Annotated in this window: 61 protein-coding genes, 1 pseudogene and 1 riboswitch (1 of these 63 running past the window's edge); of the genes and pseudogenes, 23 read left to right on the top strand and 39 right to left on the bottom strand. The window is 38.4% G+C overall.

Translation table 11 applies throughout. The annotated features are described in order from the left end of the window. Window positions 1-752: the start of a cache domain-containing sensor histidine kinase gene (locus AC3WJG_RS24390; RefSeq protein ID WP_337134631.1), read on the bottom strand. It extends 1,069 nt beyond the left edge of the window; the window shows 752 of its 1,821 coding nt (coding positions 1-752); its start codon is at window positions 750-752; the stop codon falls past the left edge of the window. A 149-nt stretch (window positions 753-901) separates the two neighbouring features. Beyond that, the gene (locus AC3WJG_RS24385; RefSeq protein ID WP_028410288.1) at window positions 902-2,191 is read right to left on the bottom strand and encodes an ABC transporter substrate-binding protein; all 1,290 of its coding nucleotides are present in this window, start codon (window positions 2,189-2,191) and stop codon (window positions 902-904) included. Between the two features lie 280 nt (window positions 2,192-2,471). On the opposite strand from AC3WJG_RS24385, the gene AC3WJG_RS24380 reads away from it, so the two are divergent. Further along, window positions 2,472-4,640 (top strand): peptidoglycan D,D-transpeptidase FtsI family protein, encoded by a 2,169-nt coding sequence (locus tag AC3WJG_RS24380; RefSeq protein WP_060745410.1) that lies wholly within the window; start codon window positions 2,472-2,474, stop codon window positions 4,638-4,640. A 52-nt stretch (window positions 4,641-4,692) separates the two neighbouring features. Here AC3WJG_RS24380 and AC3WJG_RS24375 read toward each other — a convergent pair whose 3' ends face one another. The 5 genes from AC3WJG_RS24375 to AC3WJG_RS24355 all read right to left on the bottom strand — a co-directional run bounded on the left by AC3WJG_RS24375 (window position 4,693) and on the right by AC3WJG_RS24355 (window position 11,383). Then, window positions 4,693-5,262, bottom strand: a complete 570-nt coding sequence (locus AC3WJG_RS24375; protein WP_013081690.1) for a TetR/AcrR family transcriptional regulator — start codon at window positions 5,260-5,262, stop codon at window positions 4,693-4,695. Window positions 5,263-5,424: 162 nt separating this feature from the next. Further along, on the bottom strand, window positions 5,425-6,846 hold the full coding sequence (hemY, locus tag AC3WJG_RS24370; RefSeq protein WP_492588692.1) for a protoporphyrinogen oxidase: 1,422 nt from the start codon (window positions 6,844-6,846) through the stop codon (window positions 5,425-5,427). 137 nt (window positions 6,847-6,983) lie between these two features. Then, complete coding sequence (hemH, locus tag AC3WJG_RS24365; RefSeq protein ID WP_028410285.1) at window positions 6,984-7,916, bottom strand: ferrochelatase; 933 nt, start codon at window positions 7,914-7,916, stop codon at window positions 6,984-6,986. Window positions 7,917-8,013: 97 nt separating this feature from the next. After that, entirely contained in the window at window positions 8,014-9,057 is a 1,044-nt protein-coding gene (gene hemE / locus AC3WJG_RS24360) for a uroporphyrinogen decarboxylase (RefSeq protein WP_013055329.1), read from the bottom strand. Window positions 9,058-9,253: 196 nt separating this feature from the next. After that, a complete protein-coding gene (locus tag AC3WJG_RS24355; RefSeq protein WP_337134630.1) occupies window positions 9,254-11,383 on the bottom strand; it encodes a transglycosylase domain-containing protein in 2,130 nt (709 codons plus the stop codon). A 185-nt stretch (window positions 11,384-11,568) separates the two neighbouring features. Here AC3WJG_RS24355 and AC3WJG_RS24350 point away from each other — a divergent pair, with 185 nt between their 5' ends. Then, entirely contained in the window at window positions 11,569-12,075 is a 507-nt protein-coding gene (locus AC3WJG_RS24350; RefSeq protein WP_025751398.1) for an antibiotic biosynthesis monooxygenase family protein, read from the top strand. Between the two features lie 83 nt (window positions 12,076-12,158). Continuing rightward, window positions 12,159-13,547 (top strand): hypothetical protein, encoded by a 1,389-nt coding sequence (locus tag AC3WJG_RS24345; RefSeq protein WP_221841229.1) that lies wholly within the window; start codon window positions 12,159-12,161, stop codon window positions 13,545-13,547. A 47-nt stretch (window positions 13,548-13,594) separates the two neighbouring features. Here the strand turns inward: AC3WJG_RS24345 and AC3WJG_RS24340 are convergent, their stop codons facing one another. Then, window positions 13,595-14,260, bottom strand: a complete 666-nt coding sequence (locus AC3WJG_RS24340) for a phosphatase PAP2 family protein (RefSeq protein WP_097825009.1) — start codon at window positions 14,258-14,260, stop codon at window positions 13,595-13,597. A gap of 224 nt (window positions 14,261-14,484) precedes the next feature. On the opposite strand from AC3WJG_RS24340, the gene AC3WJG_RS24335 reads away from it, so the two are divergent. Both AC3WJG_RS24335 and AC3WJG_RS24330 read left to right on the top strand, forming a co-directional pair. Further along, a complete protein-coding gene (locus AC3WJG_RS24335) occupies window positions 14,485-15,693 on the top strand; it encodes a M20 family metallopeptidase (protein ID WP_337134629.1) in 1,209 nt (402 codons plus the stop codon). A gap of 113 nt (window positions 15,694-15,806) precedes the next feature. Next, on the top strand, window positions 15,807-16,526 hold the full coding sequence (locus AC3WJG_RS24330; RefSeq protein WP_028410280.1) for an EcsC family protein: 720 nt from the start codon (window positions 15,807-15,809) through the stop codon (window positions 16,524-16,526). A 37-nt stretch (window positions 16,527-16,563) separates the two neighbouring features. On the opposite strand, the gene AC3WJG_RS24325 is transcribed toward AC3WJG_RS24330, so the two are convergent. Both AC3WJG_RS24325 and AC3WJG_RS24320 read right to left on the bottom strand, forming a co-directional pair. Beyond that, complete coding sequence (locus AC3WJG_RS24325; protein WP_028410279.1) at window positions 16,564-17,769, bottom strand: ABC transporter permease; 1,206 nt, start codon at window positions 17,767-17,769, stop codon at window positions 16,564-16,566. Continuing rightward, a complete protein-coding gene (locus AC3WJG_RS24320; RefSeq protein ID WP_013055321.1) occupies window positions 17,762-18,505 on the bottom strand; it encodes an ABC transporter ATP-binding protein in 744 nt (247 codons plus the stop codon). Before AC3WJG_RS24320 ends, AC3WJG_RS24325 begins: the two co-directional genes overlap by 8 nt. Window positions 18,506-19,196: 691 nt before the next feature. Here AC3WJG_RS24320 and AC3WJG_RS24315 point away from each other — a divergent pair. Further along, a complete protein-coding gene (locus tag AC3WJG_RS24315) occupies window positions 19,197-19,631 on the top strand; it encodes an HIT family protein (protein WP_221841230.1) in 435 nt (144 codons plus the stop codon). A gap of 102 nt (window positions 19,632-19,733) precedes the next feature. Here the strand turns inward: AC3WJG_RS24315 and AC3WJG_RS24310 are convergent, their stop codons facing one another. The 3 genes from AC3WJG_RS24310 to AC3WJG_RS24300 all read right to left on the bottom strand — a co-directional run bounded on the left by AC3WJG_RS24310 (window position 19,734) and on the right by AC3WJG_RS24300 (window position 22,933). Further along, window positions 19,734-21,614 carry an acyltransferase family protein gene (locus AC3WJG_RS24310; protein ID WP_337134627.1) on the bottom strand — a complete coding sequence of 627 codons (1,881 nt, stop codon included), beginning with the start codon at window positions 21,612-21,614 and terminating at the stop codon, window positions 19,734-19,736. A 303-nt stretch (window positions 21,615-21,917) separates the two neighbouring features. Then, window positions 21,918-22,361: a GNAT family N-acetyltransferase gene (locus AC3WJG_RS24305; RefSeq protein ID WP_028410277.1), complete on the bottom strand. Its 444-nt coding sequence runs from the start codon at window positions 22,359-22,361 to the stop codon at window positions 21,918-21,920. Window positions 22,362-22,378: 17 nt separating this feature from the next. Further along, a complete protein-coding gene (locus tag AC3WJG_RS24300) occupies window positions 22,379-22,933 on the bottom strand; it encodes a PadR family transcriptional regulator (protein WP_025752934.1) in 555 nt (184 codons plus the stop codon). Window positions 22,934-23,186: 253 nt separating this feature from the next. Between AC3WJG_RS24300 and serC the strand changes: the two genes are divergently transcribed. Both serC and AC3WJG_RS24290 read left to right on the top strand, forming a co-directional pair. Beyond that, window positions 23,187-24,284, top strand: a complete 1,098-nt coding sequence (gene serC / locus AC3WJG_RS24295) for a 3-phosphoserine/phosphohydroxythreonine transaminase (RefSeq protein WP_034276682.1) — start codon at window positions 23,187-23,189, stop codon at window positions 24,282-24,284. Between the two features lie 124 nt (window positions 24,285-24,408). Continuing rightward, entirely contained in the window at window positions 24,409-24,939 is a 531-nt protein-coding gene (locus tag AC3WJG_RS24290) for a tryptophan transporter (protein ID WP_025752938.1), read from the top strand. Window positions 24,940-25,196: 257 nt separating this feature from the next. Here the strand turns inward: AC3WJG_RS24290 and yhzF are convergent, their stop codons facing one another. Continuing rightward, the gene (gene yhzF / locus AC3WJG_RS24285) at window positions 25,197-25,370 is read right to left on the bottom strand and encodes a membrane protein YhzF (RefSeq protein WP_472797451.1); all 174 of its coding nucleotides are present in this window, start codon (window positions 25,368-25,370) and stop codon (window positions 25,197-25,199) included. 118 nt (window positions 25,371-25,488) lie between these two features. Between yhzF and AC3WJG_RS24280 the strand changes: the two genes are divergently transcribed. Then, window positions 25,489-25,884, top strand: a complete 396-nt coding sequence (locus AC3WJG_RS24280) for a YtxH domain-containing protein (RefSeq protein WP_013055314.1) — start codon at window positions 25,489-25,491, stop codon at window positions 25,882-25,884. A gap of 113 nt (window positions 25,885-25,997) precedes the next feature. Then, on the top strand, window positions 25,998-26,594 hold the full coding sequence (locus tag AC3WJG_RS24275) for an HTH-type transcriptional regulator Hpr (RefSeq protein ID WP_014461677.1): 597 nt from the start codon (window positions 25,998-26,000) through the stop codon (window positions 26,592-26,594). A 3-nt stretch (window positions 26,595-26,597) separates the two neighbouring features. On the opposite strand, the gene AC3WJG_RS24270 is transcribed toward AC3WJG_RS24275, so the two are convergent. Beyond that, window positions 26,598-26,942 (bottom strand): DUF1878 family protein, encoded by a 345-nt coding sequence (locus AC3WJG_RS24270; protein ID WP_013081673.1) that lies wholly within the window; start codon window positions 26,940-26,942, stop codon window positions 26,598-26,600. A gap of 476 nt (window positions 26,943-27,418) precedes the next feature. Between AC3WJG_RS24270 and AC3WJG_RS24265 the strand changes: the two genes are divergently transcribed. Next, on the top strand, window positions 27,419-27,598 hold the full coding sequence (locus AC3WJG_RS24265) for a hypothetical protein (protein WP_013055312.1): 180 nt from the start codon (window positions 27,419-27,421) through the stop codon (window positions 27,596-27,598). 35 nt (window positions 27,599-27,633) lie between these two features. Here the strand turns inward: AC3WJG_RS24265 and AC3WJG_RS24260 are convergent, their stop codons facing one another. After that, on the bottom strand, window positions 27,634-27,729 hold the full coding sequence (locus AC3WJG_RS24260; RefSeq protein ID WP_016762974.1) for a YjcZ family sporulation protein: 96 nt from the start codon (window positions 27,727-27,729) through the stop codon (window positions 27,634-27,636). Window positions 27,730-27,765: 36 nt separating this feature from the next. After that, window positions 27,766-27,855 (bottom strand): YjcZ family sporulation protein, encoded by a 90-nt coding sequence (locus AC3WJG_RS24255; protein ID WP_016762973.1) that lies wholly within the window; start codon window positions 27,853-27,855, stop codon window positions 27,766-27,768. A gap of 307 nt (window positions 27,856-28,162) precedes the next feature. Here AC3WJG_RS24255 and AC3WJG_RS24250 point away from each other — a divergent pair, with 307 nt between their 5' ends. Further along, window positions 28,163-29,086, top strand: coding sequence for a peptidylprolyl isomerase (locus AC3WJG_RS24250; protein ID WP_337134626.1), 924 nt, complete (start codon window positions 28,163-28,165; stop codon window positions 29,084-29,086). Window positions 29,087-29,128: 42 nt separating this feature from the next. Here the strand turns inward: AC3WJG_RS24250 and AC3WJG_RS24245 are convergent, their stop codons facing one another. The 5 genes and pseudogenes from AC3WJG_RS24245 to AC3WJG_RS24225 form a co-directional block, all read right to left on the bottom strand. Then, a complete protein-coding gene (locus tag AC3WJG_RS24245) occupies window positions 29,129-29,311 on the bottom strand; it encodes a sporulation YhaL family protein (protein WP_013055310.1) in 183 nt (60 codons plus the stop codon). Window positions 29,312-29,376: 65 nt separating this feature from the next. Next, window positions 29,377-30,318: a 3'-5' exoribonuclease YhaM gene (yhaM, locus tag AC3WJG_RS24240; RefSeq protein ID WP_013055309.1), complete on the bottom strand. Its 942-nt coding sequence runs from the start codon at window positions 30,316-30,318 to the stop codon at window positions 29,377-29,379. Between the two features lie 131 nt (window positions 30,319-30,449). Next, window positions 30,450-30,665, bottom strand: a pseudogene (locus AC3WJG_RS24235) (hypothetical protein). 148 nt (window positions 30,666-30,813) lie between these two features. Further along, the gene (locus tag AC3WJG_RS24230) at window positions 30,814-32,067 is read right to left on the bottom strand and encodes an ABC transporter permease (protein WP_060745402.1); all 1,254 of its coding nucleotides are present in this window, start codon (window positions 32,065-32,067) and stop codon (window positions 30,814-30,816) included. Beyond that, window positions 32,060-32,959, bottom strand: coding sequence for an ABC transporter ATP-binding protein (locus AC3WJG_RS24225; RefSeq protein WP_029320779.1), 900 nt, complete (start codon window positions 32,957-32,959; stop codon window positions 32,060-32,062). The genes AC3WJG_RS24230 and AC3WJG_RS24225 overlap by 8 nt, the downstream gene beginning before the upstream one ends. A gap of 141 nt (window positions 32,960-33,100) precedes the next feature. On the opposite strand from AC3WJG_RS24225, the gene AC3WJG_RS24220 reads away from it, so the two are divergent. Beyond that, complete coding sequence (locus AC3WJG_RS24220) at window positions 33,101-33,286, top strand: YhzD family protein (protein WP_025752944.1); 186 nt, start codon at window positions 33,101-33,103, stop codon at window positions 33,284-33,286. 40 nt (window positions 33,287-33,326) lie between these two features. Here the strand turns inward: AC3WJG_RS24220 and AC3WJG_RS24215 are convergent, their stop codons facing one another. The 6 genes from AC3WJG_RS24215 to AC3WJG_RS24190 form a co-directional block, all read right to left on the bottom strand. Further along, the gene (locus AC3WJG_RS24215; RefSeq protein WP_013055305.1) at window positions 33,327-33,599 is read right to left on the bottom strand and encodes an HU family DNA-binding protein; all 273 of its coding nucleotides are present in this window, start codon (window positions 33,597-33,599) and stop codon (window positions 33,327-33,329) included. A 112-nt stretch (window positions 33,600-33,711) separates the two neighbouring features. Then, window positions 33,712-34,515: an enoyl-CoA hydratase gene (locus tag AC3WJG_RS24210; RefSeq protein WP_028410271.1), complete on the bottom strand. Its 804-nt coding sequence runs from the start codon at window positions 34,513-34,515 to the stop codon at window positions 33,712-33,714. Window positions 34,516-34,520: 5 nt separating this feature from the next. Then, a complete protein-coding gene (locus tag AC3WJG_RS24205) occupies window positions 34,521-36,134 on the bottom strand; it encodes a long-chain fatty acid--CoA ligase (protein ID WP_337134624.1) in 1,614 nt (537 codons plus the stop codon). 115 nt (window positions 36,135-36,249) lie between these two features. After that, on the bottom strand, window positions 36,250-37,749 hold the full coding sequence (locus tag AC3WJG_RS24200; protein WP_028410269.1) for a coproporphyrinogen III oxidase: 1,500 nt from the start codon (window positions 37,747-37,749) through the stop codon (window positions 36,250-36,252). A 446-nt stretch (window positions 37,750-38,195) separates the two neighbouring features. Beyond that, window positions 38,196-39,074: a Cof-type HAD-IIB family hydrolase gene (locus AC3WJG_RS24195; protein ID WP_013055300.1), complete on the bottom strand. Its 879-nt coding sequence runs from the start codon at window positions 39,072-39,074 to the stop codon at window positions 38,196-38,198. A gap of 179 nt (window positions 39,075-39,253) precedes the next feature. Further along, window positions 39,254-39,604 carry a YlbF/YmcA family competence regulator gene (locus tag AC3WJG_RS24190; RefSeq protein WP_013055299.1) on the bottom strand — a complete coding sequence of 117 codons (351 nt, stop codon included), beginning with the start codon at window positions 39,602-39,604 and terminating at the stop codon, window positions 39,254-39,256. 187 nt (window positions 39,605-39,791) lie between these two features. On the opposite strand from AC3WJG_RS24190, the gene AC3WJG_RS24185 reads away from it, so the two are divergent. The 7 genes from AC3WJG_RS24185 to AC3WJG_RS24155 all read left to right on the top strand — a co-directional run bounded on the left by AC3WJG_RS24185 (window position 39,792) and on the right by AC3WJG_RS24155 (window position 47,181). Next, window positions 39,792-41,135 carry a YheC/YheD family endospore coat-associated protein gene (locus AC3WJG_RS24185; RefSeq protein WP_102813504.1) on the top strand — a complete coding sequence of 448 codons (1,344 nt, stop codon included), beginning with the start codon at window positions 39,792-39,794 and terminating at the stop codon, window positions 41,133-41,135. Beyond that, window positions 41,132-42,214, top strand: coding sequence for a YheC/YheD family endospore coat-associated protein (locus AC3WJG_RS24180; RefSeq protein ID WP_225049873.1), 1,083 nt, complete (start codon window positions 41,132-41,134; stop codon window positions 42,212-42,214). Before AC3WJG_RS24185 ends, AC3WJG_RS24180 begins: the two co-directional genes overlap by 4 nt. Before the next feature lie 4 nt (window positions 42,215-42,218). Then, window positions 42,219-43,568 carry a YheC/YheD family endospore coat-associated protein gene (locus AC3WJG_RS24175; RefSeq protein ID WP_337134623.1) on the top strand — a complete coding sequence of 450 codons (1,350 nt, stop codon included), beginning with the start codon at window positions 42,219-42,221 and terminating at the stop codon, window positions 43,566-43,568. Beyond that, window positions 43,565-44,725: a YheC/YheD family endospore coat-associated protein gene (locus tag AC3WJG_RS24170; protein ID WP_272801754.1), complete on the top strand. Its 1,161-nt coding sequence runs from the start codon at window positions 43,565-43,567 to the stop codon at window positions 44,723-44,725. Before AC3WJG_RS24175 ends, AC3WJG_RS24170 begins: the two co-directional genes overlap by 4 nt. Before the next feature lie 66 nt (window positions 44,726-44,791). After that, window positions 44,792-45,001, top strand: coding sequence for a YheE family protein (locus tag AC3WJG_RS24165; protein ID WP_013081659.1), 210 nt, complete (start codon window positions 44,792-44,794; stop codon window positions 44,999-45,001). 29 nt (window positions 45,002-45,030) lie between these two features. Then, complete coding sequence (locus tag AC3WJG_RS24160; RefSeq protein WP_337134621.1) at window positions 45,031-45,933, top strand: PucR family transcriptional regulator; 903 nt, start codon at window positions 45,031-45,033, stop codon at window positions 45,931-45,933. A gap of 138 nt (window positions 45,934-46,071) precedes the next feature. Beyond that, window positions 46,072-47,181, top strand: coding sequence for an ABC transporter ATP-binding protein (locus AC3WJG_RS24155; protein WP_016762961.1), 1,110 nt, complete (start codon window positions 46,072-46,074; stop codon window positions 47,179-47,181). Window positions 47,182-47,205: 24 nt separating this feature from the next. Here AC3WJG_RS24155 and AC3WJG_RS24150 read toward each other — a convergent pair whose 3' ends face one another. Then, on the bottom strand, window positions 47,206-47,370 hold the full coding sequence (locus tag AC3WJG_RS24150) for a hypothetical protein (RefSeq protein WP_306460673.1): 165 nt from the start codon (window positions 47,368-47,370) through the stop codon (window positions 47,206-47,208). 371 nt (window positions 47,371-47,741) lie between these two features. On the opposite strand from AC3WJG_RS24150, the gene AC3WJG_RS24145 reads away from it, so the two are divergent. Beyond that, window positions 47,742-47,960: an alpha/beta-type small acid-soluble spore protein gene (locus AC3WJG_RS24145; RefSeq protein WP_013055290.1), complete on the top strand. Its 219-nt coding sequence runs from the start codon at window positions 47,742-47,744 to the stop codon at window positions 47,958-47,960. Window positions 47,961-48,025: 65 nt separating this feature from the next. Here the strand turns inward: AC3WJG_RS24145 and AC3WJG_RS24140 are convergent, their stop codons facing one another. Next, the gene (locus tag AC3WJG_RS24140; RefSeq protein ID WP_028410262.1) at window positions 48,026-49,291 is read right to left on the bottom strand and encodes a hemolysin family protein; all 1,266 of its coding nucleotides are present in this window, start codon (window positions 49,289-49,291) and stop codon (window positions 48,026-48,028) included. A gap of 184 nt (window positions 49,292-49,475) precedes the next feature. Here AC3WJG_RS24140 and AC3WJG_RS24135 point away from each other — a divergent pair, with 184 nt between their 5' ends. After that, a complete protein-coding gene (locus AC3WJG_RS24135) occupies window positions 49,476-50,096 on the top strand; it encodes an NAD(P)-dependent oxidoreductase (RefSeq protein ID WP_013081655.1) in 621 nt (206 codons plus the stop codon). Between the two features lie 38 nt (window positions 50,097-50,134). Here the strand turns inward: AC3WJG_RS24135 and AC3WJG_RS24130 are convergent, their stop codons facing one another. Next, a complete protein-coding gene (locus AC3WJG_RS24130; protein WP_016762958.1) occupies window positions 50,135-50,332 on the bottom strand; it encodes a hypothetical protein in 198 nt (65 codons plus the stop codon). 181 nt (window positions 50,333-50,513) lie between these two features. On the opposite strand from AC3WJG_RS24130, the gene gpmA reads away from it, so the two are divergent. Continuing rightward, on the top strand, window positions 50,514-51,239 hold the full coding sequence (gpmA, locus tag AC3WJG_RS24125) for a 2,3-diphosphoglycerate-dependent phosphoglycerate mutase (RefSeq protein WP_098250123.1): 726 nt from the start codon (window positions 50,514-50,516) through the stop codon (window positions 51,237-51,239). Between the two features lie 30 nt (window positions 51,240-51,269). Here gpmA and thiD read toward each other — a convergent pair whose 3' ends face one another. The 8 genes from thiD to crcB form a co-directional block, all read right to left on the bottom strand. Then, window positions 51,270-52,079 (bottom strand): bifunctional hydroxymethylpyrimidine kinase/phosphomethylpyrimidine kinase, encoded by an 810-nt coding sequence (gene thiD / locus AC3WJG_RS24120; RefSeq protein ID WP_028410261.1) that lies wholly within the window; start codon window positions 52,077-52,079, stop codon window positions 51,270-51,272. A gap of 22 nt (window positions 52,080-52,101) precedes the next feature. Further along, complete coding sequence (locus tag AC3WJG_RS24115) at window positions 52,102-53,121, bottom strand: thiazole biosynthesis adenylyltransferase ThiF (RefSeq protein ID WP_060745392.1); 1,020 nt, start codon at window positions 53,119-53,121, stop codon at window positions 52,102-52,104. After that, a complete protein-coding gene (locus AC3WJG_RS24110; RefSeq protein ID WP_013055283.1) occupies window positions 53,118-53,885 on the bottom strand; it encodes a thiazole synthase in 768 nt (255 codons plus the stop codon). The genes AC3WJG_RS24115 and AC3WJG_RS24110 overlap by 4 nt, the downstream gene beginning before the upstream one ends. A gap of 5 nt (window positions 53,886-53,890) precedes the next feature. Continuing rightward, window positions 53,891-54,094 carry a sulfur carrier protein ThiS gene (gene thiS, locus AC3WJG_RS24105; protein WP_028410259.1) on the bottom strand — a complete coding sequence of 68 codons (204 nt, stop codon included), beginning with the start codon at window positions 54,092-54,094 and terminating at the stop codon, window positions 53,891-53,893. Beyond that, entirely contained in the window at window positions 54,091-55,218 is a 1,128-nt protein-coding gene (gene thiO / locus AC3WJG_RS24100; RefSeq protein WP_028410258.1) for a glycine oxidase ThiO, read from the bottom strand. Before thiO ends, thiS begins: the two co-directional genes overlap by 4 nt. Next, the gene (locus tag AC3WJG_RS24095; protein WP_028410257.1) at window positions 55,202-55,825 is read right to left on the bottom strand and encodes a thiamine phosphate synthase; all 624 of its coding nucleotides are present in this window, start codon (window positions 55,823-55,825) and stop codon (window positions 55,202-55,204) included. Before AC3WJG_RS24095 ends, thiO begins: the two co-directional genes overlap by 17 nt. 121 nt (window positions 55,826-55,946) lie before the next feature. Then, a riboswitch (TPP riboswitch) is annotated at window positions 55,947-56,047 on the bottom strand. A gap of 158 nt (window positions 56,048-56,205) precedes the next feature. Then, window positions 56,206-56,421 carry a hypothetical protein gene (locus AC3WJG_RS24090; protein WP_013055279.1) on the bottom strand — a complete coding sequence of 72 codons (216 nt, stop codon included), beginning with the start codon at window positions 56,419-56,421 and terminating at the stop codon, window positions 56,206-56,208. 47 nt (window positions 56,422-56,468) lie between these two features. Continuing rightward, window positions 56,469-56,858: a fluoride efflux transporter CrcB gene (crcB, locus tag AC3WJG_RS24085; protein WP_098334688.1), complete on the bottom strand. Its 390-nt coding sequence runs from the start codon at window positions 56,856-56,858 to the stop codon at window positions 56,469-56,471. Window positions 56,859-56,939: the final 81 nt, after the last annotated feature.

The raw sequence follows: 56,939 nt of genomic DNA, 5'->3' as shown, positions 1-56,939 counted from the left end.
TTCACCCACGCGTAGTTTTCATTTTTTCCAATAACCTTTGAATCAGAGGAATACAAAACCTTCCCTTTATTGTTCATTAAATAAAAATCTTCTGACTCTTCATTATATAGACGCTGCGATATAGATTGAATTTGTGTCATATTAATGTCTAAAGATAGATAAGCTAACAACTTGTCTGATGGAATCTCATCAATCCGCTGATGAAAGCTAATCACTTGATTCGGCAGTGAATCAATTAACGTTGATAAATTATTGTAGCTATAAATTTCATGGGTAGGCTCAATCACAAGAAATTTATGATTTTTATTTAAATAAGAATAGTAAGGCTGAGTGTAAATATCATCGTACTTCCCTCTGCTGCTCACTTTCGAATTGTAAGCTGTATATGAGTCATGCCCGTTTTCAATGTAAAGATGGAGCTGTTCAATCTCTGGACGAGTATTATATAAATAAAGAAGAGTTCGTGATATTTCCAGTTGATTGGCTCCTAAGTCACTTGATACACCTTCATCTAACACCTTAATAAATGGGTGATAGCCGTACAGCCTTTTTGTAATATTAGCAATTTCATTTAAGTAATCGCTCAAATCATTGCTTCCGTTTTTAATAACTTGATAGTTGGTAGAAATAAATCGATTCTTAACCGTTTCTTTGGTGTACTGATACGTAAAAATCGTTGAAATTAAAAATGGAATAACCGTTGCGAATAAGAAAAACAAAATTAATTTCTTGCGTATGCTCCAGCCTTTCACAAATAACCTCCTTTGACTAATGTCATACATTATGACTATTATTATACATTAAAAGCGCTTTCAATTGACTATTATTTTTTCATAGCTATGAATCTAACCAGCTATTTTTTCACATCAAAAAGTCCGCGTTTTCCACGCGGACTTTTTGTTTATTTTTTCATTTTTGCCCAAATTGTATCTAATTTCTTCATAAACTCTTCTTCCGTCATTTGCTTGCCTGCGTAAGACTGCATTGCTGCGCCCACTTCTTGAACCGTTCCTTCCGGATACTTAAACCAGTTCCAAGATAATGTTTTACCTTCTTCAGAATATTTTAAGATATCATCAGATAAAGAATCGATTCCTTTTCCATCGATGTTTTTGAACGCTGGAATGAACTTGAACTTTTCAACTAAGAATTTTTGACCCTCTTTAGAAGAAACCATCCAATTTAAGAATTCCTTTGCTGCTTTTTTATCTGCATCTGGCGCATTTTTGTTCACTACCCAGTTATTTGGAACTCCGATTGCTAATTTATCATTTTTCTTTGCATCGTTGCTGATTGGCATTGGAATAAAGCCCATTTTCATGTCCGGATTAATTTTGGTAATCATATTTACCGTCCAGTTACCTTGTTGCATCATTGCTGTTTCACCAGAAGCAAACTGAGTAACTTGTGTATTGTAGTCTGTCGTTAGTGGATTTTTATTTCCATACTTTAACGTTAAGTCGAACAGATTCATAAATTGCTTAAACGTTTCATTGCCTTCAAATTTTGCTTTTCCTTCGTTTAGACCTTTAATAAACGCATCTGGATCGTCTTGCTGTGCCATTGGAATATTAAATAAGTGGTTACCTAGCACCCACCACTCGCCGTATCCATTAGAAAATGGCGTAATTCCTTTTGCTTTAAGCTTCTTAGAAGCTGCTTCTAATTCGGACAGCGTTTTAGGTAATTCTTTAACGCCTGCTTTTTCAAATAAATCTTTATTATAAATAAAACCATAACCTTCTAAGTTTAGCGGCTGACCATAAATTTTCCCGTCCATTGTCATCGGTTCTTTGGCGATATCATACAGATTATCTACCCACGGCTGATCAGATAAATCTTCCAATTTATCCTTCCACGTTTGCGCTTCTTGGAACCCTCCATTGTTAAAGATATCAGGTTCATTTCCAGAGGCAAACTGTGCTTTTAATGCTGCACCATAGTCCGCGCCTCCGCCGACTGTTTGGATGTTAAACTTTACGTTTGGATGTTCTTTTGTATATTCATCCGTTAATTCTTTCAGCTGATCTGCAATTTCCACTTTGAACTGGAACATATCAATAACAACTTGATCACCTGAGCCTGTTGATTTACTTGCTTTTGAATCCGTACCTGAGTTTGAACATGCTGTCGCAAATAAAAGTGATGTTGCTAACACGCCAGACATTATTGAAAGCCTTTTCATTTTCATTCGTTTTGCCCCCCTTGATATCTATCTCTCTTTATTTTACCGATTCTAGGACATTTGAACAGGTAACAATATTGAACAACCGAGTGGAAAATATTGAACACCCCCTTCAGCACCCTTCGACAGGTCTCTCTTCTTCTGCAAAAATTTCTATAAATTTTTTGTCTGTTTTATTCCACCTAATAACATTTATAGACAAAATTATGTTAATATGTAGAGTGATAGATTCATAAGAAAATTTATGAATTTTTTTAACTTGTATAAACAAAGTGAAGGGGTTTACATGAAAACTAAAAAGCGCAAAAAAACACATGTCTCATTTCGAATTAACTGGCTGTTTATTGTGGTTTTCCTGCTTTTTTCTGCACTCATTTTACGATTAGGCTTCGTACAGATCGTGTACGGAGAGAACTATAAACGAGAAGTTGAAAAAACAGAAGATGAAACGGTAGATTCACCGGTTCCTCGCGGAAAGATGCTAGACCGCTATGACCGTGTTATCGTGGATAATAAACCGTTGAACGCTGTCACGTACACGCGTTTGAAAGGCGTCACTCAAGAAGACAAGCTAAAAGTAGCTAAAAAGCTTGCCACTCTTATTGATGTTCCTGTTACAACAGATGTGTTTGGCAAATCGGATAAAAAGAAAGATAAAAATACGATTAAGCTAACAGAACGCGACTTAAAAGATTACTGGATTGCAACTCATCCAAAAGCAGCTGCACAAAAAATTACCGCAGCGGATAAGCAAAAAGTAAAAGAAGGTCAACTTTCTGAAGATGATTTATATCCTCTTCAGCTAAAGCGCATCACAAAAAATGAACTTTTATCGGTGAAAGATGACCTTGAAGTGATTGCCATTAAAAGCAAGATGGAAGGCGGCTACGCGTTAACTGCTCAAATTATTAAAAGCGGCTTAACCGATAAAGAGCTTGCCGTTATTAGTGAACAATTAGGGAACTTGCCAGGCGTTGATACAACAACTTACTGGGACCGTATGTATACATACGACGACTTACTTAGCACGCTGCTTGGTAAAATCACATCAGCTGATGAAGGATTGCCAAGCGAAAACTTACAGTACTACTTGTCACACGGCTACAGCCGTAATGACCGAGTAGGAAAAAGTTATTTAGAAAAACAGTACGAAGACGTTCTTCGCGGTCAAAAAGCTCGCGTGCAAAACGTAACGGACCGCTCGGGCAACTTAGTTAGTCAGGAGACCGTTACAGAAGGTCAGCGAGGCAGTGACTTAATTTTAACAATTGATATGGAGCTGCAAAAGCAAGTCGAAGATGCTTTAACAAAAGCTGTCACTTCTGGAGACAGAGGAACACGATTAATGGATCGAGCGTTTGCTATTATGATGGACCCTCACACGGGAGACATTTTAGCGATGGGCGGAAAACAGCTTGTTACTGATAAGCAAACCGGAGCACGTAAAGTACAAGACTTTGCTCTTGGTAACATGACAACTTCTTATGAAGTAGGGTCCGCAGTTAAAGGAGCGACCGTTCTAGCAGGACTTGATTCAGGGGCTATTCAGCCCGGTACGGTTTTTTACGATGCGCCGATGAAGTTTGCTGGAGGAACAATTAAAAAATCGTCTCACCCAATTGGAGCAACAGGTATTCAAAAAGCTTTGGAACAATCATCAAACGTGTTCATGTACCGCACGGTTATGAGCATGGCTGGTGAAACGTACCGCCCTGGCGGTAAACTGAACATTCCACCGTCTATCTTTAACAAGCTGCGCTCATACTATAGCCAGTTTGGTCTTGGAATTTCAACGGGCATCGAATTAGAAAACGAATCAACGGGTATTCGTAATACCGTAACAAACGAACCAGGTAAAGCACTGGATTTTGGTATTGGACAGTATGATACGTACACACCGCTTCAGCTTGTTCAGTACATCTCAACGATTGCTAACGGTGGATATCGCATGAAACCGCACTTAGTAAAAGAAATCCGCGAGCCTGAGCTTGATAGCGAGCTAAAAGGAAGTATTCAAAGTTCTGTTGAACCGGAAGTGTTAAATCGTATTACGATGAGCCAATCAGAAATTGAAATTGTTAAACAAGGTTTCCGTCGCGTAGTCACAAATGGAACTGGTAGAGCTCTAGGAAACGGAACAGCATATGCAAAATACAACATTGCTGGTAAATCAGGTACAGCTGAAACCTTCAACAAAGGCGTAAGCGTACGTAACTCTACATTCGTTTCATACGCGCCTTATGATAACCCGGAAGTAGCAGTAGCGGTTGTTATCCCTTCTGCTTATGTAGCCGGAACTTCGAATTCATTAAGCAAACAAGTTACTGGTGAAGTTATTAAAGCTTACTTCGACCTTAAGAAACAAGGCGAAAAAGAAGTAGAGCAAAAAGAAGAAGATGCAAAAACAGGAAATACAGAATTAAACGGCGTAAAAAAAGATGATAATGAACAATAAAAAAGGTCTCGTCATGAGACCTTTTTTGTTTTTTCTATGAAAAAAGCCCATCTCACTGAGACAGACCGCGTAAAAAGTATAGTTCAATTAATTCAGCAATTTTTTCTTCTGAAAGCGGCTCATGCCGTTTTTCCCAATCATAGACGAGTGCAATGTACATTTTAAATAATAAAAAAGCTGTGAGCTCCGGGTTGCACGGTTTGATTTCTTTTTTAGAAATCGCAATTTCGATTTTGTTTTTTATATAAGTCAAAATCTCTTCTTCTACTCGCACCAGCACTTCTTGCACTGCTGTAGTGCCTAACTGCTGTTCCTGTACCAGCTTCAGCATGAGCTGATGCTCGGTGCGGAATTCTAAGATTCGAAAAATAGCTGCTTGGGCATTTTCAAAAAAAGGACGGTTGCTATCAATGACAGTTTCAGCTGCATCTGTCATTTCTCGAATCATTCGTGTAACAATTTCATCGAATAACTCTTCTTTGTTTTTAAAAAAAGTATAAATCGTTCCTTTTCCCACATTTGCAAGCTTCGCCACTTGCTCCATAGTCGTTGCTTTATATCCAAACAGCGCAAATGATTTTGACGCTGCATCAACAACTGATTGCTTTCGGTCTATCGCCACGTTATCCCCTTCTTTCTGACCGAATGAATATTTCGGTCAACAAGTACGGTTTTACTATAGCACAAGTTTCTTTTGCTTTTCAACCACAATCTCTTCTCTTAGTATAACCTTTCTCTACAGGTAGTAGACAAAAAAGCGGAGCATTGATTCACCGCTCCACTTCTACAGTTGCTGCACATATTTAACCGCTTTTTTAGCCACATCTTCTCCTTGCTCTACACATTCCGGTATACCCAGACCTTCGTATGAGCTTCCCGCTACATAAAGACCGGCAAGCTCTTTTTCAAGCTGTTCGTTCATCGTATCTAGCATATCGTGATGTCCGACCGTATACTGAGGCATTGACTGCTTCCATCTCGTTACCGCGTAGAATTCGGGCTCAGCAGAAATGGTGATGAGCTTCTTCAAATCCTCCAGGACAATTTTAAAAATTTCATCGTCAGGCTGATCCACTACAGCTTCATCCCCGGTTCGTCCAACCAAACATCTCAGCAGCACTTTTCCTTCCGGAACCGCATGCGGCCACTTTTTATTTAGCCATGTACACGCCGTAATCGTGTAATCGCTATTTCTTGAAACGGCGATGTTCATTGCATCTAGATTGTCTTGCAGCGCTTCTTGTGCAAAGGCTATCACAACAGTAGCTACTGAAGTGGAAGGCATATGCTTCAACGGTTCGAATATTTTATATTCCGAAAGCATAGACTGAGCAGCTGCATGAGGAGAAGTTACAATAACGCTGTCTGCTTTTATGACTTTCCCGCTATTTAACGACAATTCATATGCGGTATCTTCTTTATAAATTTTCTCTACTTTTATTCCTTTTGTAATAATATCAGGATCTATTGCTTTTTCTACCCCATCTACTAGCGATTGAAGACCTTCTTTTAATGTTAAAAAGACACTATTTTTTTTGAACTCCGAATCATCACCGTGCTGTGGGTGAATTTCTTTTAGCTTTTTCATTCCAACAATTAAGCTTCTGTACTTATGTTCAGCATGCAGAAACTGTGGAAATGTTGATCGTAAACTCAAGCGATCAACGTCTCCTGCGTAAATTCCTGATAATAGAGGCTCAATTAAATTTTCAACAACTTCATCACCAAACCGTCTTCTAAAAAACACGCCTAGCGAACGGTCATCCTGATTTTTTGTCTTCGGTATAAAAAAATCAGCTGCTGCGCGCAGCTTGCCAACAGGTGAAAATAACCCTGTTGTGATAAAAGGAGATAACTTGGTTGGTATCCCCATTACAGCACCATCAGGCAGCGCATGCGGTGTATCTTTTACTAGAATATAGGATTTTCCTTTTTCATTTCCGACTAGCTCCCTGCCTAGCCCTACTTCTTTTGCCAGTTTTGTAGCAGCTAGCTTACGCGCTAAAAATGAATCCGGACCTTTTTCAAATAAATACCCGTCTCGTTTTACCGTTTGAATTTTTCCACCAAGCCGATGCGTCGCTTCTATTAGTTGAAGGTCAATTGGCAGCTGATGATCCTTTATTCTTTTTTGCAAATAATAGGCAGCTGAAAGACCTGTTATTCCTCCACCGATGATGACAACCTTTTTTCGTCTATCCGTCATGTTATCATCGCCTTTTCTGTAAAATTCAATATAAAGAGAAGCGATTATGGAAATCCATAGCTCGCTTCTTACTTTTCTCTATATTGATTATAAGTTACTTTTCATCCCTGTTCAACGTACAAAGAATCTATATTGACTTAACGGGCAATCTGTTTTAACACAACTGTAGCCAACCCATCGATAAATTCAGGCTGTGCATTGGGCATTTCGGGGCGGTAATAATCAGCCCCAATTTCATCTGTCACCACTTTGCATTCATAGTCGTTATCATAAAGTACTTCTAAGTGGTCTGCGATAAATCCAACCGGAGTATACACGAACGATGTATAGCCTTTTTCTTCGTGCAATTCTCTTGTTAAATCTTGTACGTCCGGACCAATCCATGGTTCTGGCGTATTTCCGGCACTTTGCCAGCCAATTTCATAATGTTCAATACCAGCTGCTTGTGCAATTAAATCCGCTGTTTCTTGAAGCTGATTTGGATATGGATCTCCTGCTGCAATAATTTTTTCCGGCAAGCTATGCGCAGAAACAATCAACACGGCTTTTTGGCGTTTCTTTTCGTCTATTAAATCAAACGTTTGTTTAACACGTGTAGCCCAGTACTGAATGAACTTTGGCTCACTGTACCAGCTTTCTACTGAATGAATGATTGGTCCTCCTAATTTTTCAGCCGTTTCTTTGGCGCGCCCATTATAGGATTTTACGCTAAACGTTGAAAAGTGAGGTGCAAGCACAATGCTCACCGCTTCTTTAATCCCGTCTTTATGCATCGCTTCTACTGCATCTTCAACGAACGGTTCAATATGCTTTAAGCCAAGATACGCTTTAAATTCAATTTCGTCCTGTACTTCATTCAAGCGCTTTTCCAGACTTTCCATTTGCTGTTGCGTAATTTTTGCAAGAGGTGAAATGCCCCCGATTGCTTCGTAGCGGTTTTGTAAATCTTCTAAGGCTTCCGGTGACGGTTTACGTCCGCGGCGGATATGTGTATAGTAACGTTCAATATCTTCTTCTTTATATGGCGTTCCATATGCCATTACAAGTAATCCCATTACTTTTTTACTCATGTGTTCGACACCTCTTTGTTAGATTCAATACTTGTCTTCATTTTGCCATGAATAAAAAGAAAAATTCAAAGTTTAGCGCTCCAAATTATTTGACAATTTATTGTCTATTTGCAGAATATTCATGAATAAAGGTTGTTAAACGCTTTAACGTTTCCGGCTGAACCTGTGGAAAAACGCCGTGCCCCAAGTTAAAGATGTAACCAGGACTGGCCATCCCTTTATCTAATATTTCTGTTACACGTTCTTCAATAACTTCCCATGGAGCTAACAAAATAGCAGGATCTAAGTTTCCTTGCAGCGTTTTTGTTAAGCCTAATGCACGTGCTTCATCCAGCTGTGTTCGCCAATCTAATCCCACTACATCCAGCGGCAGATCATGCCATTCTTTTGCCAAATGACTTGCCCCTACTCCAAACATAATGAGCGGTACATTTTTTTCACGTAAAGAGGTGAAAATTCGCTCCATAACAGGTTTTATAAAGTAACGATAATCCGCTACATTTAAAGCACCTACCCATGAATCAAAGATTTGAATGGCTTTTGCCCCAGCGTCAATTTGCGCTTTTACATATGTAATCGTCATATCTGCTAACTTATCCATTAGTGCAAACCATGCTTTAGGTTCCGTATACATAAATGCTTTTGTTTTATTGTAATTTTTTGAAGGTCCTCCTTCAATCATATAGCTTGCCACTGTAAAAGGAGCACCCGCAAAGCCAATTAGAGGTACGTTTAACTGTTCTGTTGTTAACAGCTTAATCGTATCTAATACATACGGAACATCTTCTTCCGGCGTAATTTCTCCTAGTTTTTCTACATCGCTTAAAGATTGAATTGGATTAGAAATTACAGGACCAATTCCTGACTTGATTTCAACATCCACTCCAATTGAAGGAAGCGGTGACATTATATCTTTATATAAAATAGCTGCATCCACTCCGTACTGTTCAACGGGCAGGCGTGTTACGTATGCCCCAAGCTCCGGCTGATGAGTGATTTCAAATAAAGAGTACTTCTCTTTTAGCTTTCGGTATTCCGGCTGTGAACGCCCTGCTTGGCGCATATACCAAACCGGAACATGATCCGTTTTTTCCCCTCTACAGGCTTTTAAAAAAGTATCGTTAAACGTTCCTTGACTCATAATTTCCACCTTTCTCGATTGTCTTCCATCCGTATTTTCTTCGATTAGACAGACAATAATCAGCAAAGGAACATACCGGTTCCTCTACTGATTAAAGTTTCACGTTATATTCTCTACTTGTCACTATACCCATTTCTTTACGACTTGTATAGCCACCTGCTAAAAATGTCAAAAATTCGCCCTACTCTTCCTTTTTTTATTGAAAAAGAGCAGGTGTTACTTCGTTGGATTTTTTTCCTTTTTGTTTTGTTTGGGAATTGTAAGGAACTACATAATAAGTAGGACTGTCGAGCAGATTCACACGCTCTTTTTCAAATGCTCCTTTTCCCTTCACTTTGCCAATTACTTCGGCTTTATCTCCTTTTTTCTCATAAACATAATAAACAGCTCTTTTATCAGGTGAAGGTGTCCACGATAAATTTACCGTTAGCAAACCAAATGGATGGAATGTTAATTCTTGTTTTAAATCTTTAACTTGCTCTAAGCGTATTGGTTTTGGCAAATCTTTAACGCCTGCTGGCTTTTGAAATGCAGCTTCGTCGTAACCAGCTCTTGTGAGAATGTCTTTAAATAATAGAGTCGGATAAGAACTTCCTTTTGTTAAATAATGCTGGTCATTTGTAGAATCATATCCCATCCACACGCTTCCTACAACATCTGGCGTATATCCAACGAACCAAGCATCCCTTGTGGCTCCTTTAACATTCGTATACGAAGTAGACCCTGTTTTTCCTGCTAACTCTCCTTTAAACTCTCCATTTTTTGCCGTTCCTTCTTTAACAACTCCTTGAAGCATCTTTGTCATATACCAAGCCGTTTGTTTTGAAAATGCTTTGTGAGTGTCGGGAACAGCTTTTGCAATTACTTTTCCGTCTTGATCTTTTATTTCTTGAATAAAGTACGGTTGGATGTTTTCTCCGTTTTCAGCAAATGCCCGGTACGCTCCTGCTAATTGAAGCGGTGTAATGCCTCCCTTTAATCCTCCAAGAGCAATCGCAAGCCCTTTATCTTCTAAAGGAACTCCTAGCTTTGTGAGATACTGCTTACTTGTTTCAACTCCTAGCTGATTCAATGTCCAGACAGCAGCTGCGTTTTTAGAATCTTTTAGGGCATCGTACATCGTTACCTTTTTAGCATATTGACCGTCTACATTTTTAGGTGTGTATCCCCCGTAGCTTCTAAGCTTGTCTTGCAGCAAAGAATAAGGCTTGAATTGACCTTCTTCTAACGCAGGGCCATATACTGCAATAGGTTTCATCGTAGAACCTGGCTGTCTTTTGACATTTACGCGATTGAGCGATTTTTGTACATAATCTCGTCCTCCCATAACAGATAAAACTCCTCCGCTTTTGTTATCCACTAATACAAAAGCACCTTGGGCACTGTTATCTGTACCTGGAAAATAACGATTTTCTTTCATTAACTCGTAGGCGGCTTCTTGTACTTTTGTACTCATCGGTACTTTGACCGTATAACCGCCGCGCAGAAGCTCATTGCTCGAAATGCTGTATTTCTTCTCTGCTTCTTGAATGACCATATCGATATAGGTTAAATACGCTGGGTTTTTAGCCTGTTCCTTTACGTTCAACCCCAGCGTTCTTCCTTGCAAACGGACATTTTTTTCAGCCGATAAATAACCTGCTCTTTGCATGGCATTTAACACAACATTCCTACGTTCTATACTTTTTTCTGGATGTAAAATAGGAGAATAAGAATTCGGTGCTTTTGGCAGTGCAGCGAGCAGTGCACCTTCTTCTACCGTTAATTCGGAGACATCTTTATTGAAGTAAAGCTTGGATGCAGCTTGGATTCCATAGGCTCCGTGTCCAAAGTATATTTGGTTCAAATACATTTCAAGCAGTTTTTGCTTGCTGTAACGCTGCTCCAAGTTAATGGCCACCACTACTTCTTTTGTTTTTCTAAGCAGCGTTTTATCATTAGATAAAAACACATTTTTAGCCAGCTGCTGTGTTAAAGTACTTCCTCCTTCAACACTTCCTCCAGCCAATATATCTCGGTATAATGCTCGACCAATAGATTTAAAATCGATTCCGTGGTGTTCATAAAAACGAACGTCTTCAATTGAAATAAATGCTTGTTGCACATGCTTTGGAATCTTATCAATTGAAACCAAGTCTCGATTTTTCACATAGAGCTTTGTTAATTCATCTCCATTTTCGTCCACTAACCTCGTAGCCGAGTCCATGACAATCTTTTTCTCATCAATTACATAGTTTCCAAGAAACAAGATGATAATATATCCAATCAATCCTAATAGAAAAATTCCAACTAAGGCAGCAATTGCGTATAAGCCTTTTTTGTACATCGTGCCACCCCTTTTCTTTCGCTAAACTTTTGATAATATGGAAAACAACTTCATCAATGTTTTACTTTACCATCTTCATTAGAAGTTCACAATTTTTGAATTTTTGTGTGTAAAATTTTATAATTTTAGTATGATTTACAATTGTAAATTGTATGCAATTCCCAATTAGAAAGGAAGTATAGTCCATGAAGATCTTTATTACTTACGGAACAGGCCCTTACCTTCAGAAGTTGATCGACGAACATCCGAGTGAACGTTTGTTACTGCTTCACAAAGATGACGATCAATTTGCACTAGTTCACGAAACAGATGGAGATACAATTTTTAAAGAAGGACATGCTTATGAGGTATTAGATGCTTCTGGAGATCTTGCAGATAGCGGATTTGCTGTACTAAATAATATTTCAGTTACAGATGAAGGCCGTCCTTTATTTGAACAGCGATTTAGCCAACGAGCTCGTTTAATTGAAAATGAAGAAGGCTTCTCAGCTATTCGTGTGCTTCGTCCACTGCAAAACGACACATACATTATCTTTACAGGATGGAAAGATGAAAGTTCATTTAGCGATTGGCAGTCTTCAAAAGCCTATAATGAAGCACACAAAAAACGCGGTACGTCAGAAGGCGTGGATCAGCAGCCATCGATTTTCTCTCGCCCTTCTTATGTGACCTCATACCACGTAGTTAAATAAGTAAACATCCTCCTAGTAGGCGAGTATCACAATAGGCACAAACGTCATATTGTATACTATATCACCTATTGGGAGGAATTTTTATGGGCATAGAGCTTGGAGCTCTTCATTGGATGTATGTCCTTTTTATCGCCTTCATTATCGGTTTTATGATTATGCGGCGAGATACGAGTATCCTTTGTATACTCGGGATTTTTTTGCTTTCCTTAACGGCTACCTCTTCGTTAAGCCACTCCGTCAGCGCTGTTTTTTCCAGCTTCATTTATGCCATTACAGAACTGCTTCCTACCATTTTAATTATTTCAATTATTGTATCCATGAGTAAAGTCTTAATGGCTACAGGAATAAATGAATCGATGATTTCACCTTTTGCTCGCCTCATTAAAACGCCTGCTCTTGCCTATTGGGTTATTGGATTAGTTATGATGACCATCTCCTATTTTTTCTGGCCTTCTCCAGCCGTTGCTTTACTTGGAGCCGTGCTTTTACCAGTGGCCATCCGCGTAGGGCTTCCAGCTATAGGCGTAGCTGTAGCGATGAATTTATTCGGCCACGGCGTTGCGCTTTCAGGAGACTTTGTTATTCAAGCTGCTCCTAAGATAACAGCTGACGCAGCAGGTCTTCCAGTTCACGAGGTGGTTCAAGCAAGTGTCCCTCTGGTCATCGTGATGGGAGTTGTTACGACACTCTCTGCTTTTTACTTTTTAAAACAAGATATGAAGCACAATAGAATTCACGCTCAACCGAAAATGTTAACAAGCAGTTCTTCTGTCCAATCCACACCTCTTTCTTCTTCAGTACGCCGGGCTTTAGCCATTATAGTTCCCCTTTTCTTTGCTATAGACGTATGGGCAATGTTCGCCCTTCATTTACAGGGAGGAGATGCAACTGCTCTCGTTGGTGGCACAGCTCTATTTATTTTAGTGGTGGTTTCACTTATTGCTCACAAAGGAAAAGGTCTCGAACAAACAACTTCCTACTTGATTGAAGGCTTGCAGTTTGGTTTTAAAGTATTCGGTCCCGTTATTCCCATTGCAGCTTTTTTCTATTTAGGAGATGCTGGATTCACAACAATCATCGGTGACTTTCTTCCGAAAGGATCACATGGACTTGTAAATGACCTAGGCGTTGCGCTTGCTTCCACTGTGCCGTTAACCGCACAGGTCGCCACTGTAACGATAACTGCTCTAGGAGCTATTACCGGATTAGACGGTTCAGGCTTTTCAGGCATTTCACTTGTAGGCTCTGTCTCTCATTTATTTGCATCTGCTTTAGGATCGGGCGCTGCCACCCTAACTGCTTTAGGGCAAATTGCTGCGATTTGGGTTGGAGGAGGCACGTTGATTCCATGGGCATTGATTCCAGCTGCGGCGATTTGCGGAGTCAGTCCGTTTGAACTCGCCAGACGTAATTTAAAACCTGTAGCGATTGGATTAGTCGTTACAACAATTGTCGCGATGTTCTTAGTTTAAACAAAAGCCCCCTTCTTTTTATGAAGGGGGCTATATGTATATATTTTTTACATGCCTTTTGGAAACTCTTTTTCCGCTGAAGGCTTTACATACGCATAAACAAGCGTATAGAAGAAAATGCCTACAATAAGCCACATAAGCCCTAAGCTGTAGCCAGCTAAGACATCTGTTAAAAAATGTTCTCTTAATAGAATACGGCTCACACCTATTAATAAAACAATTAAAGTAATTGCAAGCTGATACCGCTTGGCTACCTTTTGACTGTTCATATGCTTTGTGAGAAAAAAGATAATCAGACCATAAATAAGAATTCCCATCATCGCATGGCCGCTTGGAAAACTGTAGCCTTCGATGCCTTCAAGAGGACGCCCTCGTTCTACCGCATCTTTAACTGCTTTATTAATAATATCACCGCTTAAAATAAATAAAAATGCCGATATCATACCGATATAGTCCTTTTTAAAAAATAAAAAAACGAGAAGTACAGCTAAAAGAACCATAATCATCACTTTTGAAGCTAAAAAAGACAAGCCATGAAAAACAGATGACGCTGACTGAAGAACAGTGCTGTCATCTATAGCTGAAACAAGCCAGTGGTCTCCTTGAAAAGAATCTGTCGACACAACAAACAACACGCCTAAAAAAACGAGACCTGCCCCCCCAAACACCCACATCAATTTTTTGTACAGAGATACAGTTTGTGAATCTACCATATCGTTACCTCCTATTATCTCATGAGAAAATTGGTAAAAAACTCATTCTTTATCCCTATTCCTCATCTTATGTATCTATTATGTATATAAAATATTTCATGATTCAATTACTTTTTTCAATAACAACGCTTACATTCTTTTCTTTTTTATGGATAATGATATAATGATTAAAATGTCAAAAAATTCAAAACTTTATTCAACCTATACAGAAAGGATATGGTCACGTGAATTCCAAGCTACATACTTTACTTGAAGAAAAATTTGATGAAATGGTTCAAGTCCGCCGATATCTGCATCAGTATCCAGAACCGTCTTTTAAAGAATTTCAAACCGCTGCCTACATTCGATCTTTTTATGATAAAATCGGTATTTCTTACCGAGCAAATGTAGGAGGAAACGGCATTGTAGCAAGCATTCAAGGAGGAAAACCTGGTCCTACTGTAGCTTTGAGAGCCGACTTTGATGCCCTTCCTATTCAAGATGAAAAAGATGTACCATATCAATCAACTGTTCCGGGTGTGTTGCATGCGTGTGGTCACGATGGTCATACGGCTACTCTTTTAGTCCTTGCTAAAGCGCTTTTTGAAATAAAAGATTCTCTCCCCGGTAAAATCGTCTTCATTCATCAGCACGCTGAAGAGTACGCTCCCGGAGGCGCTAAGTCCATGATTGAAGACGGATGCTTAGACGGTGTAGACGCGATATTCGGAACGCATTTGTGGTCATTAACTCCGACTGGTGTGGTTCAATATCGAACGGGCCCTATTATGGCTGCTGCTGATCGCTTTGAAATTACGATCAAAGGAGCAGGCGGCCACGGTGCACAGCCTCACAAAACAAAAGATTCAATCGTCATCGCCTCTCAGCTTGTTGTTAATTTACAGCAAATTGTAAGCAGACGTGTAAACCCAATTGATTCAGCGGTTGTGAGCATAGGTTCTTTTGTAGCAGAAAATGCATTTAATATTATTGCTGATTCTGCTCGACTAATTGGAACGGTAAGAACATTTAATGAAGATGTACGAAATGACGTCGAAAAAGAAATCGAACGAATTGTCCAAGGTACATGCTTAACAGCTGACGCTTCTTATGAACTGAGTTATACGCGCGGCTATCCTTCCGTCGTCAACCACCCGGAAGAAACGGCCTTTCTTGCTTCTGCTGCTTCTCAAATCGATGAAGTTCATACAGTCGAAGAAACGGAGCCTCACATGACTGGGGAAGATTTCTCTTATTATTTGCAGCATATTAAAGGAACTTTCTTTTTTACAGGAGCTCAGCCAGAAGGTGTAGATGCTCCGTATCCTCATCATCATCCTAAATTTGATTTTAACGAAAAAGCAATGCTTATCGCAGCTAAAACGCTTGGTACGGCTGCTGTTGAGTATTTAAGAGAACAAGCTCCTTCTAAAAACGTAATAAAAGCGAATTAATCATTCAGCAAGCATTCGTACGGATAAGCAGACGAGTGCTTGTTGTTTTATTTCAGGAACCTTTTCCTCACTTAAAACGTAGTATTTATATCGACTGAAATGAGGTGATTTTTTTGAATACGTATGAAGAAAAAGTGTTACAAGAAGCTGAACATTGGAAATTCAGCATGTTGAAACGACCTTCTAAATTTCAACGGACCGCAAAATCTTTACAGCTTAAAATAAATGAAAAAATCCCTGCTAAAGTCCATAAGATTATGACTGAAAGCATAAAAAAAATGGTTGAAACCACGCTTGTTGGATCCGATTTCACTACTAAAAAAAGAGATGTCAGCGGTCTTTCGTTTGAAGAAAAAGAGAAAAAAATTTTGGAGCTCATACCTAAGTACAAAAAAACTGCTGCTGTAGAAGGAGCTGGTACTGGTGCAGGCGGTCTCCTTTTAGGTGCAGCAGATTTCCCGCTTCTTCTTTCCATAAAAATGAAGTGCTTATTTGACATTGCCGCTACGTATGGTTTTGATGTAAAAGAAAAAGAAGAGCGCATTTATATGCTGTATATTTTTCATCTTGCTTTTTGCAGCGATGACCATAGAACGAAGCTGCTCGAAGTAGTAGAAAACTGGGAGGAAAAGAAAGAGGAACTTCTTGAGCTTGATTGGAAAGCTTTTCAACAAGAATACCGCGACTACATTGATGTTGTGAAAATGTTTCAGCTGATGCCGGGAATTGGAGCTGTTGTAGGTGCGTATGCTAATTATCAGCTTCTTGATCATCTTACAAAAGTAGCGATGAACGTCTATCGCTTTCGGATATTATCTTCGTCACAAAAATAGTCTAAAAACGTAAAAAAGCTCCATTCGGAGCTTTTTTTTACGTTAATTTTTTATTTACATATGCATTTATAAATAAGTGAATAAATATAGCACCTGCTGCCACGGAAAGCAGTGCAGCAACTAGATTAGAAAAAGCCACCGCTATGGCGAGCACAAGAATTTGTACATACAGCGCTTTTTTCCATACGTCCAGAAATGCCTTTTTCCGTTCTTTAGCTTCAACTGGATAAAGAGAAAGCCATAAAATCTGTTTGTGCTGCTTCCAAAGCGGGAGCAATTGAAAACCCGTCATGTACACAACAAATAAAACAACCACTATATTGCCGTATTGAAACGGCGCAGCTACAATTAAAAATCCGCCAATGACAGTTAAGCGAACGAGCAAGCTTAAATAATCTCCTGATCGCAAAAATGTTCTGGTGTACAAGTAATGGTAAGTGGCACTTTGACGAAATGGAATACGTGCTACTAGCCAATCTAAATATCTACGGCGTTTAATTCGCTCTTTTACCTGAGGAACATCCGTAAATAAATTAGCTAATCGATAAAAATAGCCCATGCGCTTTTCTTCTAAGTCAATTAGCTTTTCCCATTTAATCGGCTTTCTTTTTGTAAGCGACCGATAATAAATGGCTAGCGCAATCATAATTACCGCTACGATTCCTGTAAAGAATGCGTATGCATGCGAAAATAAGAAATACGTAAAAACTGCATTCAAGAAAAACCTGACGATATAATCCGTCCACTTCGCCCACTTTTCTTCAAACCATACGGCCCACCAAGACATGCCTAAGTTTACAACTTTCAAGATGAGTAATAGCAGAAAAAACACAAAAACATTTGAGTAAGAATCATGCATTACCTTTACCTGAAGAGGTGCTGCTGCACCAGTTGCAAATAATAAAATATAAAGCTGAATCGTAAAGGTAAACCAAAAAGATTTTTTAAAATAAGGCTGCAGCTTCGTCTCCAAAGGAAGTAAAAAGACTAAATCAGGTCGTTTTAAAAACGTTTGAATTTGACCCATGGTTAAAATCAATCCCATAAGTATCGCAATCACTACAGCCGAAGGAAACGCCGGTGTTAATGTACTCAACCACTGTTGATAATAGTAGGCCAAACCGCCAATCGCAAAAATTAACACTAATTTAATGTGGTCATTTAAGATATATTTTGTATATCTTCTTATATCCACTAAATACTGCTGAAATCGTTGCTTCCATAATGCATCAATCTTACTCATAGCCTTCTTCCTTTGTTAATTCAATATAAATTTCATCAAGAGTAGCATTGCGCATTTGAAATTCTTCTTGAAGGTCTTTAAGCGTTCCTTGCGCTCTTACTTCTCCGTTATGTAAAATAACAAATTTATCGCAGTAGCGTTCCGCGGTCGCCAAAATGTGTGTGGACATTAAAATGCCTGCACCTTGCTTTTTCATATCCGTCATCAAATCAAGTAAAGATTGAATACCAAGCGGGTCTAACCCTAAAAAAGGTTCATCAATAATATAAAGAGATGGCTGAACCAAAAAAGCGCACATAATCATAACCTTCTGCTTCATTCCTTTTGAAAAATGCGCAGGGAACCATTTTAACTTCCGGTCTAAACGAAATTCTTTTAAAAGCGGCTGCAGACGGGCTTCATATGTTTGAGGCTCAAGTCCATAAGCCATAGCTGTCATATCTAAATGTTCTTTTAATGTTAGTTCATCGTATAGCACAGGAGTTTCTGGAATAAATGTAAACTGACTTCGATAACCTGTTGGGTCTTGTTGAAAGGTTTTATTATTAATGGATACACTTCCTTTTTTTGCTTCCATTAATCCAATGATATGTTTAATCGTTGTACTTTTGCCGGCTCCGTTTAAGCCAATTAATCCAACTAATTCACCTGCATTTACATCAAACGATACATCTTTTAAGACGGGAGTTTTTGTATATCCCCCTGTAATATTATTAATTTGCAATAAAGAACCCATCACGATCTCCTTTTATTTGTTCTTTTTTGTCTCCAAGCGCAAGCGCTATTTGCTCTATTGTACCAAATCTTTTTCTTCCTCACATCGTTTTCAATTTTTTTCGGTTAATTTTTCCAGAATATAATCAAAATATCCGGACATTCTATATAGGGAAGAAGGAAAACAAGTTATTGATTACAACTAATCATTACAAAGCTTCTTACATTTGGGATGAGGTGTCTACAGCAGGCATATTTCAGAAAACCTTATTGTAAATCGATGTATGTTTGATTCATAAGGGGATGGTAGTCATGAACGTAGTAAGAATATATATAATGGGTAGACAATAATGTTCATTTATTACTGTGTAAATGAGGTGTTTGTCAAAGACCAAGAACGATTTCGTTCACATTGTATATTTTTTTAGCTCAATGCTTAAATGAGGTGTTTGTTAAAGAGAATATACTTTTTCAAGTTACTGTGTCATTAGGCAATGCAATTACGTAAATGAGGTGTTCCTTAAAGATCATATGCTGCATTAAAAGCTATTTTTTCCTTCTTCACATGACGGGATGCATAATCGTTTGCATCCCGTTTTTGTGTATAAAATGCCAGCAGCTATTTTTTGTCTGCTGATTGCATTTCTACTTTGTGGTAAAATAAACGTACATGTATACCCATACATTTATATTGGTAACGGAAGGTGAATATAATGAGCACACATGATGAAAACTGTATTTTTTGCAAAATTATTCGCGGTGAAATCCCAGGTGCAAAAGTATTTGAAAATGAACATGTATTAGCTTTTTTAGACATTAGTCAAGTAACAAAAGGGCATACGCTGGTGATTCCAAAAGTACATAAAAAAGACATTTACGAACTAACGCCGGAAATTGCGCGCAATTTGTTTAAAGTGGTTCCTCAAATCGCAAATGCAATTAAAGAAACATACAGCCCAATCGGCTTAAACATCTTAAATAATAATGGTGAAAAAGCTGGTCAATCCGTGTTTCATTATCATATGCACATTATTCCTCGCTATGGGGAAGGCGATGGATTCGGTGCTGTATGGAAAGAGCATACAAGCGAATACACGCCTGAAAAACTTCAAGAAATCGCTGGCAATATTTCTTCTCGCCTTTCTTGAAACAAAAAAAGCTTACACATGTAAGCTTTTTTTGTTTTATCTATTCATTTAACACATGTTTAATCAGTTTGTGATATAAAACATCGTGTGGCTTTTCACTTATTATGAACGACTTTCCGCCTTAACTTCTAAATTCATACGTTCTTCAATCAATTTTGTTAATGCTCTTGATCCTTCAGGTACCAAGTGGACACCATCTGATGTAAAGTATTCAGGGTGCTTAGAAGCCTCTGAGTACCAATCTACGAGCGTGACGTGATCAAACTTTTCAGAAGCAGCTTTCAAGTTCTTGTTCACGGTGCTTTCCCACGAACGAGGAACGCGCGTATTCACTAAGTAAACGTCCGCGTGTGAAAAAGCTTTTACCAGTTGTTCAAGTTCTTCATTTGTAAAGTAGCCGTTTGTTCCTAACTCAATAATCACTGCGCTGTTCGGATTATTAAATGCTTGATAGCTAGGAGTTAGCTGCAGTGCTTCATTGAGCTGCCTTCCTACTTTTCCGTCGATCGTAATACTAAGCGGCATCTCTTTAAGATTAGGAGCAATATCCAGCATGACCGAGTCTCCAATCGCAAGAACATCTCTGTAAGAATTCGGCTGCTGTTTTTCTTTGGTATCAGATTTTTCTTCCCCGGAACTCTTTTCCGCGTTCTCCGCTTTGTTCTTGTCTTTGACAGAAGTTGAAGCATTTTCTTTATGATTCGTTTGAATTTTAACCTCTGTCTCTTTCGCTGTCGTTTCATCCTTTTGCTGCGTACTAATAGCAAAGCTTGTCATATCCGCTGTAAACAGCGCCAAAAAGAAAATGAGACTGCCCAAAACCGCTTGTCTCGAACGAGAGAGATTACGCCATTTAAAAAGCTCTCTCGGATGGTAGTGCCGGAAATAATAGCGAAAGCCGCGTGTGCGGATAGGCACTTCGATGTAACGGTAAGAAAGTTCAGCAATGATAAATGTAAGGCCTACTTGTAGCAGCGCATGCCAATAGACCGGGCGGCCAATCTCGGATACAGGTGTTGTAAGAACAATAACCGGATAATGCCACAAATAGATGCCGTATGATCTAGTACCAAGCCAGCGAAGCGGCTTAAACGACAGAGCTTTTCCTAAAAAACTACTAGGATGACTAATCGTTGCAACCAGTACAGCAGCGTTTAAACAAATCAGCAGCATTCCACCTTGATAAAGAAAAGATGCATGAGTATACTCATCAACGCTCCATACGCAGAGAATAAATACAAAGAAACTCACCATACTTACCGCGTTTAATACTTGCTTGCCTACGGCTGGAAGATTTTTTGATGATAAACGATACATCGGCCAGGCAAATGCAAGTAAACAGCCGATTAAAAGGGCAAACAGCCGAGTGTCAGTTCCATAATAAATACGGCTAGGATCTCCTCCTGGCTCATATAAAAAAGACATTAGAATAGCTGAGGCCATTACTCCAGCTAAAATGAATAGAGAAAGAATTCCTCTCTTTTTGATAAATTTTAAACCCAACAATAAAACAAGTGGCCACACAATATAAAACTGCTCTTCAATAGCCAGTGACCATAAGTTTTTTAATGGTGACGGTGACCCAAAACTATCAAAATATGAAACTTTATGAAAAATAAACCACCAGTTACTCATATAAAAAATAGACGATAATGCATCGCCTCGTAGCGTTGTTAACAATGGCCGGTTAAATAAAATAACCCAAGCTGCAGTTAATACTACCATCACATACACAGCTGGAAGAAGTCTTCTCGTTCGGCTGATCCAAAAATGCTTCAAATTTTTCAAAGGATTTTCCCAAGATTGCACGAGTAAAATCGAGGTAATTAAATACCCTGATAATACAAAGAAAACGTCAACTCCTAGAAATCCTCCAGATGCCCATCCAAATCCTAAGTGATAGGCAATGACAGACATAACAGCGAAAGCTCGAAGTCCATCCAAACTATATATATACCTATTTTTCTTTTCCTTTGCACTCATAAAAATGCCTCCAAGCAATATGTACAACAAATTTCTTCCTCAATAAATATTAATAATATTACGTAATTGTTACATTTTTGTTACAAAAATCATTATATACAATATTATTACTTTCTTCAATATATCACTTACTTAAAATCAAAGAATAAGTAAAAAGAAACAAATTCATTATCTATCTTATTCATAAATTACTAATTTAGTAGTAGTCATATCGATTCTATCTGCGCAGTACTAAAGCCTAACATCTTTCTTTCACCTTACCCGTTTGAGAAATAGAAAAACTTCACACAATTGGTGAAGTTTCTAAGGTGTCTTTAGCATATCTAGGTGAGGAAGCCCTTCATCTGAATAAATATCGGAAACAGGTCTAAAACCAAACGATTCATAAAATGTTTGAAGTCTGCTTTGAGCTTGAATTTTAATTGTCTTCTCGTGCAACTCATTTTCTAAAAAATCAATTCCTCTTGCTACTAGTTCTCTTCCAAGACCTGTACCGCGCTGTGCTTGTTCTACAATAATGCGCCCCAGAGAAGCTTCCTGATAGCTAATTCCTTTTGGTAAAACTCTAAGGTATGCGATAATTTTCTCATTCTCTTTTTTGAACAAGTGATAAGCAAGTTTGTCTTTTCCATCTACTTCTAAGTAAGCACACTTCTGTTCGACAACAAAAATAGCGGTGCGAACCTGTAGAATTTCATAAAGCTCATCGTTTGTCAGCTCTTGAAATGATTTTATGCACCAAGTCATGATCCGCTCACCTTTTCTTATTGTTCTTTTTCAATTAAATTCAGCGTACGTTCAAGCCAATTGATATAGCTTGTCTCCCGGTCTTGAGCGCGAGATAGCACCAAATAATGACCAAATTGAGGAGACGAAACGGTAATGTGATGATTAACTTGTTCCAAAAGGTCATCCATTCGTTTCTTTAAAAAAGTTAGCTTCACTTTCCTGCTTGATAGCTGATTATCTATTTGCTGCTTTAACTCTTCTATTGACATGGATGAAGCAAAATAAGCTTTTAACATAAATTCATCTTTAGTTGTTTCAGGAATAGGATCAATCGTAGTGAGCCACTTGCTTAACTCCGCTCTTCCTTCTTCCGTTATCGAATACATCTTTTTTTCTAATTTCTTGCCTTGAATCACGGTTTCATAGCGAATAAATCCCTCTTCTGTTAATCGCTTTAACTCAGGATAAATCTGGCTGTGCTTAGCACTCCAAAAATTACCGACCTCTTCTTTAAAAAGTCTGGTAATGTCATACCCGCTGAGCTCCTTCTGATCTAAGAGCCCTAATATGGCATATTTTAACACTCTCATTCTGTTCCTCCACATTATTTCTTCCATCAGTATAGCATATAAACATTTCATTTACATGTTTGCCAAAACATGTTTGCGTATACTTTTTATTTATCTTTTTTCTATTATTTTCTCTTTACAGATTAATTTAAATTTTTGAAAAGTTACCTCCACAATCAATGGTTTTCATGATAGTATAATGATATTCTTTCTGACATCAGTCATTAGCCATTTTGTATGATGAGTGTTCGAACTAATTTGAGGAGGAATTAATGTGATTACGTTAAACAGAGCTTATAATTTTAATGCAGGTCCGTCTGCGCTTCCCCTACCTGTCTTACAACTTGCTCAAGAGGAGCTAGTTAATTTTAAAAATACAGGTATGTCTGTGATGGAATTATCACACCGCAGCAAAGAGTTTGAAGATGTATTAACACATGCTAAAGAAACACTCACGGAATTGCTTAACATTCCAGATACACATGAAATTTTATTCTTGCAGGGCGGAGCAAGCCTGCAATTCTCTATGATTCCAATGAACTTTTTATCTCCGGATCAAGTCGGTGCATATGTACTAACCGGATCATGGTCGGAAAAAGCATTAAAAGAAGCAAAGAAACTTGGAAAAACAGCAGTTGTTGCTTCTACTAAAGAAGAGAACTACCGCTCTATTCCAGCTTTAGATGATATAAAGCTTCCAAAAGAAGAAATTGGGTACTTGCATATCACGTCCAACAATACCATTTTTGGTACACAATGGGCTGACTATCCTTCTATCGAAGGAGTAGACTTAATTGCCGACATGTCAAGTGACATTCTTTGCCGTCAAATTGATGTATCTAAGTTCTCACTCATTTATGCTGGTGCTCAGAAAAACCTCGGACCATCTGGTGTCACGGTTGTCATTTTGAAGAAAGAATTGCTTAAACGTATTCCTGAAGGTTTACCAACAATGCTGAATTATGAGACACACGTAAAGAGCAACTCTCTTTACAACACACCTCCAACGTTCGGCATTTACATGCTTTCACTTGTTTTAGATTGGATTAAAGAACAAGGTGGCGTTAAAGCAATTGAAGCCCAAAATCATAAAAAAGCTAAGTTACTCTACACAAGCATGGAACGTTCAAATGGTTTCTATACCCCTCACGCTACAGAGGAAAGCCGATCAATTATGAACGTAACGTTTACTTTACCAACCGATGAGTTAACGGCTGCGTTTTTACAGCAAGCAAAAGAAAAAGGCTTCGTAGGATTAGCTGGACACCGTTCAATCGGCGGATGCCGCGCTTCTATTTACAATGCTGTACCGCTTGAAGCGTGTGAAGCTCTTGCCGCCTTTATGGATGAATTTGCACAGGCAAACGCATAATTGGCAGAATTAACTGATCCTTTTTTCACATAAATATGTTACAATCAGTATGTAAATATATGCAATGGGCATAGACGCACTATTGGTATATTTCGAGCTTAGCTTAGAAGAGGAGAGATGAGAAATGAATACAAAGGTTTTAGTTTCTTTAGCGTTATTAGTCGGAATTGGAGCGGTTCTCCACACGGTGGTACCTCCTATTTTATTTGGAATGAAGCCAGATATGATGTTAACAATGATGTTTTTAGCAATCCTGTTGTTTCCTAGCATAAAAAATGTTGCATTGGTTAGCTTAACCACAGCGGTTATTTCTGCTTTAACAACAAGCTTTCCTGGCGGACAAATTGCAAACTTGATTGATAAACCAATTACAGCATTTGTTTTCTTTGCATTATTTATGCTTGTGAAAAAAGCAACAGGCATTAAAACACCAGTTGCCGCTGCTTTAACAGCTGTTGGCACGCTCGTATCAGGAACCGTATTTTTGTCTGCTGCCGCACTAATCGTCGGCTTACCGGGCGGAAACAGCGTCATGGCGCTTGTTGCTGCGGTTGTATTACCTGCAACAGTAGTGAATACAATCGTTATGGTCGTTATTTACCCAATTGTTCAATCCGTTCTAAAACGCACAAGCATCAAAGCAAAATTATCGTAACGTCAAGAGCCTGATTTAATTGAGAATCAGGCTCTTTTTTTACACCAAAAGCTAAGGCCCACCAAAGCGTGGCGGACCTTTAGATAAAACGGTTCATTTATAGTATGTTGCTGATCTTTTAGAAACAATCTACAGTTCGACTCTTAACTTTTTGTTTAAAAAGAAATGGTACAGAATGCTTTTCACTTAAATTTCATTTGCAGCTCATACAATAGGTATGAAGACTTACTATGTAATAAAGGTTTAAGTTCTCCATCCTAGGTTACATAATAAAGTATAAGCGCCAATAAAAAACTCGCAAAAGCCACTGTCGCACATGTAAGAGACTTTTGTTTCAGCACATGTTTAGGTGGATATGATGCCGTTCTAGTCGTAAGGCTAAACCATTTAAAGGCAGCCAGAAAAAAACTCAGGCTAATTATCAAAAGAATGAATAAAGCTACCCCATGTTGATAACCTCCTTCTTTTGTATAAATCTATGCTATTTTTTTATGATTATGTCAGAAGGAAGTGTTAGCAATTACTTTACTACATAGGAGGAAATAAATAATGAGCAGAATGAAAAAACTAGCAGCTGGAGCAGCAATCGGAAGCACCGTAGCCGCTATTACAACGCTTCTTGTTACTCCATATTCAGGACGAGAACTTAAACAGCGTGTCAGCTCTCGAAAAGACCGAGTTAACGCTTCACAACAAGAGCTCTCAACAAAAATAAAAGCTGTTTCTCAACAAGTACAAATGACCGCCAGAGAAGGAAATACTATAGTGAAAAATATCGCAAGTGACCTTTCTACTACCCTTGGTCAGTTTAAAGAAGAAATTGTCCCTCATAAGGAATCCCTTCAGCATCATTTGAAAGAAATCCAAAATTCTTTGTCAAACCTTGAGGAACATGTACAGACAACTAAAAATCCCAATGAAAAAATTGACAAAAAAGAAGGTTGAAACGCCTTCTTTTTTAATTTTTTAAAATTTTGTAAATTTACATCTTTATAATTTTTTATTTTATTGGCATAATAGAAGATAAATAAAAAAAGAGACTAAGTAGGTGGGAGAAGATGAAAAAGACTAGTGATCAAGATTACAGTTTGAAAGAAGCACTTCTATTTAGCCAACGCATTGCCCAATTAAGTAAAGCCCTTTGGAAAACCGTAGAGAAGGATTGGCAGCAATGGATTAAGCCTTATGACCTTAATATTAACGAGCATCATATTTTATGGATTTCATATCATTTAAACGGGGCTTCCATTTCCGAAATTGCCAAGTTTGGAGTTATGCACGTTTCTACTGCATTTAACTTCTCCAAAAAACTAGAAGAACGAGGTTTACTTGAGTTTTCTAAAAAAGAAAGCGACAAGCGAAATACGTACATTCAGCTGACAGATAAAGGCGAGGCCATTTTATTAGATTTAATGGAACATTACGAACCTTCTAATAATTCAGTGTTCAGCGGCGCACTTCCGTTGCGCGACTTGTACGGCAAATTCCCTGAATTTATGGAACTGATGACCGTCATCCGCAAAATTTACGGTGAAGATTTTATGGATATCTTCGAGCGATCTTTCCATCATATCGAAGAAGAATTCACTGAAGAAGATGGCAAGCTCGTCAAGAAAGACAAAGAGAACCACCAGGAGACTATTTCAAACTCTTAATGGTTAGTCCCTTATCCATTGAATAATTTCAAAAAATTCATTCATCACATCTTGATAAGAAGGTTGATAACGAAGCGATTCGACCGTCTCTCTGGGAGTTAATTTATAATTCAGCATGCCAACAAATTGTGTAAGAAGCGGAACAAAGTCTGTTAGACCTTCCGCTTTTTGCTCAATATATTCGTTTTTTGTATCTTCACACAGAATTAAAATTTCCTCTACTTCCTTCTTTGTAAGCTGATTTCTTACCACTAAATCAATAAATGGTTTAGCTTCTTGTTCAGATGTCCCAGATAACAGTTTTATGTAATATTCTAAACGTGATACTCGAGATTCTAAAGTTTCCATCCGCTTCCCCTACTCCTTCAACGTTCATATACCTCTACTCCATATTGTACATGATTCATTCATGTTCTTCCAAATAATTCTTTCTGCGTCATTCACATTTCCTGTTTAAGTAGCACCGTATAAAGATTTTCATATACTGATTATGTACTCACTGCATATATTAATATAAATCCCTCTGTCCTTTTTAACAATCCTTTTGCACAATGGGTAATTGTTACTCATTTCTTATCCATTCACTTTGCTATTTCGTTTAAAACCTATTTCTCAACTTCTTAACTACCCTTTATAAAATAAAAACCGCATTTCTGTGTAAATACCTTTTGAAATTCTTTGCTCAACTGTATATATAACTATCTATTTTACCGCTTTTTTGGTAATGTTAATATAGATATTTGTAAATTCATACAAAGCTGTACTATATAAATGACTATAAGACTTTTTGTCTTCGTCACACTGATTTTGTTAGGGGGATTTTTATGTACATATTCTTTATTGTATTTGCACTATTCATTTTATTCTACATCAATGCACTAACAAATACATTGTGTATTCAAAAAGAAATTCCAGCTGAAAAACAGCCTAAAGTTTTTCGTACGATTAATGTATTAATTACCATTTTATTAGTTTCATCTTATATTGAAGTATCATTTACATAAAAAACGGTGAGATGTCTCACCGCTTTTTTATAGGCTTAGCAAAAACAGCTAGCTCCGATGATAACTAATAAGATGAATAATACGACTAATAGCGCAAATCCACTGCCGTATCCGCATCCGTAAGAACCCATATCTATCGCCCCTTTCCTTTTATATTCATCTGTTTCCTAGTGGTAACATGCACAACCAACAATGACTAATAAGATAAACAGTACAACTAATAGTGCAAAACCGCCTCCATATCCGCCTCCGCTCATTTGAGCACCCCCTTTGTTTACTAATACTGCATCTTATGCATCAGCTCAAAAAACGTCTAGGCTTTTAGCCCAAACTCCATAATTTATTTCTCTTGCTTCTCGTTTGGAAATTACTCTGTGAGTTTATCTGCCGTTTTGAAAACGCTTTATAAAAAAGCCATCATAAGCGTATAATCACTTCATGCTTAGTGGAAAATAAATGTAAATTTACGTGGTTTTAACTTCATTTGCTAACATCAGGAAATGTGATATAGTAAATCTTGAGTCAAGCTACATAAGTAAAAATGATGAGTAGGAGTGTTTACGTATGAAAAAAAGCTTAGTTGCACTAACAACGGCAGCCAGCCTCGTTGCTTTATCAGCATGCAGTGGGGGAAATGATGCTTCAAATGCAAACGATTCTTCAAAAGTAATTGTAGAAACAAAAGCAGGCAATATCACTCAAGGTGATTTGTATAAGCAAATGAAAGATACAATCGGACAAGACCAATTTAATACACTCGTACGAAGCGTTACCGAAGAAAAAGTATTGAGTAAAAAATATAAAGTAACGGATAAAGAGCTTGATCAGCAGCTGAACATTCTAAGAGAACAATACGGTGATCAGGTGGATTCAGTTATTAAGCAAAAAGGCGAAAAAGAAGTCAAAGATATGCTAAAAGTCGATATTCTCCGTGAAAAAGCTGCTACAGCAGGCATTAAGGTATCGGACAAAGAGCTGAAAAAAGCTTATGATGAATATAAAACTCAAAAACCTCAAATTCGCGCAAGCCATATTTTAGTAAAAGACGAAAAGACAGCAAACGAAGTAGAAGCGAAAATCAAAAAAGGCGAGGACTTTGCTAGTCTAGCAAAAGAATATTCAACGGATCAGCAGTCTGCAGCTAACGGCGGCGATTTAGGCTACTTCGGTGAAGGCCAAATGGTTAAAGAATTTGAAGAAGCGGCTTACAAGCTGAAAAAAGGTGAAGTAAGTAAACCAATCAAAACAGAGTACGGCTACCATATCATTAAACTAGTCGATAAAAAGAAAGTAGAATCGTTTGAGAAAAAGAAACCTGAACTTGAGCAGCAAATCAAACGTTCAAAAGTAGATCAAGCAGAAGCCAATAAGAAGATTCAAAAAGAGCTTGATAAAGCAAAAGTGAAACCAAAAGATAAGGATGTAAAACCAATTTTCGAAGAAGGTGCGACAGATAGTCAATCTGGCGTAGAAACTCCTCAGCAGTAATGCTAAGAGCCTGTCACTCATGTGACAGGCTCTTTTATATAATCAGATGGAATCGCTGTTGCGTCTTTCTTTTTCCACTTGCATTCTTTCGATGAAGACTTGTCCCTCTTTTTCAATAAACGAATCATCCACTTGCTTATCATGTTGTGCAGCACGAATCGCCATAAATCCACTAAAGAAAATGCCTGCTACAACTAAATAAATCCAAATTGGTAGTGTCACCATATATTGATCCCCCATCACAGTTATTTACAACCACTATATGCGAAGGAAGAAAGACTTATACCTTTTTAATCAATCGTTGGTTTATAAAATGAGCGATTATCAAGTGCAAAAATACGCTCTGTAAACTCACCGGGCTTCACTTTTGTTAATGCGCGGTCCAGCATATTCATTTTAGCGTCTACATTGTCAATCAAATGAAGCATCTCAGCCTCTTTAATTAACGGCTTTTTCGGACTTCCCCACTCTTCCTTACCGTGATGCGATAACACAAGGTGCTGAAGAAGCATAACCTCTTCTCCTTCAATCGCTAATTCTTCTGCCGCTTTTCCAATTTCATTCACCATAATCGAAATATGGCCAAGCAGGTTCCCTTCGACTGTATATATCGTCGAAACAGGACCTGAAAGTTCAAATACTTTGCCAAGGTCATGAAGAATAACTCCAGCGTACAGCAAGTCGCGGTTTAAGCTTGGATAAAGGGTTGAAAATGACTCAGCCAGCTTCAGCATAGACACCACATGATAGGCAAGTCCCGATACAAACTCATGGTGATTTTTAGTTGCTGCCGGATATTCTAGAAATTCCGTTTGATATTTTTTAAACAAATGGCGAGTGATGCGCTGGACATTCGAATTTTTCATTTCAAATATACTCTTTGTAATATGTTCGACCATTTCTTCTTGAGATAAAGGCGCCACTTCTAAAAAGTCAGATGTGCGCACTCCGTCTTGGGGCTGTGCAGGCCGAATGTTGCGTATTTTCAGCTGGTTGCGTCCGCGGTAATTCATTACTTCTCCAGCAGCTCGCACAATCTTTTGAGCAGCATAATTTTCCTCGTCATCTGGGGAAGCATCCCACAGCTTGGCTTCAATATCACCTGTTTTATCTTGCAGGATTACCGTTAAAAATGGCTTTCCATTGCTTGCAATTCCTCTCGTTGAGGATTTAATTAAAAAATAAAGATCAACTTGCTCTCCTACTTCGTATTGAGCAATTCCTTTTGTCATGATCTTTTCCTCCTTACCACTTCATTCTATGTATTTGATAACGAAGCTCTTATCGCTTCGTCCGCTTATTTACAGCTCTTTACATTTCATTTTACCATCGCTTGGCACCGAATGCACGGGTAGACGCTTTTTCATACAAGATGAGATTGCGACATAACAAAATCAATGCAATCTAAAGACGAACAAATTGGATAAAGGAGCTGAACTGCTCGAGACACCGCTGTTGATTTCCGTGCAAGACTTCGTTTTCTGCGTGAGGGCGCTGAGCCTCCTCGTCTCCTCCGTTCCTGCGGGGGTCTCACCTATTTTCCGCTTTTCCCTCAGGAGTCTTCGTCTTGCTCTCCAATTCACAGCTAGAAGCAGCCACATATATGAAAACTATGGTCACTATAGCAACAAAAAAATCCGAACGAGTTGGATTCTCCCTCAAGAATCTAGGTTGTTCGTTCGGATCTTCCTTCAACTAAACTACTTTTATCTCAGCCTCTCACTTCTTTATGTTTCTTTTTTCGTTAGCTGCAGCGCCTTTTTAATATCTTTAAAAGAGGTAGATTGCCCATACATAAGGACTCCTCCTTTATACACACGGGCACCAAATATAGCTAAAGCCGTAATCGTCACAACTAAAATCCCTATCGATACACTCACTTCCCACACAGGAACATTTAACATACCTACACGCAAAAACATAATCATCGGAGCAAAAAATGGGATAAAAGATGTGACCGTAATGATTGTGGTTTCAGGATCACCAAGTCCAAACATAGCAATTAAAAAAGCAGCCACAATCACAAGGGTCATAGGCGTAATCATTTGCTGTACATCTTCAATACGGCTCACAAGAGAACCTAAAAAAGCCGCGAGCGTAGCAAAAAGGAAGTACCCCAATATGAAGAAGACAAATGCATACACGAATGTAGTCAGCGGAACATCATTAAATCCGAGATAAGAAAAGATACCGTTATGATTTGTTTCCACACTGGCTTTTAACGATGTGTAGCCCACGCTCAGTATCACTGCAAGCTGTGTTAAGCTGAGCAGTGCAATTCCAATGATTTTAGCAAACATTTGTGTAATAGGTGATACGCTCGATACAAGGATCTCCATAACGCGGGATGATTTTTCAGTAGCTACTTCCATCGCAATCATGCTCCCATACATGATAACGGCAAAATAAATAACAAACAGCAGTACATATACAAGACCTCTTGCTTGATTTAGCTCTTGTTCTGTTTTGGCATTTTCAACTAACGCTTTCTTTTTAAATGAAACAGGGCTGTAAAGCTGATCAATTTGCTTTTCTTCTAAACCGATTTTTACTGTAGCCATAGCCACTTTTGTTTGCTGTACCGCCTGTTCTAAGGTAGAAGAAAGATTTGATTCGGCCAAAGAATTAGCTTTGTACACAGCTTGAGGCAGCTGCTTATCGTTTAAAGATAAGAGTAAATAGCTATCGAGCTCCCCGTTTTTTACCGCTTGTTTTGCCTTAGACTCAGACGTAAATTCTTTTAAATGAATGTCTTTATCCATGACATTTACATTTTGTTTGAACAATGTATATACGCTTTCCACTTCATAGATGACACCCACATTTGTTCCATTATCGTCTGAATTAAAAACGTCGATAATTTTCTCCATATTTGTAAGAGCAACTAGAATAAGAGCAGTAATAATCGTCGTAATAATAAAAGACTTCGTTTTTAATTTATTAAGATATGTATGAAAGACAATGACCCAAAATTTATTCATAGGAAGCACCTACCTTTTCAATGAAAATATCATTTAATGAAGGCTCTTCCACTGCAAATTTAGATACAAATGAAAAGTGTTTAAGTTCTTGAAAAATGAGTTGTGATACGGATTCATGTTGAATTTGAACAATCATGCCTTCAACCGTTTTTTTCACCTTTACAACGCCTTCAAGCTCTGTAATTCTCTCAAATGGACCTTTTCCGTGTACAATAACGTTTTTCTTTCCAAATGAACGTTTGATCTCCGGGAGCCTTCCATACACTACAGGCGTTCCATGATGCATAATACATAAATATTCACAAAGTTCTTCCACATGTTCCATTCGATGACTTGAAAAAACAATCGTCGTTCCGCGCTTTTTCAAATCAAGCACCGCTTCTTTTAATACCTCTACGTTTACAGGATCCAAGCCGCTAAAAGGTTCGTCTAAAATAAGCAGCTCGGGCCGATGAATAACGGAGGCAATAAATTGAATTTTTTGCTGATTTCCTTTGGATAGCTCTTCTACTTTTTTGGAAGCATATTGAGGAATATTAAATCGAGATAACCAGTGCTCCATTTCTTGCAGCACGTTCGCTTTTTTCATTCCGCGCAGCCGTCCAAGGTACACAAGCTGATCTTTGACTTTTAATTTTGGATACAGTCCCCTTTCTTCTGGAAGGTAGCCAACTAGATGACTTCTACTGTAAGTTAAAGATTTATCATTCCACTGGATGTGACCTGAGGTTGGTTCAATGAGCCCTAAAATCATTCGAAACGTCGTCGTTTTGCCAGCACCGTTTGCACCTAAAAAACCAAACACTTCGCCTTTTGGAATTTGCAGGGATAGCTCGTTTACAGCTGTAAATTCACCGTACCTTTTTGAAACTTCACGGATAGAAAGAGACATTTAATTCCTCCTTTGTAAATAAACCTATGTTTATTGTATGGAAAAAAATGATATCTGTAAACCTTAGCAGGATTTAAGGGAATAGGACGAGAAATATGTTGAATACGCTTACAATTATACTATAAGAGGAGAGTAGATTTTATGAGTACTTACACATTAACCGCTTTTGAAAAGACTGGAGAAAAATTAATAGATGAAAGTTTCGAAGCAGCTTCTGATACAGAAGCAAAGACTGTCGGCACCAAGAAGTTAGAAGAGCTTTCCTATTTAGAAAAAACGCATCGATGCGTTAGCTCTAGCGGAAAACTTGTATTGTTTCATCGTTAATACAAAACGCCGGAAAGTTTTAGCTTTCCGGCGTTTTATATTACTTTACAGCTTCTTTTAGTTCTTTACCAGCTTTAAATGCCGGTACTTTTGATGCTGGAATTTGCATTTCTTCACCCGTTTGAGGGTTACGGCCTGTACGAGCAGCACGCTCGCGTACTTCAAATGTACCGAAGCCGATTAACTGAATTTTTTCACCTTCACCTAGCGTTGATGAAATTGTTTCTAGTAATGCATCAACTGCTTTAGATGCATCTGCTTTTGTTAACTCTGATTTTGTTGCCACTGCGTTTACTAAATCTGTTTTGTTCATTTCCAATCACCTCATTAGTTTCTACATTATCTTGTGTTACCACTGTTTTGCAACTTTTAAACATGCTCTATCAATATGATAGACAAAAATATTGGCTTTTAAACTAGTTCACTTAATTTTCGGAAATATCTTTTTCACTTTGATTAAAAACAGGCGCTCGCTTTTCCAGAAACGCACGTACACCTTCCTTATGATCCGAACTTCGGCTCATAGCAAACTGACTTCTTTTCTCAAGCGCAAGCACTTGCTTTAATTGTGAAAGAGATGTCTCCACATAAATTCGCTTTGTTTCCTTCAAAGCACGTGAAGGTTTTTTTAGCCAATATGAGAGATAATCTTCTACATGCTTCGCCAAATCTCCTTCTTTTATTTCATCAATTATGCCAAATTGATGAGCTTCCTCTGCTTTTAATGTCTTTCCTGCCCAAATTAGCTGTTTTGCACGATGAGCACCGATGCGCTTTTCTAGTAAAAAGTGACCGCCTCCGTCTGGAATCAGAGCAATACCGATAAAGTTCATCGCAATTTTTGTGTGTCTTTCTGCAATAATATAATCAGAAGCAAGCGCAATGCTGAGCCCTAGCCCTGCTGCCGCACCGTGCAGTACACTTATCGTCATTTGAGGAAGGCTGTATAAAGTCAGAACGGCTTCATTAATCAAATCCATCACCTGCTCAAAACGTTCTGATTGTGAAGGTGACATCATCATATTAATATCTCCGCCTGCTGAAAATACTTTTCCGTTTCCTTTTACTACTAAAAAGTCCGCTTCGCTTTCTTCGACAACTTTTAAACATTGAATAAACTGCTCTAGCACTTCTTCGTTTAATGCATTTAACGCATCCGGCCTGTTAAACGAAATTGTGGCGATACGCTCTTGCAAAACTAGTTCTACTACTTTTAATTCGACGGTCATCTTACTCACCCTTTCTGATAATGATTGAGGACTTGTTCACGAAGCGTACGTTTTAAAAATTTTCCTACCGTTGTCTTTGGAATTGCATTCATAAATAAAATGTCATCTGGAAGCCACCATTTTGCAAACTGCGGCGCTAAAAATCCGAGCAGCTCTTCTGATGAAACGATGCCTTTGTATGCATCTTTTAACACGACACAAGCCACTGGACGCTCTTGCCACACCTTATGAGGGACTGCTATGACACAGGCTTCAAAAACAGCTTCATGGGCAATAAGCGCGTTTTCTAGATCAACCGATGAAATCCATTCTCCTCCGCTTTTAATTAAATCTTTTGTTCGGTCTACGATTTTGATGGTTCCCTCTTCGTCAACCGTTACAATATCTCCGGTATACAGCCAGCCGTCTTTAAACGTATCTTCTGTTCTTTTATCCTTGTAATATTCAGAAGCTACCCATGGGCCCTTTAGTAATAGCTCACCCATTTCCACTCCATCCCAAGCAACTTCTCCATTTTGACCTATTACTTTCATTTCAACCCCAGGAACTAAGAAACCTTGCTTTGCTTTTACGTTGAGCTGATACTCAAAGTCTTCACTGTACTGATAGCTTTTTAAGCGGGAGACGGTCACCACAGGGCTTGTTTCCGTCATTCCGTATGCATGCATAAATTCAATTTGATATTTTTCCTGAAATTCTCGAATGACGCTTTTTGGAGCCGCTGATCCACCGCATAAAATAGCTCGCAAACTATCAACTGCGTAAGGTTTTTCTTCTAACTCTTGTAAAAAATTTAACCAAACGGTAGGCACAGCTGCAGCAAGAGTTACTTTCTCTTGTTCAATCAGAGAAGCAATCGTCTCTGAAGTACAAAAAGCACCCGGCAGCACGAGCTTTGTTCCAAACCAAACGGCAGCAAAAGGAATTCCCCATGCGTTTACGTGAAACATTGGAACAATAGGCATAGCGGTATCAGCTTCTGATAATCCAGCACTATCAGCAAGCCCTAGCGCCATACAGTGCAGATAAATAGCGCGATGAGAATATACAACGCCCTTTGGCTCTCCTGTAGTAGCAGAGGTATAACAAAGACCTGCTGGTTCTTCTTCGTTTAAATCTTGAACAAAAGAATGCGATGCATCTCCTTGCTTAATCCAATTTTCGTAATGATAAACTGGGAAGTCTGTTTCTGGCAGCTCATCTTCATCTGACATAATGATATAGGCTTCAACATGTGGAAGCTTTTGATGAATGCTTTCAAATAAAGGTAAAAAACATTCATCAAATAAAATGACTTTATCGCGTGCATGGTTAATGATGTATACAATTTGCTCAGGATCTAACCGGATATTGATGGTGTGAAGAACAGCGCCTATTCCGGGCACGGCAAAATAAGCTTCTAGATGTCTATGATGATTCCATGCAAACGTCCCGACTCTTTCTCCTCGCTTCACTCCAATTTGTTCTAGCATACTAGAGAGCTGCCGAGTCCGTTTTATTAACTGATTATAAGTTAAACGCTGAATTCCTTTTGAAGATTTAGAAATCACTTCTTTTTTACTAAACAGCTTTTCAGCTCTTTCCATCATAGATGGTACGGTTAACTGTACATTCATCATTAAGCGGCACCTCGAATCGTCATAATAAGAAAACGCTTACAACTTTTTTATATATTCAACAGATTCCGACATTTCCCTGCCGGAAATAAAAAAAGATCACTAAAAAGTGACCTTTTTATTTCATAAATAATTCATCTAAAATCTTGAGTTTCTCTTGTGTGTAGTGCTCGAATCCATCGTTATACGATTTTGGGTCTTTTGGATTCGCAAACCTTGTAATAATGCCTGTTTCTGGATGCACGAACTTACTAGATGCCCCGCATCCAAGACCAATAATCGTCTGCTTTTCTTCCATGATCATAATATTGTACAGGCTCTCTTGACCAGGGAATGAATATCCAACGTTCTCTAAATTACCTAAAATATTTTTTTGGCGATATAAATAATAAGGTTCATACCCTTGTTCTTGAGTCCACTCAGTTGCTAAATCCATCATTTTACCAATTTCATAGCGATCTGCCACTTTGTATTTCCGTTTATTTTGAGTCATTTCAGACGCGCGTTTAAACGATAGCGTATGAACAGTTAAAGATTCAGGAAGCAATTTTTTAGATTCGTCTAGCGTATGCTGAAATTCTTCTACACCTTCATTTGGAAGCCCAATAATTAAGTCCATGTTAATGTTATTCATCCCCATTTTTCGAGAAAGATGAAATTTATCAATAGTTTCTTCAACTGTATGATGACGTCCAATAGCTTTTAAGGTTTCTTGAATATAAGACTGCGGATTTACACTAATCCGGTCAATATTCCATTTGTTCAAAACAGCTAGCTTTTCTTCCGTAATCGTATCGGGTCTTCCTGCTTCTACCGTAATTTCACGGATATTTTGTACATCCGGGAACGATTCATACATCTCTTCATACAGCATGTCCATTTCTTCAGCGGTAATGCTCGTTGGTGTGCCTCCACCATAATAGACGGTTGTAATCTTGACGTTATTGTCTTTTAGCCATTTTCCTACTTCACGCATTTCATAATGCAAGCCGCCTAAAAATGACGTAACGGATCCTTGACGTCCGTTAATCGCATAGGCTGGGAATGTACAGTATGCACACTTCGTCGGACAAAACGGAATGCCTATATAAATGCTGACTTCATTCTTTAACTCATGTAAATCGGGAATAGCTGCTAGTTGACGATCTACAATATGCTGCATTAAATTAATTTTGTCATCGGTAATTAAATATTCTTCCTTTAGCTCACGATGCGCTTGTTCTTTACTTTTGCCTGACTGCAGTTTCATATGAAGCAGCTTCGTCGGACGTATACCGGTCAAAATACCCCATTTTTGAACAATGCTTGTATACTCCTGTAGTACAGATAAGTAGACGCGAAGCACCACATTTTTTATTTGCTTAAATTCTTCTTTTTCTGTTTCATACGGCATAAACGATTTAGAAAGCTCTTCTGTAAACACCTTGTCCGTTTCAGCGTCATGCAGCACTGCTTTCGCATAAATTTCTTCATGAACTTTTAGCTCTACTTCGACCTTCAGCTGAGCTTCGTTATCATCCTCAAAGGAGACATTGCTTTCTTCAAAAAACAAATCTGAAATTCGGTGAAGCGGACGTAAAAAACGCTCATCTTCTATACCTTTTATATAAATGTTCAATATAATCACCTTTCAAATCAATTCTATCTAAGTAACCAGTTTACAAAACCTACGTATGTCCGGTCAAGGTGCTCAGCTCAAGGGAATGCGCGGACAGGAAACAAACGGAAAAAGAGATTGAGGCATAACTACATTCATTCAATCTAAAGATGAACAAATGGGATAAATGAGCTCATATGAATCACTCCTTACACCTCTGTTGATTTCCGCGCAAGGCTTTGCTTTCCGCAGGCGGCCAATGAGCCTTCTCGTCGCTTGCGCTTTTCCCGCAGAAGTCTTCGCCTTGCCCTCCAATCAACAGCTAGAAGCACCTACATATATAAAACCTACGTTCGCTCTTCCAATAAAAAAATCCGAACGAATTGGATTCTCTATCAAGAATCTCGATTCACGTTCGGATCTTTCTTCGGCTAAACTGCTTTTGTTCTAGCCTCTTTTTCCTTTATTTATTTTAAACGAAAGCTGTCAATTTGATGAAGATAACCAAGGCGCTGCTGCTTTCTAAATAGTTCTTTCACCATATAGGCTACACCATTTTCATTATTAGAACGAGTAACCCAATCCGCAAGCATTTTTAATTCTGTTGGTGAATTGCCCATGGCCACACCCATTCCCGCATGTTCAATCGTTTCTAAATCATCATAGCAATTTCCAATTGCTACTACGTCTTCCATTGGTATCCCTAAGCGATTTGCTACATAACGAACGCCGGCAGCTTTTGTGGCTCCTTTTGGCGTAATATAACATCTATTTTCATTTGGATACGAAAACCATTCAATATCCGGGACCGCACTAGCAATTGTTTGCTCGGCGTATTCTTTTTCTCTACGATCTGCAAAATACACTTCTATTTTTGGCGTAGAAACAGGTTCATCACGAAGCGTATCTCCTAATGAATCTACGAACTGCACGGGATAAAAGAGCGGTTCTCCCGTTTTTAACACGCTTTTAGCTACAATATTATTCGGAAGCTTTACACGATTTCCAATTGAAAACCTTTCATGTAAAATGCGGACATGACAATTAAAATTTTCAAAAAGCTGAATGAGATTAAATGTTTTTTCCTCGCTAATTCTCTTATCTAGTATCGGTTTGTCTATCGATGTTCCGATAAAGGCACCGCTATGAGTAATGAGCATTGCTGGATGAACTTTAAGTGACCGAGCAATTTTTTTAGCAGACGGAAAATGCCTGTTTGTTACTAACGTAACGTAAACCCCTTTATTTTTAACGAATTGAATTGCGTCTTTCGTTTCTTTTGTAACGCGCCCTTGGCTATTTAAAATGGTTCCATCAATATTCAACGCTAGCAATCGATAAGCCATATGAGAACCCCTTCTTTCATAGATGTCTAATCCGTTAGGATACGGTTATAAATGACCTTTTCATGATAGTCGGCATGTGTAGCCTTGTTACTAAGCTTATGAGCAGAACTGCACAATTAGAAGGAATTTCCGCATAAAAAAAGAGGAAAAGATTTCTCTTTTCCTCTTTCCTCTATCTCTTATTCAGCCGCACCGTAAAGTTCTTCAAGTGGCTTCATGATAATTTTGTTTAATTCACCAATTACCATGCTCATACGTTGCTCAGCTTCCATTAGCTTCGCGATATTTTGATCTTGTTGAACGATTGCAACTGTTTGTTGAGCTTGCTGAACTTCTTCTTCAGTGATTTCTTGGCCCATCATTTGCTTTTGTTGCAGCTCCATTTGCATTGTACGGAAACGCTCAAATAATTGTTTTGAACCTTGATCAGCATTTACTGCTGCATATAAGTTTTTTAAGTTTGTGTAATCGTCGCTTTGACGAATTGCTTTTTCTAAATCATTTGCTACATCATGTAAGTTTACAGACACGTTAAGTTCCTCCTAATTAAGTTCTATAATTTCTTGACTTCCCTAACTATAACAAATTATTATATAAAATTCAGCTTAAGACCTTTATTTTCTCCGAAAACGATAAATTCTCTTCACAGATTGGGCTAATTCCTCATAGTATATATCAGCATTCGCCTACTAAAGGAAAGAAAAAGAGGATTCGTTTATGAATACTTTTACCATTTCTCTAAAACCACTAGAGAACCATATGAGCAGCGACATTTACATTAGTTCTGCTCTGTTCTCACGTGTGAAGTGCAAGCACGAGTTTACGTTAACAGTAGGTTCCATCACGAAAGAAGTCGAAGCCACCGTGTTTCAGCATCAAGAATGCTGTTTCATGATGTCAGAAGCTCTATTTACAGACTTTCGCTTTCCGTATGAAACACATCAGCTGAGAGGCATTTATGAAGAGAACTCGTTTAGGTTAGGACCCGTAGTTAGCATCGTAACAGAAGTTCGAGAAGATGAAGAACTTTTTGGCTCCATTTCTGTATTTTGTAAGGAATTTGTTCAAGCTTGCAAGGAGTTAGGGTGTTTTTGCTATGTGAGCAAATTAAGCGACGTGAAGTCATTATCCCCTAAAGGATATGTTTATCGCGCTGATCGATGGGTTTATTCAGACGTTCCCTTTCCGGGAATCGTACACAACCGGATTCATGCCAGGAAAACGGAGCAAACCGCTGATTTTCAAACCTTTAAAACATTTTTAAAAGAACATGACGTTCCTTTCTTTAACGCACGCTACTTAAATAAATGGACGGTTTTTCAACAGCTTAAAGATGTCGTACACTTGCTTCCATATTTGCCAAAAACGTATCAGCTTCGTTCACGGCAAGATCTTCTTGACGCTTTGGAACTTCATGACGATGTTTTTTTGAAGCCTGTTCATGGTAGCCAAGGAAAAAACATTTTTAAAATTTCAAAAAAAGAGAAGTATATTTTAGACTATACAACATTTACGCAGCCGTATGAAAAAGAATATGAATCTCTTTATGACTTATTTGAAACGCTTTATAGTCAATTAAAAAGGCAAGGATTCCTCATCCAAGAAGGAATTTCACTGCAGACATACAAACAGTGCCCTTTTGATTTCCGCATTCTCTGTCATAAAAAAGACGACTTGACGTGGAAAATCACGTCCATTGTCACACGTGTATCAAAACCCGGCAATTTTGTCTCAAATCTTGCCCGTGGAGGAGATATTCATCCTCCTCAGCAAGTGTTAACTCAGCTCTATGATTCAAAAACTACGCGCCATATCCTTTCACTTTTAAAAGAGATTGCGATTGAAATTTGCACGCAGCTTTCTCATCCGTCTGAACTTTATGCCGAATTCGGTATTGATTTAGCGATTGATCAAGAAGGAAAGCCTTGGATTATTGAAGTAAATGTCAAACCTTCCAAACAATCCGATTCAAGCGCTTTCTCTGTCCGTCCATCAACAAAAGCACTGCTTGATTATTGTCTGCATGCAACGAATTTTCAATTTCCCAAGGAGGATTTATGATGATTTCATTAGGCTTTTTAACGATTCACCCACAGCAAGAAGTGGAGTACGTGACCGAAATTGCTAAACATGCTTCTGAGTTTTCGATTGAAATATACCGTTTTACTCCTTTTAACATTCATCCTAACACCGAAAATATTGAAGGCTTCCGCTACGATTTACAACAAGAGAAATGGATAGAAGATTCCTTCTTACTTCCTTCGTTTATTTACGATCGCTGCTTTTATCGAAAAGACTCGCTGTCTAAAAAGGCTCGCCCTATTGTAAACTGGCTTAAACAGCGGGAAGATGTTACATTTTTAGGCCATGGATTACCCAATAAGCTAGATGTCTATGAAGTAATTAAAAAAGATAGCTATTTATCTTCATATATTCCTCCTACCACTCCAATCGAAAGTGTAGAGCAACTTGTCCAGCTGCTTCGAACAAACGATAGCCTAATGATTAAACCTGCCAACGGCTCACAAGGTAAAGGGATTGTGAAATTAAGACAACGCGGACGTGAAATTGAAGCTTCTTATCAACAAAATGACATTGTAAACACCATTCTATTTTCCTCTTTTCAAGAGTTTAAGAGCTGGTTTACGAAAACCACTCGTGATGTACTGTATATTGCTCAGCCCCATATTTCATTTTTCCCTTATGAACGCACTCCTTTTGATATAAGACTGCTATTACAAAAAGGAAACGATGGTGCTTGGAAAGAAATTGGAAGAGGCATTAGACAAGGTGAACGGGACTCTATTGTAACAAATGTAAGTTCAGGAGCATCTATTGTACCTTTTGAAAACTTGCTGCCTCGCATCCCTCGCGTTCATCGTCAATATGTAATGGATGAAATCAACACCATTTGTAAAACGATTCCGTCCGTGCTGGAAAATCACTTTCCTTCTCTTTTTGAATTAGGTATTGATTTATGTATCTCGAGAGACTTCAGCATCTGGATTTTAGATTTAAATTCGAAACCGGGAAGAAAAATAGTAATGGAAACAGCACCTGAACAAAAAGAAGTCATGTATAAAAATGTCCTGTCTTACTGCGTCTATTTAGCTAACACACTATCGTATCGTAAGGAGTAATGCTATGAAAAAAACTCTTACTCGCCTTGTTGTAGTAGAGCAGCTAGGCTGTGATCTTTCTGTTCCTTCATCTCTTTACAAAGACTCCTTGAAACAAGCAGCTTTTGGAACAATGACAGCTCCATGCCTTATACAATCTTCAGAACGTGAAGAAATTCAGATTTCAGCTGAGCTAATGACAAAACTTCAAATTCCTTTCGCCCATATGATGCATCCTATTATTGTGAATGAGACCATTCACTTAGGACCTTTAATCGGTGTGTTATCCGCTGGTTTTACTGGTTCTCTGCTGCGGCCAATTGGAAAGCGTTCCCTTCACTTAGCTAAACTTCTTTCTACTGCAAGTATAACAGGGGGCCTGCCTTTTATTTTTGGAACTCATCATATCAACTGGGAAACCGGGACCATAAACGGCTATTTTTATGAAGAAAGCGGCTGGACACAGCATGAAATCCCGCTTCCTAACGTTGTATATAATCGTTTGCCAAATCGAAAAACAGAAGGGTTAGCTCCTTTTAAGTTCATTAAAGAAAAGATGATGACTGATTACGGCATTCCATTTTTTAATCCTGATTTTTTCAACAAGTGGGAAATTCATGAGCTTTTAAAACTGAACGAGCAGACAGCCTATTTGTTACCTTATACGGTTGAAAGTCCTTCGTGTGAGCAAATAAAAAAACTTCTGCTTCTTCATCAAACCGTTTATTTAAAACCGAAAAACGGAAGCTTAGGCCGCGGCATTTATACCCTATCTTTTAAGGATTCCATGTACACGCTGACTTACAAAGGAGAAAAAGGTCTTCATGTTCAAGCAAAAGAAACCTTAGAGGATCTATTATCAGAATTTGAATATTTACTTACTAATCCTTCCTACATTGCTCAGCAGGGTATTTCATTAATCAAAAAAGAAAAGCGCTGTGTAGACTTTCGCGTGCATACGAATAAAAACGGGAATAACCAATGGATGCTTACTGCTCTAGCTGCTAAAGTGGCCGGTCCCAACAGCATCACTACGCATCTTGATTACGGCGGAGAAATTGAAGCTACAGCTAAAATATTCACCAACCCTTCTTACAAAAAAGAAATTGAAAATAAGCTAAAAGATGCCGCTATCTCAATTAGTCATGTGCTTGAACAGGAGTTGAACGGATTAATTGGAGAGCTTGGATTCGATTTTGGAGTGGATTATCAAGGAAACGTATGGCTGTTTGAAGCTAACTCTAAGCCCGGTCGCTCTATTTTTTCACACCCTGCCTTACGAAAAGCAGATCAACAAACTAGAAAACTTTCTCTAGAATACGCGATTTACTTATCTGGATACTATCTAAATACACCTGAAGGCATCAGCATATGATTACAATTTACTATCACAAAGAAAAGCAGCAGTGGTTTCATCACAACCCTTCAGCATCTTACACATGGGGAGTTCAAGAAATTGAACTTCCCTTTACTCAAAACATTTCTTCTACTCAAGCTTTTCTTCGTTTAAAAGGAGGAAAAGTCGGTCCTATTGTGGGAGTTTTAACGAACAAGGCTGTTTTGGAAAAACTGAATGTAAAACAGCGTCCTTTATTAGAACTCTTACATCATACCCTGCAAGAAAAAGGAGGGCTTCTTGCTTTATTCGCTGAAGAAACAATGTCTCATCACTTCTTTGAAGGGTATTGCTTTGACGGTGAAAAAAAGCAGTGGATCAAAACAACCTTGCCGCTGCCAAACGTTATATATAATCGTTATCCAGGAAGAAAATCAGAAACCAAGAAGTTGACATCTTTGCATCAAAAAATTAAAGGCAAGCACATTCCACTTTTTAACTCCGCTTTTTTTTCAAAATGGAAAGTATATCAATTATTTTCAAAGGATCCACTGCTATCTTCTCACCTTCCTAAAACCTATCGTTTAACACCAGAAATTGATATTGCTAAGCTTCTGCAAAAACACTCTTCCCTTTACTTTAAGCCTATTAACAGCAGTAAAGGTGCTGGAATTTTCCGATTATCTTTCCATAAGCATACGATTATTTATCAAGATCATAAACGCAAAGAAGAATTTTCTTCTTTACAAGCAATTGACCTTCCCAAGTCTGCTTATCTCATTCAAGAAGCGATTGAGACGCAACCATTCAAAGACAGGCGCTATGACTTACGTATTTTAGCCCATCACAAAGATAGCGGATATGTTATTAGCGGCGTCGGTATTCGACATAGTCCCTATCAATCCATTACAACACATACGTTAAACGGCGGCAGCATTTCACCTTTTCAAGATTTTGAAGATGAAGTAGATACTGCCTTTCTTTCGTCCTTTGTAAATACGTGCGGGCAAGTCCTTCAAAAGTCCTTCCCTCTAGTTGAAGAATTTTCTCTTGATATGGCAAAGTCAGCCCAAGGGCAGTATTATCTGTTTGAAGTGAATGCAAAACCGATGATTTTTGATGAAACAGATATTCAAACGCAAGGTGCTAAACACATATGCAACATATTTTACAAATTAACAAAATTTTTAGATTAAATGATTTTTCATCTCCTTTTCTCATGGTAAGCTTATAATAACTAATTGAGAAAGGAGATTTTCTTTATGGTTTCACATTTTCAGGTTAAACCGCTGTATCAAAATAATCGAATGCCGGGCTGGCACATCTCGTTTTATATGAATCGGGTTTATTATGAGGCTGATTATTTAAAAGATGGACAAATTGTATGGAAAACTGCGCCTTCTAATCAAATAGATGAAACACAATTAATTGATTATATTCATGAGCTTATGCTTTTTCACGTTTATGAATAGTAAGCTTTCACCGAAGGGAACGAGCACAGATGAAACAGCTGCACACACTATTTGGGGATAAAATGATTAAGGCTAAAGTCCCTTCTCAATTTGAACGTTACAAATGGTTTTCATATGATGAAAGCTTCATTGGAATTGAACACACGGCTTTATCTCAAAAAGAGCAGGCGTTACTTTCTGCTTTTTTAACCCCTTATGATGAGAAAGTTTCTTTACTAACGCCAGAGCAATTGTATTGGTCAAACCTGCTATTTGAAGCACCTGAAAAAGTCATTCACTCTCATCATAAGCACCATTCTTTTCGCTTCACCCAGTTTTTAATTAAACGTTTGTTTGAACAAAAAATAGAGTTTGAAAATGCGCTTCACGCCTTGTATTCTACCTCGATTACTGTGTTGTGGATGGATAAACAATCAGGTATCGTTATCGAAACCTTTAATGATCCTAATGACTTAACTGAAAATTTATCAGATTCTATCGAGGTGCTATGTCATGATTTTGAAACTTCGATTCAGTTCTTTGAAGGACAAATTCACTTTTTTCCGTCTTCACCGCGATTAATTTTTGAGCGTGAAAAGAAATGGTTTTATCAAATTAAGCATACAGTCGAACAAAACCACGTCATCCATTTTGCCGACGTTTTACCCCATTTGGTTCTGCAAGAGTCTTCAGAAGCAATCCAAAATCATATGATACATTTACTTGACTTAGTAAAAGATGATGGAGATCTTTTAGAAACGATTAAAGTCTATTTAGAATGTAATTTAAACGTATCTCTTGCTGCTAAGAAATTGTACATGCATCGCAACAGCTTGCAGTATAGAATTGAGAAATTTATTGATCGCACACACCTTGATATCAAACACTTCACAGGAGCTGTGTCTGCTTACTTAGCCATTCTTGCTTTAAAAAATTTGCAAGATGGAGAATAAAATGAAAGGGTTTTCGTAAATAGTGCACGAAAACTCTTTCTTTTTTTGTGCATGTTTGCCATTTACCGTTTCATTAAAAAAAATTACACTAGAGTTAAGAAAACGGTTTCACAGAGTACATACAAGGGGGAAATGGAAATGGCTGAATTACGTTTAGAACATATTTATAAAATGTATGATAAAGATGTGACGGCGGTAAAAGATTTTAACCTTCACATTCAAGATAAAGAATTTATTGTATTTGTTGGGCCTTCAGGCTGCGGAAAATCGACAACGCTTCGTATGGTTGCAGGTTTAGAGGAAATTTCCAAAGGTGATTTTTATATTGACAGCAAGCGTGTAAATGACGTTGCTCCAAAAGATCGCGACATTGCAATGGTATTCCAAAACTACGCATTGTATCCGCATATGAGCGTATATGACAACATGGCTTTCGGCTTAAAACTTCGTAAATTACCAAAAGATGAAATCGAACGCCGCGTAAAAGATGCCGCTCGTATTTTAGGACTTGAGCAATACTTAGAGCGAAAGCCAAAAGCATTATCCGGGGGGCAGCGTCAGCGTGTAGCTCTAGGTCGTGCAATCGTTCGTGATGCTAAGGTCTTCTTAATGGACGAACCTTTATCAAACTTAGACGCGAAATTACGTGTGCAAATGCGTTCTGAAATTGCGAAGCTTCACCAGCGTTTGGGTACAACGACAATTTACGTAACACATGACCAAACCGAAGCAATGACAATGGCTTCTCGTCTGGTTGTTATGAAAGATGGGATTATCCAGCAGGTTGGTACACCAAAAGAAGTATATGAAAAACCTGAAAATGTATTTGTAGGCGGGTTTATTGGTTCTCCTGCTATGAACTTCTTAACCGGAACGTTAAAAGACGGGAAGGTTCAAGTAGGCGATTCTCTTCTTGCAGTTCCGGAAGGTAAAATGAAAATACTTCGCGAGCAAGGATATTTAAACAAACAAATTATTTTAGGCATCCGCCCTGAAGATTTCCATGATGAGCCTGTATTTATTGAATCTTCACCTGGCACAAAAGTTACAATCAAAGTCGATGTATCCGAGTTAATGGGAGCTGAAACCATGCTTTATTCTAAACTTGGCGGACAAGATTTTGTAGCACGCGTAGATTCAAGAACAGATATTAAACCGCTTCAGTCTCTGGACTTAGCATTAGATATGAACAAAGCGCATTTCTTTGATGCAGAATCTGAACAGCGCATCCGTGCTGAACAGGAATAAAAAAAGACCCCTAGGGGTCTTTTTTTATTCCTGTATTTGCTTCAATTCTTCACTGTGACAAGTAGAGCAGTAAAAGAGATGAATACATTGGTGATTTGCTAAATCACTAGGATACCCATTTTCTATTTTTAACTGATCGATTTCCATGTAAGCACTGTAATCATCAAAATAATCGCTGACTTTGCCCATATCCCCCAGCACTCCTCCACATGTTTTGCACGTCATTTGTACATCACTAAACCCATTACATAAGGAACAAATCGACATCCGCACACCTCACTTTACCTGATCAATATGTACCTATAATATGCACGGAATAAAACTCTCTTACTCTTTATCAAACTCCACACAAAAATTTCTATAAATTACCAACAAATTTCTATGTATATGTTTTTTTCCCTTTCGCCATAATACTAGTAACAACCGAGCACAACAGCTCGCAAGCATTGAGTTACGCCGCGGTAGGCAAGCAGATCTAATCGATGCATCTGCTCGGCTGGTTCAACTCCAGCTAACTCAACCATTACAATCTATTTTATCTAACGAGGAGATGAATACACATGGCAAATTATCAAAACGCATCAAACAGAAATTCATCAAACAAGTTAGTAGCGCCTGGTGCTCAAGCTGCTATCGATCAAATGAAGTTCGAAATCGCTAGTGAGTTTGGTGTAAACTTAGGACCAGATGCAACAGCTCGTGCGAACGGATCTGTTGGTGGCGAAATCACAAAACGTTTAGTACAATTAGCTGAGCAAAACCTAGGCGGCAAGTACTAATATTAACTAATTTCATATTATGGCTTTAGCGCTCCAAGATTTCTTGGAGCGCTTTCTAGTTTCTTTTAATCAGCTTCCTCATTCTTATTCGCAAATGATTTTACGGAAACTTTGCGAATACGTCGATTTTCTACTTCCTTAATGGTAAACAATATCTCTTCATATGAGAAAAAGTCTCCTTTAGCAGGAATATGATCAAACTGCTCATATATCCATCCCCCTAAGGTATGGCACGTACTGTCAGGAGAACTAACCGCTATATAGGTTAAAAATTCATCAATAGGGATGTCGGCGTTAAATTCGTACTCCTTTTCCCCTATCTGGTGTACATACTTAACAGCTTCATCATGTTCATCCCAAATCTCTCCTACAATTTCTTCTAATATATCCTCTAAGGTCACAAGACCGGCCGTTCCCCCAAACTCATCAACTACAATTGCCATGTGAACCTTACTTTTTTGGAGCTCTGGCAATAGAACAGATATTTTCATGGATTCTACTACAAAAATAGGTTGTCTCAACAAATCACGAATAGAAATCTCTTTTCTTTGGACTAAACAGGTTAAAAATTCTCTTTCTGATAAAATGCCAATAATATTATCAATATGATCTTCGTATACAGGGACTCTTGAATATCTCTCTTCAAGAAACATTTGACAAACCGAATCAATATCGGCATTTACGTCAACTGCTGTGACATCTATTCTAGGTTTTAAAATTTGCCCCACCACAATGTCATTAAAATTGAGTGAACGATGAACTAGCTCTTTTTCAATATTATTAATCGTTCCTTCTTCTTCGCTTAAATCTACCATCACTTTAATTTCATCTTCTGTAATCGTTGGTGTAGGAGCAGACGCTAACAAGTGAGAAGTTCCTTTTTTCACCTGTAAAAATAAGAAGGAAATCGGGGTTAACAATTTAATAATAATAAATAACAAGGAAGAAATCATCAGCGCAAAAGATTCGGCATGCTCTTTAGCTAACGATTTTGGCAAGACTTCACCAAAAATCAAAATGATGATAGTCATAACGATGATACTAATCACAAGTGCTAGGTTTCCTTTAAACATATCGAGGGCAATTTTGGCTGCCAAAGAGGACGCAGCAATGTTTACGACAATATTTCCTACTAAAATTGTCGATAGCGTCTGCTCAAAGTGTTCAGCAATATGCAGCGCTTTTTTACTTCCCCGATATTTTTTCTCAGCGTAATGTTTTAAACGAATTTTATTTACGCTTGAAAAGGCTGTCTCAGCAGATGAAAAGAAAGCTGATAACATAAGCAAAACGACTAATATCATCATTTGATTCAGAGGCAAGTCTCCCAAAAGACATTCACTCTCCTATTTTTTGATTTTTCTGTCTTTTTATCATATCAAATTTTTTTGTTGTTGAATATTTCATTCATCAACTTTGTATTACTTTATGCTATGCATGCTTTTTATTATGAATAAGTATACAGATTGTATATCCTAAAGAATAGATACTATCTTTTATAGAGGGGTGTAGCCAATGAAAATTTTACTATTAGGCTCTACAGGGCGAGTTGGACAGTCTTTATTAAAAATGATGCTAAAAGATGAAAACGACGTTACTGTACTTGTTAGAGACCGCAATAAGCTACAGGTTAGTCATCCAAACCTACATATCTTACAAGGCGATGTACTTCATCAAGAAAATATCAACTTTGCCCTCAAGCACCAAGATATCGTAGTCAGCGCGTTAAATACAGATGGTGCAGAGACGATTTCAAAAAGTATGCCGCTTATTATAAACAGCATGAAGTATTACGGCGTTCATCGTATTCTTACTATTGGAACTGCAGGCATCTTACAATCACGAACAGAACCAGAAAAGTATCGTTTTCAATCAAATGAATCAAAGCGTAAAACGACGAGAGCAGCAGAAGATCATTTAAAAGGATACTTACACTTGAAGGAAAGTGATCTAAACTGGACGGTTATATGCCCAACATACTTGCCTGAGGGTGAAATAACAGGCACGTATCGAGTGGAAAAAGATATTTTACCAGCTGATGCCGTTAAAATTTCAACGGGAGATACCGCTCACTTTACCTACCATGAGATATGGGCTCAAAAGTTTTCCAAATGCCGCGTTGGAATTGCTTATTGAAAAATCAGGAGAACTTTTCGTTTTCAAAACGAGAAGTTCTACATCCAGAAAATACCGATTATAGCTAATCCACCTAGAACAAAACCTCCTATTTGACCAACGAGAGCCGGTGTCAAAACAGGCTTTCCTTTTTCTTTCTCTAATGTGCTAATATCAAGCTTCATCTGATACATTTCTTCTTTTAAATCTTCAATCTGGCCGTGCAGCGCTTGAATCTGACGTTCTTGGTCACTCATTCACTATCTTCCCTTCCCTTTTTTATTTTTATCATATGCGTAAAAAAGTTAAAGCTTTACTTTTCGGCATCACTTTTTCTAAATGATAAAAACTCCTTTCCCCGGCTTTAGGATAAAAAACTCTTTCCTTCTCATAATAAAAAAGAATAGAGTCCTTAGTCACTGTTGAAAGGAGAACACGATGATAAAACTTGTGTTGATTCGGCACGGACAAAGCGTGTGGAATCTTGAAAATAAATTTACAGGCTGGACGGATGTAGATCTTTCTAAAAATGGATTGCAAGAAGCGCGAGAAGCTGGAAAAGTGCTAAAGAAAAACGAATATACTTTTGATATTGCCTATACTTCTGTTTTAAAACGATCCATTCGCACTCTGTGGATTGTCTTACATCAAATGGACTTCATGTGGATTCCCGTATATAAATCTTGGAGGCTGAATGAACGGCACTACGGGGCTCTTCAAGGTTTGAACAAAGAAGAAACCGCAAAAAAATTTGGAGAAGAGCAAGTGCATTTGTGGAGAAGGTCGATGAACGAACGCCCTCCTGCTTTAAAGACAACAGATATTCGCTATGAAGCTTCCAACCCTAAGTATAAGGAATTAGCTAAGGGACAATTTCCTGTAACGGAAAACTTAGCCGATACAGAAAAGCGGGTTCTAGAATATTGGGACGAAATCATTGCTCCTTCTATTAAAGCTGGCAAAAAGGTTATTATTTCCGCTCACGGTAATACGATTAGGGCTCTGATGCAGTATTTGGATAACATTTCGCCTGATGGCATTGCGAACTTGAATATTCCCACAAGCGTGCCGCTTGTTTATGAGCTTGATGATAATTTAAAGCCCCTTAGACATTATTATTTAGGCATCGATGGAGAGATTCCTACCCATATTCCTTCTTCATAAAAAACGTGCCTAGATTGTAGGCACGTTTTTTTATATGTTTGAACGAAAGTATTTTCCATACGCCCAGTGATTAGTAGGACCGTGTCCGGAACCAATTTCAAGGGTATGCTTAATCGCATAGTGAACAAAATCGGAAGCGATTTGAACTGCTTCAACCACGCTTTTGCCTTTCGCTAGTTCAGCTGTGACGCAAGCAGCAAACGTGCATCCCGTTCCATGTGTATGCTTTGTATTCATCTTTTCATGCGTGATTTCAACGTACGTATGACCATCATACACTATATCAATCATATCTTGATGAGATTGATCATGTCCGCCTTTAATTACCACGTGCTTTACACCTAGCTCATGAATCTGTTTTGCCGCTTCTTTTCGGTCTTCGATCGTGTGAATTTCTTTACCCGTGATGACTTCCGCCTCCGGTATGTTCGGCGTAATAACTTCACAAAGAGGCAATAATTCTTTTAGAGCCTGTACGGCTTCTCTTTGAAGAAGAGACTGACCGCCTTTTGCAATCATAACGGGATCAACTACAACATTTTGCAGTCCGTACTGTTTGATTTTACGAGCCACTGCGTAAATAATATCAGCACTGAACAACATACCTGTCTTCACTGCATTAGGAAATAAGTCAGTGGCAATTGAATCTAACTGCGTTTCAACTGCTTCTGCTTCTAAAGGATAAACTCCTTGAACGCCAACTGTATTTTGTGCGGTCACAGCTGTAATAACAGACATGCCAAAAACGTCACGCTCTTGAAATGTTTTTAAATCTGCTTGAATGCCTGCTCCTCCACCGCTGTCTGATCCAGCAATGGTTAATGCTTTTGGTACTGTCATGCTTGAAACCTCCATCTCTTTCTTACCCAATATACCGATGATAAAGTGACTTTGCTTCTACTATATCGTTTGTTCCATGGACAAAGACGCGCCCATCTTGAAACATAACTAAACGGTAATCATCTACATAAAAAGAAAGCAGATACGGATTTTGTTCAATTTTATATCCTTTTTCTTTTAATCGTTCACCTAAAGACTGCAGCGGCTGCTTGGCTGATTTGCCCGGACGGATTTGTACCGTGTTTCTTCCGCATAGCACAGCTGTTTTCGTTTGATTTTCATATTGTAAAAAGGGATACGTTTGTTCACTGCCGCATGAGCGGCAAGCAGATTTGCGAAACACGTTCACATTGATGCTCGTATACTCATTTTTCCATACGTCAAACGAAACAAGTTCCCTCCTGAGCGCATTCCAGTCTCCGACTAATATTTTTAACACTTCTGTTACTTGATGAGCGACTACCATTTGAACAGCAGGACTAATAATCCCCACTGTATCACATGTTAACCCTCCAAGCGGTACAGATTCAAGCAAACAGGATAAACACGGTGTTTCACTTGGTATGATAGTATAACTAATTCCATAACTTCCTACACATGCTCCGTAAATCCAAGGAATATCATATTTTTGTGATAAATCATTCATTACAAGCCGTGTGTCAAAATTATCGGTTGCATCAATCATAACATCTACCCCCTCAACAAGCTGTTCTAAAACTTGAGGGGTACCGTCTGCTACGTGCGCTTCTACTTTTACATCGTGATTAATATCGTGAAGCCGTTTTTTAGCGGCAATTGCTTTTGGAATTCTTTTATCAGCATCTTTTTCACTATACAATTGCTGCCGCTGAAGGTTGCTCCACTCTACATAGTCCCGGTCAATGAGCGTTATTTTCTTTACCCCCGCTCGCGCAAGAGCCTCGGCGTTCCCTGTTCCAAGAGCACCTGCTCCTACAATCAGAACATGCTTTTCTTGAATTAGCTGCTGTCCGCCTTTTCCAATAGGTTGAAACAGTTCTTGGCGGGAATAACGATTAATCAACCGATACTCATCCCTTCTGTTGGACTGCTTGCCGTTGCATATTGTTTCTTTTCAATACGTCCTGCTTCAAATGCTGCTCGTCCTGCTTCAATCGCTAGCTTCATAGCACGAGCCATTTTCACAGGATCTTTTGCTCCTGAAACAGCTGTATTTAATAACACACCATCTGCTCCTAGCTCCATAGCTTGAGCTGCGTCTGAAGCCGTTCCAATACCTGCATCTACAATTACTGGAACAGTTGATTGTTCAATGATAAAACGCATGTTCAACGGATTAATAATACCTTGACCTGAACCGATAGGCGAAGCTCCTGGCATAATGGCATGTACGCCTAACTCCTCTAAACGACGCGCAAGTAAAACATCATCTGATGTGTAAGGTAAAACGGTAAAGCCCTCTTTTAACAGTTCTTCACTGGCTTTTAATGTTTCAACTGGATCAGGAAGCAGCGTTTTATCACATCCAATTACTTCTACTTTCACCATGTCACAAAGTCCAGAAGCCTTTGCTAATTTAGCAATACGTACGGCCTCTTCTGCATTTTTTGCTCCAGCAGTGTTAGGCAAAAGAGTGAAACGCTTCACATCAAGCGCTTCTAATAAATTAGGCTGATTTTGATCAAAAATATCCATTCGTCTAACAGCAAATGTTAAAATTTCGGTCTCCGACTCTTCTACCGCTTGACGCTGAGTCGTAAAGTCTGGAAATTTCCCTGTTCCTAATAATAAACGTGAATTAAATGTATATTGTCCAATTTTTAACATACTCTTCATCCTCCTCCTACAAATGAAACGACTTCTAATGCATCTCCATCTTTCAAACTTGCATCACTATGTTCTTCTTTTTGTAAAATATTCTTGTTTAGCTCAACAATTACCACTCGTTCATGCAGGTTCTGAGCCTGCAACAAGTGCTGAACCGTTTCAATTTCATCTCCAACAGTAACGGTCTTACCATTAATGATTAGATTCAATGAACTCCCTCCATTACTCTAGTTAGCTGAAATGATGTAAAAAATGAATGATTCGGCTTTTTCCCTAACAAAGCATCAGCCATAATTTTTCCAGTTGCAGCACTTAATAAAATACCATTTCGGTAGTGGCCAAACGCCATGTGTAGATTCGCTATTTCAGGATGCTCTCCTAAATAAGGCCAGCCATCATTTGTTTGTGGACGAAGACCTGCCCATGCTTTTTCAAATGTAGCATCTTTAATAGCCGGCAGAAGCGCAGAAGCTTTATTCAGCAAAAATTGAATACCTTGTGCAGAAACCGTCTTGGTAAAATCATGCTGTAGCTTAGTTGCCCCTATTACGATTCTTCCACCAGTCTTTGGCACTAAGTAAAAACCTTCATCTAAAAAAATCGTTTTAGAAAGCAGTGGCTTATGACTTTGCAGAGCAATACACTCCCCTTTTACAGGAAACACCTGACCTAAATGTTCAGAAGAAATAAAGCGTTTAGCCCATGAGCCTGCTGCAATAACTACTTTTTCTCCATAAAAAGAGCCTTTGGACGTCTGTACACCTTTTACCGTTTCATTTTCCATAATAAGAGAATGAACGTCACAGTATTCGAATACATCTGCTCCGTGATACAAGGCTCCATGAGCAAGAGCCTGGGTTAACTTAGCCGGAGCTAGCTGGCCGTCTCCCGGTATTGTAATGGCTCCGTATATGTCTGGAGAAAGCCCGGGTTCTAACAAACGCGCTTCTTTTACATCGATCCATCTTACATGTTCATCCCACCGGTGATGCTGAGCGGCTTTTTTCTTTAATACGTGTGCATCTTCTTCAGTTACAGCAACTTTTAATAAGCCTTTTTGAATGAGCTCTACGTCGATGGCCGTTTTTTCTTTTAGTTCCTTCACCAGTTCGGGAAACATGCTTCTGCTCTTAATAGCAAGGTCTAAAAGAGGACCTTCTTCATCAATTTCAGCTTGAGCACCTAAAATACCAGCGGCTGCACTTGAAGCTTCACAACCAATTTGATTGCGTTCAAGAATAGCTACTGACGCTCCTTGTTTTGACAAATGATAAGCGATAGAAGAGCTGATTATACCTCCTCCGATTAACAGTACATCATAATGCTGCTTCATTTTCTCCACCTCCAGATGTCCATATATGAGAATATTGTTTAATCGCTTTAAGGGGATCTTGCGCAAGCATGACACCAGACATCACAGCTATACCGTGTGCTCCTGTTTGCAGCACCTCTTTGGCATTTACAGGTGTAATTCCTCCAATGGCAATAACCGGTATCTGCACAGCATCTACTACTTCTTTTAGCGCTGCTATCCCTCGACTTCTTAATCCTTTTTTTGAATGTGTTGAATAAATATGTCCGTATAGAATGTAGTGAGCACCATCTTTTTCAGCTTCTAAAGCCTCTTCCACAGAGTGAACTGACTTTCCGACCATGAGAGAAGGAAATGCGTCTATAACAAACGAAACGTCTAAACTATGATAGGCAAGCTGTACGCCTTTTGCTTTTAAAGCATGCGCTACATCAACTCGATCGTTCACAATAATTTTAGAGCAACAAAATGGCAGGCTTTCTAGTAAACATTGAATCTGCTTTGCCGTTTTTTCTTTTTCTCTAATATGAACGGCGCCCGCAAAAGGCGCGATAGCTGTTAAAATTTTTTGAAGCTCTTCGATTGGCTGCTTATCTGTTGTAATGACATGAAATTTAGGAATATCCACATGATCGAAACCTTTCCATTCAGAATAAAGAGAAATTTCAATCACTTCATCTTGTGTAGAGGGCTTTATTACATACAAAAAACCACTCTACAACGTAGAGTGGTTAGCATGCATCTTTATGTAAACATGATCGCCACTTCCCTACGCTGGTCCAAACCAGATCAGGTTCAAAGGGTCCGAAATACATTCGTCTCAGCTTCAAAAGCTCCCCTAGTGATTGCTATTTATTGATTTTGTTTTCGTACTTAAAATTATAACACAACTAGATGTAAATACAATATCCCTTTATGCTCTTACGGCTCTCTTCCTTTTATAGAGGTATCTTTTAGGCTTCTTTACTAAGAGGCTCGGCGCACCGCATCATTCTGCTTTTTATATGGTTAGTAATCGGTATAGTCGTCGAATTCTTCTTTGTCTTTTTCCTTTTTCCGATCCCATATAAACAGCAGGAGTAACATAATAAAAGTTAGAATATAAAAACCGTAAAAAATAAATGCTGCCACAACATTTATAAATAAAAATAAAAAACCGATGATCTGACCTGCAACAGCTACAATCAACAAAATGTATTTCCAAACTTCTGCTTTTCTATCCATTCTCTACTTCTCCGTCTTTTTGTTTTTCCCTACTAGAAACGTTCTCTTTACTTAAATAAAAACGTCCCTGCCAGTAAACCGACTGTAAATAAACCAACTGTTCCAAATGCTGAAATCCCCACGTACGCCAACATTTTTCGATAAAATTTTTCTCGAATTAACTGTACGGTTTCCACACTAAACGTTGAAAAAGTGGTAAAGGCACCAAAAAACCCAATGCCAATCATTAAAAATATTGAATCATCATAAGCATGACTCGGAACCTTTCCATAATAACTACCGTAAAAAAGACCAAGTCCAAACGCACCGAGCAAGTTTACAAACAGCATTGATACTGGAAAAGGAGGGTTTGAAACTGTTTTTGTAACTTTTAAACCCAAAAGATAACGGCATATTCCTCCAGCTGCCCCGCCAAGTGCCAAGCTCACTATGCTCATTTACTTCACCTCATGTACTTTCACTAAATTTTTTCCTGCCGCTTCACCGCATAGATAGCCTGCTAAAGCAAGAAAGATTCC

This window comes from Priestia sp. FW507-14D1A, assembly GCF_058781295.1.
The sequence above is the reverse complement of the archived record's forward strand: the minus strand, read 5'-3'. Positions and strand labels throughout refer to the sequence as shown.

Bases quoted from the DNA above. Each gene is read 5' to 3' on its own strand.
- AC3WJG_RS24385 (WP_028410288.1), bottom strand. From the start codon at position 2,191: ATGAAAATGAAAAGGCTTTCAATAATGTCTGGCGTGTTAGCAACATCA.
- AC3WJG_RS24380 (WP_060745410.1), top strand. From the start codon at position 2,472: ATGAAAACTAAAAAGCGCAAAAAAACACATGTCTCATTTCGAATTAAC.
- hemY (WP_492588692.1), bottom strand. From the start codon at position 6,846: ATGACGGATAGACGAAAAAAGGTTGTCATCATCGGTGGAGGAATAACA.
- hemH (WP_028410285.1), bottom strand. From the start codon at position 7,916: ATGAGTAAAAAAGTAATGGGATTACTTGTAATGGCATATGGAACGCCA.
- hemE (WP_013055329.1), bottom strand. From the start codon at position 9,057: ATGAGTCAAGGAACGTTTAACGATACTTTTTTAAAAGCCTGTAGAGGG.
- AC3WJG_RS24355 (WP_337134630.1), bottom strand. From the start codon at position 11,383: ATGTACAAAAAAGGCTTATACGCAATTGCTGCCTTAGTTGGAATTTTT.
- AC3WJG_RS24350 (WP_025751398.1), top strand. From the start codon at position 11,569: ATGAAGATCTTTATTACTTACGGAACAGGCCCTTACCTTCAGAAGTTG.
- AC3WJG_RS24345 (WP_221841229.1), top strand. From the start codon at position 12,159: ATGGGCATAGAGCTTGGAGCTCTTCATTGGATGTATGTCCTTTTTATC.
- AC3WJG_RS24340 (WP_097825009.1), bottom strand. From the start codon at position 14,260: ATGGTAGATTCACAAACTGTATCTCTGTACAAAAAATTGATGTGGGTG.
- AC3WJG_RS24325 (WP_028410279.1), bottom strand. From the start codon at position 17,769: ATGAGTAAGATTGATGCATTATGGAAGCAACGATTTCAGCAGTATTTA.
- AC3WJG_RS24320 (WP_013055321.1), bottom strand. From the start codon at position 18,505: ATGGGTTCTTTATTGCAAATTAATAATATTACAGGGGGATATACAAAA.
- AC3WJG_RS24315 (WP_221841230.1), top strand. From the start codon at position 19,197: ATGAGCACACATGATGAAAACTGTATTTTTTGCAAAATTATTCGCGGT.
- AC3WJG_RS24310 (WP_337134627.1), bottom strand. From the start codon at position 21,614: ATGAGTGCAAAGGAAAAGAAAAATAGGTATATATATAGTTTGGATGGA.
- AC3WJG_RS24305 (WP_028410277.1), bottom strand. From the start codon at position 22,361: ATGACTTGGTGCATAAAATCATTTCAAGAGCTGACAAACGATGAGCTT.
- AC3WJG_RS24300 (WP_025752934.1), bottom strand. From the start codon at position 22,933: ATGAGAGTGTTAAAATATGCCATATTAGGGCTCTTAGATCAGAAGGAG.
- AC3WJG_RS24290 (WP_025752938.1), top strand. From the start codon at position 24,409: ATGAATACAAAGGTTTTAGTTTCTTTAGCGTTATTAGTCGGAATTGGA.
- AC3WJG_RS24280 (WP_013055314.1), top strand. From the start codon at position 25,489: ATGAGCAGAATGAAAAAACTAGCAGCTGGAGCAGCAATCGGAAGCACC.
- AC3WJG_RS24275 (WP_014461677.1), top strand. From the start codon at position 25,998: ATGAAAAAGACTAGTGATCAAGATTACAGTTTGAAAGAAGCACTTCTA.
- AC3WJG_RS24270 (WP_013081673.1), bottom strand. From the start codon at position 26,942: ATGGAAACTTTAGAATCTCGAGTATCACGTTTAGAATATTACATAAAA.
- AC3WJG_RS24265 (WP_013055312.1), top strand. From the start codon at position 27,419: ATGTACATATTCTTTATTGTATTTGCACTATTCATTTTATTCTACATC.
- AC3WJG_RS24260 (WP_016762974.1), bottom strand. From the start codon at position 27,729: ATGGGTTCTTACGGATGCGGATACGGCAGTGGATTTGCGCTATTAGTC.
- AC3WJG_RS24255 (WP_016762973.1), bottom strand. From the start codon at position 27,855: ATGAGCGGAGGCGGATATGGAGGCGGTTTTGCACTATTAGTTGTACTG.
- AC3WJG_RS24250 (WP_337134626.1), top strand. From the start codon at position 28,163: ATGAAAAAAAGCTTAGTTGCACTAACAACGGCAGCCAGCCTCGTTGCT.
- AC3WJG_RS24245 (WP_013055310.1), bottom strand. From the start codon at position 29,311: ATGGTGACACTACCAATTTGGATTTATTTAGTTGTAGCAGGCATTTTC.
- yhaM (WP_013055309.1), bottom strand. From the start codon at position 30,318: ATGACAAAAGGAATTGCTCAATACGAAGTAGGAGAGCAAGTTGATCTT.
- AC3WJG_RS24230 (WP_060745402.1), bottom strand. From the start codon at position 32,067: ATGAATAAATTTTGGGTCATTGTCTTTCATACATATCTTAATAAATTA.
- AC3WJG_RS24225 (WP_029320779.1), bottom strand. From the start codon at position 32,959: ATGTCTCTTTCTATCCGTGAAGTTTCAAAAAGGTACGGTGAATTTACA.
- AC3WJG_RS24220 (WP_025752944.1), top strand. From the start codon at position 33,101: ATGAGTACTTACACATTAACCGCTTTTGAAAAGACTGGAGAAAAATTA.
- AC3WJG_RS24215 (WP_013055305.1), bottom strand. From the start codon at position 33,599: ATGAACAAAACAGATTTAGTAAACGCAGTGGCAACAAAATCAGAGTTA.
- AC3WJG_RS24210 (WP_028410271.1), bottom strand. From the start codon at position 34,515: ATGACCGTCGAATTAAAAGTAGTAGAACTAGTTTTGCAAGAGCGTATC.
- AC3WJG_RS24205 (WP_337134624.1), bottom strand. From the start codon at position 36,134: ATGATGAATGTACAGTTAACCGTACCATCTATGATGGAAAGAGCTGAA.
- AC3WJG_RS24195 (WP_013055300.1), bottom strand. From the start codon at position 39,074: ATGGCTTATCGATTGCTAGCGTTGAATATTGATGGAACCATTTTAAAT.
- AC3WJG_RS24185 (WP_102813504.1), top strand. From the start codon at position 39,792: ATGAATACTTTTACCATTTCTCTAAAACCACTAGAGAACCATATGAGC.
- AC3WJG_RS24180 (WP_225049873.1), top strand. From the start codon at position 41,132: ATGATGATTTCATTAGGCTTTTTAACGATTCACCCACAGCAAGAAGTG.
- AC3WJG_RS24175 (WP_337134623.1), top strand. From the start codon at position 42,219: ATGAAAAAAACTCTTACTCGCCTTGTTGTAGTAGAGCAGCTAGGCTGT.
- AC3WJG_RS24170 (WP_272801754.1), top strand. From the start codon at position 43,565: ATGATTACAATTTACTATCACAAAGAAAAGCAGCAGTGGTTTCATCAC.
- AC3WJG_RS24165 (WP_013081659.1), top strand. From the start codon at position 44,792: ATGGTTTCACATTTTCAGGTTAAACCGCTGTATCAAAATAATCGAATG.
- AC3WJG_RS24160 (WP_337134621.1), top strand. From the start codon at position 45,031: ATGAAACAGCTGCACACACTATTTGGGGATAAAATGATTAAGGCTAAA.
- AC3WJG_RS24155 (WP_016762961.1), top strand. From the start codon at position 46,072: ATGGCTGAATTACGTTTAGAACATATTTATAAAATGTATGATAAAGAT.
- AC3WJG_RS24150 (WP_306460673.1), bottom strand. From the start codon at position 47,370: ATGGGCAAAGTCAGCGATTATTTTGATGATTACAGTGCTTACATGGAA.
- AC3WJG_RS24145 (WP_013055290.1), top strand. From the start codon at position 47,742: ATGGCAAATTATCAAAACGCATCAAACAGAAATTCATCAAACAAGTTA.
- AC3WJG_RS24135 (WP_013081655.1), top strand. From the start codon at position 49,476: ATGAAAATTTTACTATTAGGCTCTACAGGGCGAGTTGGACAGTCTTTA.
- AC3WJG_RS24130 (WP_016762958.1), bottom strand. From the start codon at position 50,332: ATGAGTGACCAAGAACGTCAGATTCAAGCGCTGCACGGCCAGATTGAA.
- gpmA (WP_098250123.1), top strand. From the start codon at position 50,514: ATGATAAAACTTGTGTTGATTCGGCACGGACAAAGCGTGTGGAATCTT.
- thiD (WP_028410261.1), bottom strand. From the start codon at position 52,079: ATGACAGTACCAAAAGCATTAACCATTGCTGGATCAGACAGCGGTGGA.
- AC3WJG_RS24110 (WP_013055283.1), bottom strand. From the start codon at position 53,885: ATGTTAAAAATTGGACAATATACATTTAATTCACGTTTATTATTAGGA.
- thiO (WP_028410258.1), bottom strand. From the start codon at position 55,218: ATGAAGCAGCATTATGATGTACTGTTAATCGGAGGAGGTATAATCAGC.
- AC3WJG_RS24090 (WP_013055279.1), bottom strand. From the start codon at position 56,421: ATGGATAGAAAAGCAGAAGTTTGGAAATACATTTTGTTGATTGTAGCT.
- crcB (WP_098334688.1), bottom strand. From the start codon at position 56,858: ATGAGCATAGTGAGCTTGGCACTTGGCGGGGCAGCTGGAGGAATATGC.